Origin of the sequence: Lysinibacillus sp. NPDC093712 (assembly GCF_050280025.1) — a bacterium.
Classification (GTDB): Bacteria; Bacillota; Bacilli; order Bacillales_A; family Planococcaceae; genus Lysinibacillus.
Genome location: NZ_JBNNUU010000006.1, coordinates 57,672 through 115,342 on the forward strand (window position 1 = coordinate 57,672; position 57,671 = coordinate 115,342).

53 protein-coding genes and 1 riboswitch (2 of these 54 cut by a window edge) are annotated in these 57,671 nt (G+C 36.6%); of the genes, 9 read left to right on the top strand and 44 right to left on the bottom strand.

What is annotated here, in order from left to right; all coding sequences use genetic code 11:
* On the bottom strand, window positions 1-250 hold the 5' end (the start) of the coding sequence (locus ACQKNX_RS19315; RefSeq protein ID WP_427430250.1) for an MFS transporter. Its footprint begins 965 nt before the window's first position; 250 of the gene's 1,215 nt are visible here — the first part of the coding sequence; its start codon is at window positions 248-250; the stop codon falls past the left edge of the window.
* A gap of 204 nt (window positions 251-454) precedes the next feature.
* Here ACQKNX_RS19315 and thrC point away from each other — a divergent pair, with 204 nt between their 5' ends.
* The 3 genes from thrC to ACQKNX_RS19330 are packed head-to-tail and all read left to right on the top strand — an operon-like array spanning window position 455 to window position 3,115.
* Window positions 455-1,507, top strand: a complete 1,053-nt coding sequence (thrC, locus tag ACQKNX_RS19320) for a threonine synthase (protein ID WP_427430251.1) — start codon at window positions 455-457, stop codon at window positions 1,505-1,507.
* Window positions 1,504-2,397: a homoserine kinase gene (gene thrB, locus ACQKNX_RS19325; RefSeq protein WP_427430252.1), complete on the top strand. Its 894-nt coding sequence runs from the start codon at window positions 1,504-1,506 to the stop codon at window positions 2,395-2,397. Before thrC ends, thrB begins: the two co-directional genes overlap by 4 nt.
* Window positions 2,398-2,449: 52 nt before the next feature.
* Window positions 2,450-3,115, top strand: a complete 666-nt coding sequence (locus ACQKNX_RS19330) for a 2-hydroxy-3-keto-5-methylthiopentenyl-1-phosphate phosphatase (protein ID WP_427430253.1) — start codon at window positions 2,450-2,452, stop codon at window positions 3,113-3,115.
* Window positions 3,116-3,151: 36 nt separating this feature from the next.
* On the opposite strand, the gene zupT is transcribed toward ACQKNX_RS19330, so the two are convergent.
* The 8 genes from zupT to ACQKNX_RS19370 all read right to left on the bottom strand — a co-directional run bounded on the left by zupT (window position 3,152) and on the right by ACQKNX_RS19370 (window position 10,476).
* Window positions 3,152-3,979 (bottom strand): zinc transporter ZupT, encoded by an 828-nt coding sequence (zupT, locus tag ACQKNX_RS19335; RefSeq protein WP_427430254.1) that lies wholly within the window; start codon window positions 3,977-3,979, stop codon window positions 3,152-3,154.
* 328 nt (window positions 3,980-4,307) lie between these two features.
* Window positions 4,308-4,913 (bottom strand): phosphatase PAP2 family protein, encoded by a 606-nt coding sequence (locus tag ACQKNX_RS19340; protein ID WP_427430378.1) that lies wholly within the window; start codon window positions 4,911-4,913, stop codon window positions 4,308-4,310.
* An 88-nt stretch (window positions 4,914-5,001) separates the two neighbouring features.
* Complete coding sequence (locus tag ACQKNX_RS19345; RefSeq protein ID WP_340821996.1) at window positions 5,002-5,136, bottom strand: hypothetical protein; 135 nt, start codon at window positions 5,134-5,136, stop codon at window positions 5,002-5,004.
* A 37-nt stretch (window positions 5,137-5,173) separates the two neighbouring features.
* A complete protein-coding gene (locus tag ACQKNX_RS19350) occupies window positions 5,174-6,073 on the bottom strand; it encodes a hypothetical protein (protein ID WP_427430255.1) in 900 nt (299 codons plus the stop codon).
* Between the two features lie 441 nt (window positions 6,074-6,514).
* Complete coding sequence (locus ACQKNX_RS19355; protein ID WP_427430379.1) at window positions 6,515-7,129, bottom strand: response regulator; 615 nt, start codon at window positions 7,127-7,129, stop codon at window positions 6,515-6,517.
* Entirely contained in the window at window positions 7,113-9,356 is a 2,244-nt protein-coding gene (locus tag ACQKNX_RS19360; protein ID WP_427430380.1) for a sensor histidine kinase, read from the bottom strand. Before ACQKNX_RS19360 ends, ACQKNX_RS19355 begins: the two co-directional genes overlap by 17 nt.
* 47 nt (window positions 9,357-9,403) lie before the next feature.
* Window positions 9,404-9,562: a competence pheromone ComX gene (gene comX / locus ACQKNX_RS19365; protein WP_340821994.1), complete on the bottom strand. Its 159-nt coding sequence runs from the start codon at window positions 9,560-9,562 to the stop codon at window positions 9,404-9,406.
* 11 nt (window positions 9,563-9,573) lie between these two features.
* Window positions 9,574-10,476: a polyprenyl synthetase family protein gene (locus ACQKNX_RS19370; RefSeq protein WP_427430256.1), complete on the bottom strand. Its 903-nt coding sequence runs from the start codon at window positions 10,474-10,476 to the stop codon at window positions 9,574-9,576.
* Window positions 10,477-10,845: 369 nt separating this feature from the next.
* Between ACQKNX_RS19370 and ACQKNX_RS19375 the strand changes: the two genes are divergently transcribed.
* Complete coding sequence (locus ACQKNX_RS19375) at window positions 10,846-11,484, top strand: hypothetical protein (RefSeq protein ID WP_427430257.1); 639 nt, start codon at window positions 10,846-10,848, stop codon at window positions 11,482-11,484.
* A gap of 294 nt (window positions 11,485-11,778) precedes the next feature.
* On the opposite strand, the gene ACQKNX_RS19380 is transcribed toward ACQKNX_RS19375, so the two are convergent.
* From ACQKNX_RS19380 to putP, 12 genes are all read right to left on the bottom strand, one after another.
* Complete coding sequence (locus ACQKNX_RS19380) at window positions 11,779-12,093, bottom strand: antibiotic biosynthesis monooxygenase family protein (RefSeq protein ID WP_427430258.1); 315 nt, start codon at window positions 12,091-12,093, stop codon at window positions 11,779-11,781.
* Between the two features lies 1 nt (window position 12,094).
* Window positions 12,095-13,102, bottom strand: a complete 1,008-nt coding sequence (locus ACQKNX_RS19385; RefSeq protein ID WP_427430259.1) for a siderophore ABC transporter substrate-binding protein — start codon at window positions 13,100-13,102, stop codon at window positions 12,095-12,097.
* Between the two features lie 58 nt (window positions 13,103-13,160).
* Window positions 13,161-13,922: an ABC transporter ATP-binding protein gene (locus tag ACQKNX_RS19390; RefSeq protein ID WP_427430260.1), complete on the bottom strand. Its 762-nt coding sequence runs from the start codon at window positions 13,920-13,922 to the stop codon at window positions 13,161-13,163.
* The gene (locus tag ACQKNX_RS19395; RefSeq protein WP_427430261.1) at window positions 13,919-14,872 is read right to left on the bottom strand and encodes an iron chelate uptake ABC transporter family permease subunit; all 954 of its coding nucleotides are present in this window, start codon (window positions 14,870-14,872) and stop codon (window positions 13,919-13,921) included. The genes ACQKNX_RS19390 and ACQKNX_RS19395 overlap by 4 nt, the downstream gene beginning before the upstream one ends.
* Window positions 14,865-15,815 carry an ABC transporter permease gene (locus tag ACQKNX_RS19400; protein ID WP_427430263.1) on the bottom strand — a complete coding sequence of 317 codons (951 nt, stop codon included), beginning with the start codon at window positions 15,813-15,815 and terminating at the stop codon, window positions 14,865-14,867. Before ACQKNX_RS19400 ends, ACQKNX_RS19395 begins: the two co-directional genes overlap by 8 nt.
* A 284-nt stretch (window positions 15,816-16,099) precedes the next feature.
* Window positions 16,100-17,155 carry a YkvI family membrane protein gene (locus ACQKNX_RS19405; protein WP_427430265.1) on the bottom strand — a complete coding sequence of 352 codons (1,056 nt, stop codon included), beginning with the start codon at window positions 17,153-17,155 and terminating at the stop codon, window positions 16,100-16,102.
* A gap of 67 nt (window positions 17,156-17,222) precedes the next feature.
* Window positions 17,223-18,338, bottom strand: a complete 1,116-nt coding sequence (menC, locus tag ACQKNX_RS19410; protein ID WP_427430267.1) for an o-succinylbenzoate synthase — start codon at window positions 18,336-18,338, stop codon at window positions 17,223-17,225.
* 21 nt (window positions 18,339-18,359) lie between these two features.
* Complete coding sequence (locus tag ACQKNX_RS19415) at window positions 18,360-19,184, bottom strand: GNAT family N-acetyltransferase (RefSeq protein ID WP_427430268.1); 825 nt, start codon at window positions 19,182-19,184, stop codon at window positions 18,360-18,362.
* A gap of 15 nt (window positions 19,185-19,199) precedes the next feature.
* Complete coding sequence (locus tag ACQKNX_RS19420) at window positions 19,200-20,327, bottom strand: M20 peptidase aminoacylase family protein (RefSeq protein ID WP_427430269.1); 1,128 nt, start codon at window positions 20,325-20,327, stop codon at window positions 19,200-19,202.
* A 403-nt stretch (window positions 20,328-20,730) separates the two neighbouring features.
* Window positions 20,731-22,218 carry a peptide MFS transporter gene (locus ACQKNX_RS19425; protein WP_427430271.1) on the bottom strand — a complete coding sequence of 496 codons (1,488 nt, stop codon included), beginning with the start codon at window positions 22,216-22,218 and terminating at the stop codon, window positions 20,731-20,733.
* Between the two features lie 376 nt (window positions 22,219-22,594).
* A complete protein-coding gene (gene hflX, locus ACQKNX_RS19430) occupies window positions 22,595-23,881 on the bottom strand; it encodes a GTPase HflX (protein ID WP_427430273.1) in 1,287 nt (428 codons plus the stop codon).
* A gap of 292 nt (window positions 23,882-24,173) precedes the next feature.
* On the bottom strand, window positions 24,174-25,664 hold the full coding sequence (putP, locus tag ACQKNX_RS19435; protein WP_427430274.1) for a sodium/proline symporter PutP: 1,491 nt from the start codon (window positions 25,662-25,664) through the stop codon (window positions 24,174-24,176).
* Window positions 25,665-25,859: 195 nt separating this feature from the next.
* On the opposite strand from putP, the gene ACQKNX_RS19440 reads away from it, so the two are divergent.
* The gene (locus tag ACQKNX_RS19440; RefSeq protein ID WP_427430275.1) at window positions 25,860-27,020 is read left to right on the top strand and encodes a class I SAM-dependent methyltransferase; all 1,161 of its coding nucleotides are present in this window, start codon (window positions 25,860-25,862) and stop codon (window positions 27,018-27,020) included.
* 41 nt (window positions 27,021-27,061) lie between these two features.
* Here the strand turns inward: ACQKNX_RS19440 and ACQKNX_RS19445 are convergent, their stop codons facing one another.
* Both ACQKNX_RS19445 and ACQKNX_RS19450 read right to left on the bottom strand, forming a co-directional pair.
* The gene (locus tag ACQKNX_RS19445; RefSeq protein WP_427430276.1) at window positions 27,062-28,381 is read right to left on the bottom strand and encodes an ABC transporter permease; all 1,320 of its coding nucleotides are present in this window, start codon (window positions 28,379-28,381) and stop codon (window positions 27,062-27,064) included.
* 1 nt (window position 28,382) lies between these two features.
* A complete protein-coding gene (locus tag ACQKNX_RS19450; protein ID WP_340821971.1) occupies window positions 28,383-29,069 on the bottom strand; it encodes an ABC transporter ATP-binding protein in 687 nt (228 codons plus the stop codon).
* Between the two features lie 423 nt (window positions 29,070-29,492).
* Here ACQKNX_RS19450 and ACQKNX_RS19455 point away from each other — a divergent pair, with 423 nt between their 5' ends.
* From ACQKNX_RS19455 to ACQKNX_RS19465, 3 genes are all read left to right on the top strand, one after another.
* The gene (locus ACQKNX_RS19455; RefSeq protein WP_173479367.1) at window positions 29,493-30,113 is read left to right on the top strand and encodes a DUF47 domain-containing protein; all 621 of its coding nucleotides are present in this window, start codon (window positions 29,493-29,495) and stop codon (window positions 30,111-30,113) included.
* A gap of 20 nt (window positions 30,114-30,133) precedes the next feature.
* Window positions 30,134-31,150: an inorganic phosphate transporter gene (locus tag ACQKNX_RS19460; protein WP_427430277.1), complete on the top strand. Its 1,017-nt coding sequence runs from the start codon at window positions 30,134-30,136 to the stop codon at window positions 31,148-31,150.
* A 158-nt stretch (window positions 31,151-31,308) separates the two neighbouring features.
* Window positions 31,309-33,417 carry an MMPL family transporter gene (locus ACQKNX_RS19465; protein ID WP_427430278.1) on the top strand — a complete coding sequence of 703 codons (2,109 nt, stop codon included), beginning with the start codon at window positions 31,309-31,311 and terminating at the stop codon, window positions 33,415-33,417.
* Between the two features lie 54 nt (window positions 33,418-33,471).
* Here the strand turns inward: ACQKNX_RS19465 and ACQKNX_RS19470 are convergent, their stop codons facing one another.
* The 20 genes from ACQKNX_RS19470 to ACQKNX_RS19565 all read right to left on the bottom strand — a co-directional run bounded on the left by ACQKNX_RS19470 (window position 33,472) and on the right by ACQKNX_RS19565 (window position 54,101).
* Window positions 33,472-34,077 (bottom strand): alpha/beta hydrolase, encoded by a 606-nt coding sequence (locus ACQKNX_RS19470; RefSeq protein WP_427430279.1) that lies wholly within the window; start codon window positions 34,075-34,077, stop codon window positions 33,472-33,474.
* An 18-nt stretch (window positions 34,078-34,095) separates the two neighbouring features.
* Entirely contained in the window at window positions 34,096-34,287 is a 192-nt protein-coding gene (locus ACQKNX_RS19475; RefSeq protein WP_427430280.1) for a hypothetical protein, read from the bottom strand.
* Window positions 34,288-34,309: 22 nt separating this feature from the next.
* Window positions 34,310-34,774: a hypothetical protein gene (locus ACQKNX_RS19480; RefSeq protein WP_340821963.1), complete on the bottom strand. Its 465-nt coding sequence runs from the start codon at window positions 34,772-34,774 to the stop codon at window positions 34,310-34,312.
* Window positions 34,775-34,990: 216 nt separating this feature from the next.
* Window positions 34,991-35,608, bottom strand: coding sequence for an NUDIX hydrolase (locus ACQKNX_RS19485; protein ID WP_401013104.1), 618 nt, complete (start codon window positions 35,606-35,608; stop codon window positions 34,991-34,993).
* Between the two features lie 13 nt (window positions 35,609-35,621).
* Entirely contained in the window at window positions 35,622-36,710 is a 1,089-nt protein-coding gene (locus tag ACQKNX_RS19490) for an AI-2E family transporter (RefSeq protein ID WP_427430281.1), read from the bottom strand.
* Window positions 36,711-37,228: 518 nt separating this feature from the next.
* Window positions 37,229-38,926 (bottom strand): M3 family oligoendopeptidase, encoded by a 1,698-nt coding sequence (locus ACQKNX_RS19495; protein WP_427430282.1) that lies wholly within the window; start codon window positions 38,924-38,926, stop codon window positions 37,229-37,231.
* Between the two features lie 81 nt (window positions 38,927-39,007).
* Window positions 39,008-39,583, bottom strand: coding sequence for a YdcF family protein (locus tag ACQKNX_RS19500; RefSeq protein ID WP_427430283.1), 576 nt, complete (start codon window positions 39,581-39,583; stop codon window positions 39,008-39,010).
* Between the two features lie 87 nt (window positions 39,584-39,670).
* Window positions 39,671-41,413 carry a methyl-accepting chemotaxis protein gene (locus ACQKNX_RS19505; protein ID WP_427430284.1) on the bottom strand — a complete coding sequence of 581 codons (1,743 nt, stop codon included), beginning with the start codon at window positions 41,411-41,413 and terminating at the stop codon, window positions 39,671-39,673.
* A gap of 208 nt (window positions 41,414-41,621) precedes the next feature.
* Window positions 41,622-43,370, bottom strand: coding sequence for a methyl-accepting chemotaxis protein (locus tag ACQKNX_RS19510; protein ID WP_427430285.1), 1,749 nt, complete (start codon window positions 43,368-43,370; stop codon window positions 41,622-41,624).
* Window positions 43,371-43,459: 89 nt separating this feature from the next.
* Window positions 43,460-44,755: an arsenic transporter gene (locus ACQKNX_RS19515; RefSeq protein ID WP_427430286.1), complete on the bottom strand. Its 1,296-nt coding sequence runs from the start codon at window positions 44,753-44,755 to the stop codon at window positions 43,460-43,462.
* A gap of 366 nt (window positions 44,756-45,121) precedes the next feature.
* Complete coding sequence (locus tag ACQKNX_RS19520; RefSeq protein ID WP_427430287.1) at window positions 45,122-45,838, bottom strand: YebC/PmpR family DNA-binding transcriptional regulator; 717 nt, start codon at window positions 45,836-45,838, stop codon at window positions 45,122-45,124.
* A 218-nt stretch (window positions 45,839-46,056) separates the two neighbouring features.
* Window positions 46,057-46,521 (bottom strand): low molecular weight protein-tyrosine-phosphatase, encoded by a 465-nt coding sequence (locus ACQKNX_RS19525; protein WP_427430288.1) that lies wholly within the window; start codon window positions 46,519-46,521, stop codon window positions 46,057-46,059.
* Between the two features lie 59 nt (window positions 46,522-46,580).
* Window positions 46,581-47,189: a lysophospholipid acyltransferase family protein gene (locus ACQKNX_RS19530; RefSeq protein ID WP_427430289.1), complete on the bottom strand. Its 609-nt coding sequence runs from the start codon at window positions 47,187-47,189 to the stop codon at window positions 46,581-46,583.
* Between the two features lie 88 nt (window positions 47,190-47,277).
* Window positions 47,278-48,108: a putative RNA methyltransferase gene (locus tag ACQKNX_RS19535; RefSeq protein ID WP_427430290.1), complete on the bottom strand. Its 831-nt coding sequence runs from the start codon at window positions 48,106-48,108 to the stop codon at window positions 47,278-47,280.
* Complete coding sequence (locus ACQKNX_RS19540) at window positions 48,109-49,488, bottom strand: MATE family efflux transporter (RefSeq protein WP_427430291.1); 1,380 nt, start codon at window positions 49,486-49,488, stop codon at window positions 48,109-48,111.
* 143 nt (window positions 49,489-49,631) lie between these two features.
* Entirely contained in the window at window positions 49,632-50,399 is a 768-nt protein-coding gene (locus tag ACQKNX_RS19545; protein WP_427430292.1) for a tyrosine-protein phosphatase, read from the bottom strand.
* A 354-nt stretch (window positions 50,400-50,753) separates the two neighbouring features.
* Window positions 50,754-51,713, bottom strand: coding sequence for an ABC transporter substrate-binding protein (locus ACQKNX_RS19550; protein WP_427430293.1), 960 nt, complete (start codon window positions 51,711-51,713; stop codon window positions 50,754-50,756).
* 1 nt (window position 51,714) lies between these two features.
* Window positions 51,715-52,257, bottom strand: a complete 543-nt coding sequence (locus ACQKNX_RS19555) for a hypothetical protein (protein WP_403056830.1) — start codon at window positions 52,255-52,257, stop codon at window positions 51,715-51,717.
* 155 nt (window positions 52,258-52,412) lie between these two features.
* Window positions 52,413-52,620, bottom strand: a riboswitch (cobalamin riboswitch).
* A gap of 154 nt (window positions 52,621-52,774) precedes the next feature.
* Window positions 52,775-53,320, bottom strand: a complete 546-nt coding sequence (locus tag ACQKNX_RS19560) for a glutathione peroxidase (protein WP_427430294.1) — start codon at window positions 53,318-53,320, stop codon at window positions 52,775-52,777.
* Window positions 53,321-53,552: 232 nt separating this feature from the next.
* On the bottom strand, window positions 53,553-54,101 hold the full coding sequence (locus tag ACQKNX_RS19565) for a hypothetical protein (protein WP_427430295.1): 549 nt from the start codon (window positions 54,099-54,101) through the stop codon (window positions 53,553-53,555).
* Window positions 54,102-54,194: 93 nt separating this feature from the next.
* On the opposite strand from ACQKNX_RS19565, the gene ytvI reads away from it, so the two are divergent.
* On the top strand, window positions 54,195-55,253 hold the full coding sequence (gene ytvI / locus ACQKNX_RS19570; protein ID WP_427430296.1) for a sporulation integral membrane protein YtvI: 1,059 nt from the start codon (window positions 54,195-54,197) through the stop codon (window positions 55,251-55,253).
* Between the two features lie 112 nt (window positions 55,254-55,365).
* On the opposite strand, the gene ACQKNX_RS19575 is transcribed toward ytvI, so the two are convergent.
* Window positions 55,366-57,671, bottom strand: the 3' portion of a protein-coding gene (locus ACQKNX_RS19575; RefSeq protein ID WP_427430297.1) for an S-layer homology domain-containing protein. It continues 2,128 nt past the right edge of the window; the window shows 2,306 of its 4,434 coding nt (coding positions 2,129-4,434); the start codon falls outside the window, past its right edge — the gene reads right to left on this strand; its stop codon occupies window positions 55,366-55,368.

Here is a 57,671-nt window from a genome sequence, read left to right on the forward strand (position 1 = left end):
ACATAAAAACTTGCTTACGCCCGACTTTATCGGCAAAAATTCCAAATGCCAGTGCCCCTACTGCCATACCAATAGAATTGATACTACCAATCCAGCCCATTTGACTTTTTGTTAAATCCCAATCTACCGCTAGCGCAGTAATAACGAAAGATAAAATACCGACATCCATCGCATCAAAGAGCCAGCCAACACCTGCAACTCCTAAGAGCTTGTTACGTGAAATGGATTGTTCTGTCTTTATTGTTGTCATTATAACCACCTGTCTTTACACATGACTTTACATTACGAGTTTACTATACAGTTGTTTCGAGAAAGTGACAAGTAAAATTCAAATGACCGAATTGTTTAGACAATTTATTAATTGCTATTGAAAATATATAGTCATTTGCGTTAAAATGTCTCTTATACAAAAACAACTGTTCTTTCTATGAGAACAAAAGGAGATCGTTACGTTATGTGGAAAGGCCTTATTGAAGAATATAAACAATTTTTACCCGTAACAGAAAATACACCTGCGCTAACATTAAACGAAGGCAATACGCCTCTTATACATTTAGTTAATCTATCAAAACAGCTTGGTATCGAGCTTTATGGTAAAATAGAAGGCGCAAATCCAACCGGCTCTTTCAAAGACCGTGGTATGGTATTTGCGGTAGCAAAGGCTATTGAGGACGGTAGTAAATGTGTAATTTGTGCCTCAACAGGAAATACTTCAGCAGCAGCTGCAGCTTACGCAGCTCGCGCAGGTATTCAGTCGATTGTAGTTATTCCTAAAGGGAAAGTAGCCCTTGGTAAACTAGCACAAGCGACAATGTACGGTGCAAAAATTATTGAAATTGATGGCAATTTTGATGATGCTTTAAATATTGTGCGCCAAGTAAGTGAGACGACTCCAGTAGCACTTGTCAATTCAGTTAACCCATACCGTATTGAAGGGCAAAAAACAGCTTCATTTGAAATTGTGGACGCTTTAGGTTCTGCTCCAGACTATTTATGCATACCAGTTGGGAACGCAGGTAACATCACTGCTTACTGGAAAGGCTTTAAAGAATATAACGATGTGAAAGCTTCAGGTTTACCAAAAATGTACGGCTTTGAAGCAGAAGGAGCCGCAGCAATTGTAAAAGGTGAAGCAATCCCTAACCCAGAAACAGTTGCAACAGCTATCCGAATCGGAAACCCTGCTAGCTGGCAATTTGCTGAAGCAGCTCGTGATGAGTCTGGCGGTATTATTGATTCTGTAACAGACGAAGAAATTATAGCAGCTTACAAACTAATCGCAGGAACTGAAGGAATTTTTGTTGAGCCCGGTTCAGCTGCATCATTAGCAGGTGTTATTAAATCTGTTGAAAACGGTAAAATTGCTAAAGGCTCAAAAGTCGTGACAGTATTTACTGGTAACGGCTTAAAAGATCCAGATACTGCAATGAACGTTTCAACAGTAGACGTCGTATCTCTTAAAAATGATGAAGAACAAATTCGTAAATATATCGAGGATGTACTATGAGTAAAAAGTGGCAAATTACCGTTCCTGGGAGCACAGCCAATTTAGGCCCTGGCTTTGATTCTATCGGACTCGGCTTGTCTCTTTATTTGAAATTAGATGTTTCCCTACAGGATAATTGGGAGATCATACATCTCGATGACAACGGTCCTAGTGAATTTGAGCTAGAACAACATTTACTATACATTATTACCAAAAAAATTGCTGGTCAGTATAATAAACAATTACCTGCTTGCCGAGTTGAAATGGCAAGTGAACTACCATTAGCCCGTGGTTTAGGAAGTAGTGCTGCTGTCATTGTAGCGGGTATTGAGCTAGCTAACCAATTATGCGATTTAAAGTTAACTATACAGGATAAACTAAATTTATCTTCTCAAATTGAAGGGCATCCTGATAATGCGACTGCCTCGGTACTTGGTGGCTTGACGATTTCCTCAATGGATGAAATCGGAATAGTAGATACATTCCATGTAAATGATATTAATGCTTCTTTTGTTGTGTACGTACCAGATGTTGAGCTAAAAACGAGTGAGTCTCGCTCCGTTTTACCAAAACAATTAGATCGAGCATATGCCGTACATGCCTCTGCAAACGCTAATATGCTAGCTGCATCTTTAATGTCACGAGATTTTAAACGTGCAGGACACTACATGGAAGCGGATTTGTTCCATGAACCTTTCCGTTCAACATTGATACCTCAATATGCAGAAATCCGTGAAGCTGCAAAAGCACATGGTGCATACGGTACAGCATTAAGTGGAGCGGGTCCGACACTCATTTCCATTATTCCAACTACTATTGCTGATGACTTTGTTACAACAATGCAGGCAAAGTTCCCAGAACATCAAGTCATCTTAACGAAGGCCGATGAGCATGGTGTACAAGTAAAATAATTGTAGAACGTCTACTTCAAAGTAGGCGTTTTTTCTTGAAGGAGGAAGTACATTGAAACCAATTATTTTCTGCGATTTTGATGGCACTATTACAGAAACAGATAATATTGTCTCCCTGATGACGCATTTCGTTCCTGAGCAATCTGAGAAAATTGCAAAGGCAATGATGGCTCAAACAATTAGCTTTAAAGAAGGTATTACTGCTATGTTTGATCTTTTATCGACTAACCAAAAAGATGATATCATTCAATATTTGAAGGAGACCACCGTTATCCGTGAGGGCTTTAGCGAATTTGTCCGCTATGCGCAGGAGCACGACATTCCATTTTACATTGTTAGTGGCGGTGTAGATTTTTTCATTCAACCATTGCTTGAAAGATTCGGACCCTTTTCAGGAATTTATTGCAATAGTGCTGACTTTTCTGGAGAGCAAATCACCGTTGTCTATCCTCATAGCTGCGATGAGCATTGTGCAAAATTCCCAACACAAAGTTGTGGTTGTTGCAAGCCAACTGTCATGCGAGAAATGGCACAGCACGATCAATTTAAGATCGTTATCGGTGACTCTATTTCCGATTTTGAAGCTGCTAAACAAGCAGATTTAGTGTTAGCTAGGGAGCAATTAATTGATCGCTGTAAAGATTTACATATCCCTTATAAGCCTTTTAACACTTTTTATGACTGCTTAGAGACAGTTAAGGAATTGATAGAAGCATAATAAAAGGAATCTAGCCGATAAGACTAGATTCCTTTTTTAATAGCAAGTTAAGCACTTAGCTAATAATACTAAACTAATAGCCATTACTGCCATTCCGGCAACTAAACCATACATTGATAAATGTGTTTCATCGTACCTCTGTGCGGCTGGTAGTAGCTCATCTAATGATATAAATACCATTATTCCTGCAACACCTGCAAATACAATACCGAACATGACATCCGATAAAAACGGCATTAAGAGTAAATAAGCTACTAGCGCACCAACAGGCTCTGCTAACCCCGATAAAAAAGAAAGTTTAAATGCTTTTCTACGATTTCCTGTAGCAAAATAAATAGGAACGGAGACAGCAATTCCTTCAGGGATATTATGAATGGCTACAGCAATTGCAATCGCAATGCCAACATTCGGGTCATTCATAGCAGACATAAATGTTGCTATGCCTTCAGGAAAATTGTGAATACCTATTGCAAGTGCAGTGAATACGCCCATTTTCATTAAGTGGCTTTCATCTACCTGTGGTTTAATAGCATTAACATCTTCCACAAGCTTTACTTCATGAGGATTAGTCGATTTCGGAATAAACTTATCAATCAAAGCTATAAATAACATTCCGCCAAAGAAACCCGCTATCGTCATCCAATAACCATTAGTTGTACCTAAGGCATTGGTTAATGCATCCTTTGCTTTCACAAAAATTTCTACAAGTGACACATAAATCATAACCCCTGCCGAAAAACCAAGAGCTAGTGATAAAAATTTAGTATTAGTTCTTGAGGTAAAAAATGCGATTAAACTTCCTACTCCTGTTGCAAGTCCAGCAAAAAGGGTTAACCCTAAAGCAAATAAAATTTGTCCTTCCAATTCCTTCTTCCTTTTCTCTTTTTTTCATTGTACTCATCTTAGCTTAAAAGTTTCCTATAAGCAATTCTTTTTTGCAAGGAAAATACTTTATTGATATCACATAAAAAAATCATAAAAAAGCAGTACCTTGGATACGGTACTGCTGACAAATGCTTAATTTAGGTTATCGAAAGCTTAAAAATCCACTTCGCTTTTCGCAGGCCACTTTGTAAGACGCAACCGTCGCTGCCGCCTTTTGCATCTTACTTCTAGTACTATTCCTGCAGGAGTCTTCGTGGATTTTTACTTGGATGCTATAAAAATTCAGAATTGTTTGGGTGACTGGCACTTAATTTTTGGGTTTAAACAGTCGCTTACGTCGTTCATACCAAAGAACGCAAATGATGAACCATGTGTAACCTATACTCCACCCAGCTAGCACATCTGAGGCAAAATGACGCGCTCCTGCTACTCGTGATAGGCCAATAAGAATTGTTAGCACAATTGCACCTATCCAAAGCTGTATTTGACGTGCCTTAGTGTTATTTTCAGATAATAAATAGGCGACAGTAAATAAATACAATAGGCCTGACATAGCATGTCCGGATGGAAAACTGAATGATGTTAATTGATCTTCTATTTCAGGGCGCGGACGTTGCACCCATTTTTTCAACATTTGATTTAACACATTCCCTACGGCAAATGTTAACACTACAAATAACATGCCCCGGTAATTTTTCGCTCCCCATGCTAAATATACAATTAATATAATAGCGACCGCGACTACAAATTTAGGCTCACCAATATAATGAAAAATCTCTATATACCGATTGCCAAACAGTATTTCTGCCACTTTTTTATCGAAGCTTAAAATCATGTCACTGTTGTATGTTAAGCGCAAAGCAAAAAATACAATAAGTGTTACAATCGCTAATGGATATGACCATTTTTTTATCAAAATTTCACCTCAAAGCACATTCACGCAATGTTTTTTCACATCATACCATAATTAGGTGAACTTGAGAAAATATACGACATCTGATTTATAGCATAAAAATGTACTTAATTATATTAGCTAATATAATGGATTCTTCATTCGGCTTATTAAAGTAATTTGAAAGCGCTAATGCTACGATAAATAAAATAGCAACGATAGGTAGTATTTTTCTAAACAACATCAACACTCCCTCACCTTTTATTATTCTATAGTTCAAACTATTTCAATAATACTGGATCGAATAACCAATCTTTCGGTCCGAAGTTTCGATCCTTTTCCCCTCTAACTTCTCGAGAAATATGATTATTAATAATTAAATCTCTGAACTTTCTACTGAATATTGTTTTTCTGTAAAGATAGCTGCCATCATGACTCCACTCTGAAGAATAGAATACATCTCCATTTAAATTCATAATATCTTTAGCATCGTAATTATCAGGGCCTAGAATTACACCACTTAACCCACATTTACAAGGTGGCTGCTCAGTTGCAAAATACAGCTTTATTCTTTCAGCATTACTAACTGGTAGCATTTGGGTAGGTATTATTTGATATGCAAGTTGCTTCCCTACTTCTGATCCACTATGAATTACTTCTAGAAGTTCATAGCCTTCAATATTTGCTTGCTTCATTAATGCTGCTAATTCTTCAGAGGCCACCCAGTACCCACTCACATGGACTAAATGACGATCTTTCATTTGCGAAGTATCAATAACTAATGGTGAAAGTTGCTCTTTTTCCATAAGCCCACAATGCTTACAATATGTACTTATTGAAAATAAAGTGCCTCGATCATCTAAAAACATTTCTGGCGAGTTGCCCGTAGAGTTTAACGTAAATAATGGCGTTTGTTCGTATTCACTGTCTGAAAAGTCAAAATAAAAACGTTCCCCAATAGATACAATGCCCAACTCATGTTCCAACGATTTATATAATGCTGCCACCTGCTCATACGTCACATCTTCATTTAAAGTAAAAATAGGATTAAAAGATGCCTTCAAATTTCTTTTTCTGATTTCAGGCGCACCTACATAAATACCGTAGCGATTATAAACTTTAATGACTTGATCTTGGTTAGATTCATCTATAGAAATTAAATTTTCAAGTTCTACTTTCAAATTATACGCCTACCTTTATTAAAGTTTTTTCGTGAGTATGCTGTCCAGCTAGTAACATCCTTAAAAAATCTACTACATTTTCTACTATATAAATAAATAGTTAAACTGCTTATTTCAACGATATATTCTCTTAAACTATTACTCACTATGGAAAAAATTACTTAACCTTGATTAATCTAAGCGTACCAGTACTTATACCACCATTTCAATGTTGGGTTTACGCCAGTTTTTTGGCGGACTTAGCTATTTTTTTGGCGTGATTTGGCGGGCACGAAAAAAACACCGCCAAAAAATGGCGGTGTTCATTCGGATTTATAGGTATTTAGTTATATTAAAAAAGAATATTGTCTTGATTAATATTATAGTGTCTTTACATTACCTAAATACTACCCTTTTATAGAAAAATATAACAATTAACTTTTATAATAACATATAGCTAAGCTATAGTAAATTCATTCGTTCAGCAAGATTTACTGCTTCTGTTCGCGAATCTACATTTAGCAAGGAAAACAGTTGTGTTAAATATCTCTCAGTTGTTCGTTGAGGAATGTTTAACTCTATAGCTATCGCTTTATTTGTATGCCCTTCAGCAATCAATCTTAAAATTTTCTTTTCTTTTTCATTTAAATGTATATCGAGCTTAGCATCTTGTAATTTAAATCGATTATCTAGAAAGTCTAAGAAATTTTTGGGCAAAACAATTTCTCCATTTGCAATGGCACGAACCGTCCGTAAAATCTGCTCTTTAGAAGCTGTTTTGGCTAAAATCCCATCTATTTTCTTTTCTAAAATTAGTGGGTAATAATCTGTGATGTCATCCCCCGTATAAAGGATTATCGAAGCATCTATTTGTATCGCTTTAATATTTCTCGCTAAATGAATGCCATTTTCTAAAGGCATATTGATATCAATTAGATAAATATCATATGGCTTGTCTTTAATTTTTGGTATTACTGAAGTTGCATCACTCTCTGTATCAACTAAAATGTCTTCATTCTCTTTAAATAAATTTTTCGTTCCCTCTAACACAATAGGATGATCATCCACTATGAGCATCGTTATCAAGTGTGTCACTTCCTTCTTTTACTGTAATTCTAATAGACATCCCTTCATTAACTTGAGTATCAATGTAAAAGTGTCCATCAAATGCTTTTACACGCTCTTGCATACCACGGATTCCCATCGATTCAGCAACAATAATATCATTAACATTACAACCTACTCCATCATCCCTATAGATGATTTCAAATCCATTGTCCATTTCCTTGAGGTGAATTTCAACCGTTGTCGCATAGGAATGTTTCAAAGCATTATTGAGTATTTCTTGAAATAGACGATAAATCATTAAATTCATTCGTTCATCCTCTAAATAAAGACGGTCTATTGTATAAATTAACAAAAAGTTAGCCCTTTCCGTTACTTTTCGAATGAGCTTTTCTAATGCGGCATTTAGCCCTAACGTGTCTAACAATGGGGGCTTTAGATTCTCACAATATGCTCTTAAATCATGTAAAGATGCAACCATTTGTTTATGAATCTTGACAAGTTTTTGTTGGATTTCTATAGTATCTTTGGCATTGATTAAAACATCTACTTCACGAGCAATATGGAGTTGCTCTTGTAAATTAGTATCATGCAACTCTTGAGCTAATTGATATTTCTCCTCTTCAAACCTTAGCCATAACAGCTTATTTAGCCAAGGTAATTGACCTTCATCTGCTTGCTTCATATGCTTTAGTTCCTCTAACAGTTCTTCCACCATTTTTGTATTTTCAATAAAGTTATTTACATATAACAGGAGCAATTCGAGCCATAAAAGCTCTTCATCTTTTAAATGAATTGAATTGTTATGCCCCAATACTAAGGCTCTTTTGTAATGAGCATCTTGATGGAGGAAAGCTAGATAGACTTTGTCAATTTTCCGTATTTCTCCTAATTTCAAATCTTCCATTAGCATAGGATTTATCGGAACCTTTCCCTCAACCATTGAAGTAAACTGATTTGTGTCATAGTCATAGGTTAATACAAATACATGCTCAAGCTCTAGGTGCAGCGAAACTTCCTGAGCAAACTTTTCTAGAAGCTCGTCTAATTTAATCGTCTTACCAATTCTATCTACAGCAGTATATAACTGATGTATATAATCCCCTTTAGTAGAAAACAAAATTTTTCGCTTGCGATAATCTACCTTTTCTTTTATGTAGAAAAGAACAATTAACGATAAAAACGTAAATAATGAAACACCTGACATAATAGTCTTAGTTAAAAATTTTCCCGCGATCCAATACAAACCAAAAGTAAACCATGCAGTAAAAATTACAGAAAATATGACATAGTAACGAAGCCTTGTAATATGATACTCAATGTCAAATAATCGTTCCGTTAGTTGTGTGAAAATAAAACTAAAAGGAATCAATAATAAAAACAAAGCACTGATTTCGGCGGAAAGCACAGGATGATGAAATAGTATATTTGGAAGTGCATAGAGAAATAAGAATGGAAGAAATGGAATCATTACACTATTCATTAAAATTTTTAACTGAGGTGATTTATATTTAAAATAACTTAGCATTAACATAATGAGTATTAAAATAAGTAAAATCAAAAAAGTAGCTAAAACAATATAAGAAAGAAAGTTATGCAAATTATTATTAATAATGCCAACATAGCTAAGTAACATCGCAATTAGAGGCAATAAATAAAATAATTTTATATTGTTAAAAAGTAACCAATTAGCTTTTAAAAATGAATAATAGTTTCTTAAAAAATGTAACAGTAACACTAAACATAACAGCATACTACCTCGATTGACCATAATTCCTATGATGTCGAGACTACCAGATGCACCAATACTTACATAAGCCAAGGAAACAGTTAGCATAAATAAGATGAGCAATCTTAAAAGCGAAGTATTTTTTTGTTTAAAATGCAAATAACATACAACAAATAATGTAAGAAAATAGTAACATGCAGGGATTAATAAAATATAATAAAACCGCTCTGAAAAATCTAAACCTCTTGGTTTAATATCAATTATTTTTCCGTTTGGCTGTAATATTGTTAGTGAATTTGCAGCCCTAATTGTCAAATCATACTTAATATAAGAAATATCTTCTATTTCAATATTATCTATTTTTAATACAATATCCCCCGCAGATATTTTTTGACCATCCACTAGTTGATCATGTGAATGTTCTATTACCCAGTTTCCCTTTTCCTCTATCAAATTTATACCCAAATAAGGCTTGCTATAAGGAACATATAGCAGGTAGAAACCTAGCATTATGTAAACACTTATAGCAAGCATAAACCATTTTTGATTATATAAATTTAATTCCAAATAGGGTCTCTTAAGCATAGTACATCTTCGAATGAGTCAAGTATTGCCTGTTGTTCAATTGCTGAAATACCAATTAATGCAACTTTTTGTTCTTTTAACAGTGGTACTAGTGCTGGGTTTTCTTCTAGATACTGAATTACATTAATCATAAAATCTCTCCTCATTTCATTAGTTTTATTAGGTATTCTTTACCTAACTTGTTTATAGCAACTTTTTCAAGATTATTCAATGCTTTTATCTTATAGAGATTTTTTATTGCAACCGCATAACGTATTGCACCACTGTTTGTCAACTCAAGTTCTGTAACATTATTATCCAAAAATGTAACTATATCTTTATTATAATAGTTTATCACAGATTTTGATACACTATTTTTTTGTGCCATTAGATAAATAATTGGCAATGAATACTTTCTGTTTAAAAGATCATTTTTAGGTCCCCACGTTTTTAAATCTAGAATATCATTTTTAATTTGTTGGATAATACCTATGCATTTTCCGTACTCCTCTATTTCGTCAGTCACCTTCCCTTTTGCAAGTACCTCACCAATGACGCAACTCATTGCTGTAAGTGACCCTGATTTTTGGTCGATCATGTGTAAGTAGGATTGCTCATCTCGACAAGCATTAAGTACATCTAACTGCTGACCACTAATACTACGTAAAGCATATTGTTCAAGTAGACGAATGGCTTTATCTTTATGTTCAAAAGAAGTGTTATTTATAGCTCTAGATGACATTACGAGCAAGGCAAGTGCCGCATTTAAAGAAAGTTCAGGTGTTTTGCTCCAAATATAGTCTGTATCCTTATCCTGCAAATCATCAATAATATCATAGGACAAAATTAGAAGTTCAATAGCTGCAGCAACTTTATATATATCTTCATTCAAACAATCAACAAATGCTTCATAATGCCAAAAACAGAGTTTACCAAATGAATAGCCTATTACTTTCTTTTCTGCTTTAAAACTTTTAAGCATTGACTTTAATTCATCACCAAGCATCAAATCATTTTCAATCAGACTGTCTAAAGAATCATTAATACGTCCGTCTATATCACTCAATAGTCCTCTACTCCCCTAAATATATTGTTAAATATTATACATATTAATGGGAATTAATTCTAGTATTTATATGTTAAATGAATCACTCATATCTTCTATTTATCACTATTATAAATACATAAATACCGCCAAAAATTGGCGGTATTCATAGAAAGCACGCCATTTTTTGCTAAGAAATAGTAAAAAACTGGCGGTGTCACAAAGGTGACCGCCAGTTTTTGGCGTTAACTGACCATTGAAATGGCGTCCTGACTGATGTTACGCTTAAGATAAGTAAAATTCATTAGTATTGTATGTGACTCGATTTGCAATTTAAGCCGTATGATAAATTCTCTATAATATATTCTCCAACATTAAGGAGTGATTGAAATGACTAATGGAGTAAATGACAACGTGTTAATACTTACAGAAACTTTTTCCTGTACAATATCTGTCTCTGCAGAAGAAATTACTATTAAAAAACCTTCTAATGAACAACAATCTATTGAACAATTGATCATTCAAGCTGAACAACGTGCTTATCAAGAAGCTTTAGCTGAGTTTAAACATAAGTCTTCTATTTCTAATTTCATTTGTGATATTCCTGGATTTGAAGATACTTTTCAGCAAAAACTAAACACGTATATGGCGCAACATGACATTGTAAAAGTACCAGAAAAAGATTTACCATTATTGTCTTTAGTGAGCCCTTTTACATCTGGTTTGAATATCCATACACCGATGCTCTATAAAACTTCACAGTACTGTATTGTTTATGCTAGAGGAACGCAGAATGGTCAAAACAGCAGTAACGTCGTTGAAATAAGCAGCTTTACAGACTCGCTGACCGATTTCAAAAATATAGATTATAATACCTCTTCAAAAATGGTTAATACAGTTACAGAGAAAAATGACGCCTATCAGTACTACCCAACCAATATTACAGGATTATTCATTAATAATAGCGGCATCTCCTTCAACATCAACTCAGCCTTTAATATTTGGAGTAAAGCTTCCATTAAACATTAAGCCGATATTTTACGTTAAGCACAGCTTTAAGTGCAACTGAATTTAAATAAAATTTATTGTTTACCTCAAAAATCACCCTTCTATGTGTGGCGAGGTGTGGCGCAATTTAACTAACCCCCCTTGCCTTCCGTCCTTTTCACACCCTAAACCATCCAACAAAAATACTTAGACTTCTAATAAATTGATTATTTCTCAAGTTAATTCCTAACTGTTCACACACATAGTGCATTATATAAGAAGTGAGATAACAAAAAAGAGGCGCCACAATTAACTTGTGAGACACCTCTAATTTTATTAACCTTTTACATAGTAAACGTCTTGTCCGCTTTCGATGATATAGTCAGGTTTAGGCTTACCAGCATTTGCTTTATGACCAGCAATATGCTCAGGGCTCTTCTCCCAATTTTTCCATGCTTCTTCTGATTCCCAACGAACCATAATTAGCACTTCTTCATCACCACGGCGTACTTTTTTTACAAGTACTTGCTTATCGATATAACCTGGTTGCTGTTCAAGTAATGATGGACCGTCTTTTTTAGCTCCAAATCGTTCAACAACCTTTTCCCCGTTACCCTCTGTTACGACCATACGTTTAATTTGTACAAACATATTAATTAAACGCCTTTAAGATATCATCAGCTTTTGCAGTTTCTGATTGTAAACCGCCACCTGATAGGTACCAATATTCTGGATCAAGGTAATAAATTTTGCCGTTTTTAGCAGCGTTAGTAGCACCAACGATTTCGTTTTCAATAGCAGCTTTAGTACCAGACTCACCTTCTGGGTTAACAGCAGCGTCACGGTCAACTACGAATAAAATATCTGGGTTTGTGTCACGTACATATTCGAATGAAGCGTTAGCACCATGTGTAGAAGCTTCAATTTTGTCATCTGCAGCTTTTACGCCAAATACGTCATGAATAACACCGAAACGTGAACCAGGACCATATGCAGATAATGAACCTTCATTACCTAAAACGATTAAAGCTTTATCTTCAGATGTAGCAGTTTTTGCTTTAAGCTCTTCTACTTTTGCTTCGTATGCAGCGAATGCATCAGCAGCTTCTTTTTCTTTACCGAAAATTTTACCAGCTAATTCAGTGTTCATTTTAAACGATTCCATGAAATTATTGTTATCTACACCAACGAATACAGTTGGCGCAATTTTAGATAATTCTGCGTATGCAGATGCTTGACGACCTGAGATGAAAATGATGTCTGGGCTCATAGAAGAGATTGCTTCAAAATCAGGCTCTTTTAAAGACCCAACATTTACGTAAGTTGTGTCAGCATATTTGCTTAAATAACTAGGTACTGATTTTTGAGAAACACCTGCAACTTCAACGCCTAAAGCATCTAAAGTATCAAGGAAACCATAGTCAAATACGACAACATTTTTTGGTTGTTCTTTTAATGTCACTTCTTCAAAAGTATTTTCACCAGATGTACTTCCTGGGATTGTAATTGGGTAAGCAGAAGCAGCTTCATTTTGCTCTTCAGCAGGCTTATTATCCGTAGAACCTTTATCATCTTCTTTTGATTCTTCTTTAGAACCACAAGCAGCTAATACTAAAAGCATCATTGCCATTAATACAGTAAGTAATTTCCAATTTTTCATTGTGAAATCTCCTTTAATTGTTTTTATATTTTTAGATAGTAATGACTATCTATTGTTACTAAGAGTTAAAATACACACAAATGCGACAACCATTTTGCTCTTGTACAGGGATATCCATATCATAGATTTCCTTTAACGCATCTGAGTTAATAATGTCATTGGTTGGACCATCTTTTATAACGCGTCCATTTTTTAAAGCGACGATACGATCAGAATATACGGAAGCAAAGTTAATATCATGTAAAACAATGACAACCGTTTTTCCTAGCTCATCGACCAACTTGCGCAATATTTTCATGATTTGCACGGAATGCTTCATGTCTAAATTATTAAGTGGCTCATCAAGTAAAATGTAGTCTGTATCTTGCGCAATGACCATTGCAATAAATGCCCGTTGTCGCTGACCACCTGATAATTCATCTAGATAATTATGCTGAATATCAGCTAAATTCATATATTGTATTGCCTCATCTACCTTTTGCTCGTCCTCTGGTTTCAGATTCCCTTTTGAATAAGGAAAACGACCAAATGAAACGAGTTCACGTATTGTTAGTCGTACATTCATGTAGTTTGACTGCTTTAAAATCGATACGCGCTTTGCAAAGTCATCAGATTTCCAGCGACGCACATCTGACTTATCGAGTAGTACTTCCCCAGTGTCTGCATTAAGTAAACGGCTTACCATTGAAAGCAGGGTTGATTTACCTGCACCATTTGGTCCAATAAAGGACGTAATTTTACCTGGCGCAACGTCTACACTAACATCTTGAATGACCGGTTTTTTTCCAAAAAACTTAGAAATTTCTTTTACTTGGATCATCCTGCTGACCTACTTTCTTTCAATAATAGGTAGATGAAGTACACACCACCTACAAAGTTTATAATAACGCTTAGTGTTGTATCGAAGTTGAAAATACGCTCGACCACCCACTGACCACCGACTAAAGCAACAATACTCATTACACAAGAGCCTGCAATTAATACAGAATGCTTGTACGTCTTGAAAAACTGATACGATAAATTCGCTACGATTAAGCCAAAGAATGTAATTGGCCCAACAAGAGCTGTAGATACGGCGATTAAAATCGAAGATAATATGAGCATGCGTTGTACAAGCTTATCATAAGGTACCCCAAGGTTTATTGCTGTATCGCGACCCAGTGACATTACATCAAGTTGACTCATATGACGCCAGCCGTAAATAAATGTACCAACAATAACAAGTCCTGCTAACCATACTAAATCTGAATTCACATTATTAAAGCTTGCAAACATTTTACTTTGTAAGCTTAGGAATTCATTAGGATCAATTAATACTTGGAAGAACGTAGTGACGCTTCCTAAAAATGTTCCGACAATCATACCGACAAGCAGTAGAAAGTAAATCGGACGTTTACCTTCTTTGAACAATACTCGATAAAATATTAACGCGAAAACAACCATTGCTGAAACAGCTAGTAAAAAATTGTAATGTGCATTAATAACAAATATTGACATCGAGCCAAAGAAGTAATAGATAATTGTTTGCACCATCATGTACAAAGCATCAAGCCCCATGACACTTGGTGTTAAAATACGATTATGTGTAATTGTTTGGAAAACCACCGTTGAATAAGCAATGGCAATTCCCGTTAATGCCATCGCCACCACTTTAATGAGGCGACGTGGGAATGCATAACTATAGTTCCCATTTAATTCATAAAAGACGTACAGTAACATAGCGGCTACTGCTAGTCCGATTAATATCAACATTTTGGTACGGTTACGCATATGCTCTCCCCCTAAATAACATAATTAGAAAGATTGCACTTCCGATGACGCCGACCGTCATACTAATCGGAATTTCATAAGGGAAAATTAACACGCGCCCTAAAATATCACAGAATAATAGGAACGACATACCGAGTAAAGCTGTGTGTGGTAATGTCTTTGCAAGGTTATCCCCTCTGAATAGCGATATAATATTTGGAATAATTAAACCAAGAAACGGAATCACACCCACAGTTAGTACCACCGTAGTTGTCACTAGTGCTACTAACACTAAACCTAAATTCACAACGAATTTGTAGGAAAGACCAAGATTTTTTGCAAAATCCTCACCCATTCCAGCCACTGTGAAACGGTTTGCATAAATGTAAGCTAAAATTAGAACAGGTACACTTATGTATAAAAGCTCATAACGACCTTTCATTATCAATGAGAAATCTCCTTGTAACCATGCAGCAATGTTTTGGATAATATCAGCCTTATACGCAAAGAATGTCGTAATTGAAGACAGGATATTTCCGAACATTAAGCCAATAAGCGGTATAAAAATCGCATCTTTGAACTTTATTCGATTTAATATTTGCATAAACAATAAAGTGCCGGCTAAAGCAAATATGAAAGCGAAGGAAATTTTTTGAAAGTACGTGACGTTTGTGAAAAACATCATTGAAATTAATACACCTAATTTCGTAGCATCTAAAGTTCCTGCTGTAGTTGGTGACACGAACTTATTCCTACTTAAGCTTTGCATAATTAAACCAGCAATACTCATACCTGCACCTGCTAGCAATATTGCTACAAGTCTTGGTACACGACTAATTAAAAATAGTCTAGTTTCTTCTGATCCGAAGTCCAATAAGTCACTTGGCTTAATATTTACTACACCAATGAATAGTGACACAAAAGACAACACAACAGTTGCTGTTAAAAGATATCTTATTTTCATTGTAATCCCCGGTAGATTCATTATTGAGTGTAATTAATAATCAGCTGAAAATGATTATCATTACTCACGATTCTCATTATAAGCATCTTTCTATTATCAGTCAACCTACTATTGAGAATTGTTCTCGCTTTATTTGGAAATACTTAAAAACTATGATTTTTCAACAAAAATACCGACAAAATAAGATGTTTTTCATTCAACAATCGTGCATTATTTCCTCGGCATTTCTATAAAAATAAAAAGGTAATTGAGAATGGCATAGCTTGCCCTTCTCAATTACCTCATTAAGCTACTCTTCTTATTCCTCGTAGCCATGCAAAAATTATGGACACTACTAAAATAAAGCCTAAATAGCCCATTACTGAATATAACTTCGATACGAGTGTCGTAAAGCCCACTAGGCTAGCAAAAAAGCCTAGAACGCCCATAAAAATGACAGCAGTCTTAAAGCTTGGCTTTGTTGGTTTAAAAAACCGCACCGTAAACGAATAAAACATCCCTACCGCTGTATTGTAAATCATTCCCAATAACGAAAATGACATTAATAAACCTACTATTGGATGAATTTCATTTGCTAATGCGAGCATTGGTATATCCATTCCAACAATAACGTTCATTTTAGCAAGAAGTGAAAAATGAATAAGTAAAATGAGCGCACCTAGTAATAGTCCCCCGATAATTCCACCCATGCCTGCAATTCGTTCATTACGAATAGCACCACACATCACCGTGAGGAGAGAGAAGCAAACGCCAATATTAAATGACATATATAACAAAGCCGTTACCCACCAGCTTTTTGAGGATGCTTGTAATTGTTGTTCAGCTATAACTGTTTGCTCTGCAAATGATAGATCCATTGTAGCTATTGAATAGACCGCAATAATCGTTACAACAGCTAACAAATAAGGCGTCGCAATGGCAATAATATTAATAATACTTTTTACATTCATCATAACCGTCATCATGGTGAGGACAATCATACAAACGCTTCCTAGCCATACTGGTAGTCCAAACATTTGCTCAAACGTAGCTCCTGCTCCTGCAAACATAATGACTGACACACCAAACAAAAAAAGCGATAGAACAAAGTCCATTATAAAGCCGATAGTTTTACCTGAAATTTGATAAATTAAATCTTTATGAGACGTGGTCCGCAGCCTTGAACTAATTTGTGCTGTACACATTCCCACAAAGGCAAACCAGAGTGTCGCTAAAAGAGCGCCTAATATCCCCTTATTGCCATAACTCGTGAAATACTGAATGATTTCTTGCCCTGATGCAAATCCTGCACCGACGATAATTCCTACATAAGCACCGCCGATTTGCAAGCTCTTTTTCAATCATTTCTCTCCTCGACTATTTATCCCGTACTGACAAACAGAAGGAGGAAAAGGCTACCTCCATCTGTTAAAGGTACTTTGTATAGACTTTCTTGCTAATTGTTAATTTATTAATGACAACCATATTTGGCTTATAACCTATGCCAACGCTCTGAGGCACACGAATAACACCATCTTCTACTACGACCTCAGGCATAATAATATCCTCATACCAATAATGGCTTGACCCTGCTGTATCACCAGGTAATGTAAAATTGGAGAGTGCTGTTAATGCGATATTATGCGCTCGTCCGATTCCCGCTTCCAACATGCCACCACACCAAACAGGAATATCATGCTCTTGACAGTAGTCATGAATTTTCTTAGCCTCTGTTAAACCACCTACACGCCCAATTTTTATATTAATGACACCACAGCTACCGAGCTCAATCGCTTTACGGGCATCTTCAAGTGATGTAATACTTTCATCTAAACATATTGGTGTTTTCAACTGCTTTTGAAGCTTAGCATGATCTACAATATCGTCAGCAGCAAGTGGTTGCTCAATCATTAGAAGGTTAAATGCATCCAACTGTTGTAGCACTTTTATATCTTTTAATGTATACGCTGAGTTTGCATCTGCCATTAATGGCAAATCAGGAAATGTAGCACGGATAGCTCGAATTACTTCGACATCGTACCCTGGTTTTATTTTCACCTTTACTCGTTTATAACCCTTTTCTACATAGACCTTTATCACATCTAAAAGCTTTTCCGTGCTAGCTTGAATTCCTAAACTAATTCCTACATCAATATTATCTTTGCTTCCACCTAACGCATGGGCAAGGGACTGTTTCGTTTGCTGTGCATAAATGTCCCATACAGCCCCTTCAATAGATGCTTTGGCCATATAATTACGCCGAATGGGAGCAAACAAGGCACTAACCTCATCTGGATGTGCCAGCTCTTTATGTAGCAAGGCAGGCATTAAAAAGTCCTCTAACATATGCCATGTCGTCTTTAATGTCTCCTCCGTGTACCATGGTGCTACAAAAGCAACTGTCTCTCCCCATCCAATCGTTCCTGTCGCATCCTTCGCCTCTAAAAGCAATAGCTCTTTTTCACTAACAGTACCAAAACTTGTTGCGAATGGAGCCTTCATAGGCATTTTTAAATGTCTTATTGTAATTTCTTCTATTCTCACAAAATTCACTCCTTAGCTCTATTATAAAGCCAATAAAGAGCGTCTGACTAATAGGTAAAAATGAATATATTCTTTTTGCTTTTTCACCCGAACGATTGCATATTCTTGATCAAAAAAGGTCGTTAATATTGTACGAATTTTATAACGCCAGTCCTCTGCCAATTTCGGACTTTCCACTTTCATCTTTTGTAAATACTGTGGAATTGGGAGTAAATAAGCGTCCTTATAAAATCTTTGGTTACTTTGAAATTCACTATCTTTATCGAGCACAGGTAATCCATCAACCGTCAATGACCACGACACTACTTGTTCTGCCGCTTCTTCTAGCTCATCCAAACTATCTTCTGCATGCTTGCGCTCAACCCACCATTCTACTGCAATGCGGTCCGAGGGCAGTCCATCATTAAAATCATCTTGCAACGGACCGTAATAATCTATTTCATACTGATTACTAAATGCATCTAGCTTTAAAAACGATAAATTTGCCAAACGCGCTTCTAATGGATCAATGAGCCAACGGACAAGCTGAAACCCATTCTCTCGCGCATATTCTTGCTGGGCATGCTTCAATAACTCTCCTACACCTTGTTCACGATATGTTTTTTCGACGCCAATCATGTGTGAGTGTAGATACATATTTCCTTCGCGGTAACCTACAAAGCAGTAATTAAAACCAATTAGTCGACCTTCTAAATACGCACCAAGCAATAATCCGCCATTTTGAACAGCCGCTAGCATTTGATGTGAGGGAATTGCCTGACTCCCCCAGATTTCAACATTTAAGAATTGCACCTCAGCAATTTCCTCAGGTGTCATCATTTTTTTAATAGAAACGTTTTCTAACATTTTCTGATGCCTCCTTTATGTTTCGAGTTCTAATGCTCCTAATACAGCGTTTGTAAGAATTTCAACTCCGGTTACAAGTCTTGCCTGCTTAAATTTCATTTTCGGATGGTGTAGTCCTGGTGTTAATCCACAGCCTAGTCCAAGCATCGTCGTTTTTAAATGCGGACGTTGAACTGCATAATGGTGAAAATCTTCTCCTCCTGGTGTATGCACAGGCTTTCGTAGATTAGATAACCCCGCTGCCTTGACAATAGCTTGCTCCATAACATATTGAGCAGTTGTGTCTACCTCTGCTGCCACAATATTAGCGACTGTACGCAACTCAATTTGCACTTTATGCAAAATTTTTGAAGAATCGATTACACGTTTAACACCTTGAGCGAGTGTATCCATTACATCATTACGTTGTGCTCTTATATCAATCGTGAAGGCTGCTCTTCCTGGAATAATATTACCTGACTCACCTCCAGCTTGAAATTTTGTCATCTTAACGGATACAGGTACCATAGGATCTGTATGTATGGTGCGCAAATCTTCTATAATTGTTGCACCTACTTCTATTGCATTTACACCAAGATGTGGTCTTGCCGCATGTGCATCCTCACCGATAATTTCACCTTCGAGTAAACGAGATGCTCCATGATACAAAGCTGCACAATATGTGCCGTCCTCAAGCTCGTGTACTGGTCTTAAATGGACGCCAAATAAAAAATCCAAATCATCAATAATGCCCTCTTTTAGAACGGCTAATGCACCTGTTCCTTTTTCTTCAGCAGGTTGGAAAATAACACGAATTGTGCCTTTGTAAGATTGAGACTGCTCTTTCAAAAGTAAAAGAGCACCGATTGCCATTGTCATATGCCCGTCATGACCACAAGAATGATTTGCTTTAAACTCACCATCTACTTCTTGCCATAATGCATCTATATCCGTACGTAAACCTACTTTTGGGTTTCCATCACCAATATCAACATACAGCCCTGTGCTATTTTTAAAGCGTTGTGGTGAAAATCCTTCACGTGTCAACAGATCAAAAATATAATTTGTTGTTTCTACCTCTTGCCAGCTTATTTCTGGATTCGCATGTAAATACGTGAAAATCTCCATTAATCTTGGCCTCAAACGATCCAATGCTTCTTTCATGACAACCAACCCCTTAAAAATGTTACTAGTAAGATTATTATAACTAAAAACAGTCCTATTCGACAGAAAATTAAATTATCTTCTAGCTAATAGACTACACAAGAGACAAAAAAGATGCAGGGACAAAAAAAGTGTTAGATTGACTGCAGTCAATCTAACACTTTTTGCTATGCCGTTGATGTCCGCTACGGCGGTTGCTTTCCGCGGGCACACTGTAAGCCGCAACCCTCGCTAACGCGCGGTCTGTTGCGTCTTACTCTGCGTGCTGTTCCCGCAGGTGTCACCGCCTCGTCTACCATCAACTAATGCTCTTTTCTAAATTTTAACTACAGCAAAAGAAAGAATATTTAAGTTTTTCTTCATAGCAAAAATTGAAGAACTCCTTTGCACTGTTTCTATATTTTTAATTAATACCACGCATTGCTTTAGAAATAATAGGTGAAAGTACTAATAAGAGTATGCCAATAAGAATTGACAATGATCCTAAAAATCCGAAATACGTGAATTCGCTTACAACTTCATATACCTTTACTAGCTGAGCGTTAATCGCTTGAGCCGCAGCACTAGTTAAGAACCATAGTGACATTGTTTGTGCAGCAAAAGCTTGTGGAGCTAATTTCGTTGTTGCAGACAGACCTACTGGAGACAATAATAATTCCCCAACTACAACTAAGAAGAATGATAATACTAACCACAATGGACTTACTAAAGCTTGTCCACCTGAAAGATGTGCAGGAATCATCATTACTAAAAATGATAGTCCGGCAAAGAATAGTGAATAAGAAAACTTACGCGGTGTCGATGGTTGCTTATCGCCCCATTTTAACCATAACATCGCAAATAATGGAGACATAGTAATAACGAATAATGGGTTTAACGATTGGAACCAAGACGATTCAAGACGAAAACCACCAATATTTAATTGCGTACGCTCATCTGCATATGTTGCTAAGATTGTTGCACCTTGTTCTTGAATAGCCCAGAACATAACTGCTGCTAAAAACAACGGAATATATGCAAGAAGTCGAGATTTTTCATCTGTTGTTGTTTTCTTACTGCGATACATATAAATAAAGAACGCTGCTGGGATTAACACACCAAGAGCAGTAATAATTAAGCTAAAGACATCCATTGTTAGTACACCAGTTTTAATACCAATGCCACCTAAAACAATAATGATTAATGCTATAATACCAAATTGTGTAAAGACTTTTTTACGTTCCTCTGGTTTTAACGGGTTATTTACTTGTAAGCCCGCTAAGCCTAAATATTTTTTCTCCGTTACTTTAAAAACAATTAATCCGATTAGCATACCAACTGCTGCTAAACTGAATCCTAAATGGAAACTATACTTTTGTCCAATTGTTCCGACAATAAACGGCGCAATGAATGCACCCATATTAATACCCATATAGAAAATCGAAAATCCTGCATCGCGACGGCTATCTGTTTCAGCATAAATGTCCCCTACAATACTTGAAACATTCGGTTTTAATAAACCAGTACCGATAACAATAAACGCCATTGAAGCAAATAACATTGTTATACCGCCAGGGAATGCCAGCAGTAAGTGACCGATCATAATTAACACGCCACCATAAAAAATCGTTTTACGTGTCCCTAAAAGTCGATCGGCTATCCAGCCACCAATAATACCCGACATATAAACAAGCGAACCATAGATAGCCATAATTGAGTTCGCTGTACCGCGATCAAGACCTAATCCACCTTCATTTAATTCATAATACATGAAGAAGATTAGAATCGCTCGCATACCATAGTATGAAAAACGCTCCCAAAATTCTGTAAAAAATAATGTAAAGAGCCCTCTAGGGTGTCCGACAAATCCATTTTGAGGGACAGATTTTACAATTTCATCTTTAGTAGACATACAATTTCCTCTCCCACTTTCATTATTCCTTAAAAATATTGTTCCCCATTAATAAGGATAAAAAACCACGTTTTATCATACTAAAGCGTTTTTATTACTTGCGCAAGAGTTTTAAAAAATGTTGAAAATTTGTCATTTTTCTTTATATTCAGACTGATTGAATAATATTTTATTAAATATATTGAAATATCTACGTTTTCTCACTCTTCCCTATCCTCTATAAAATAGTATTTGAATTTAAAGTTAGAAAATAATAAATATTAAGATATTTAAACAAAAAAAATCAACAGCCATGATTGCTGTTGATTTTTTAAACAATGCTATTCAAATTGACAATCGAAACCTCAAATCAATCCTCGCATTGTTTATCTTATCGCTATTTAACAACGAATTGTTGATATTTTGCGTAATCTGCTTCTTTTGCTTCAAGCTTTAGTAATGTGCCATTTTCTTCATATGCTGTTTCATAAATGGTTGCATTTTCATTTAAATAAGAAACTACATTGCCTTGCTCATATGGTATAAGCATTTTACATGTGACATAATCAGAAAAAATGTGCTGTCGTATAATTTGTAATAGTTCATCTAAACCAATATCCTGCTTTGCAGAAATCCAAATATTATCCCCACTAATGACAGGATACGGAACATTTGCTAAGTCCGCTTTGTTATAAACATATATAGTAGGGATTCCCTCAACGCCAACTGCCTTTAACGTTTCGTTTGTAACATCCATCATAAAACCATGCTCTGCATTTGAGACATCCACAACATGGAGCAATAGATCAGCATCACGTGCTTCTTCTAGTGTCGAGCGAAACGCCTTCACTAGATGATGCGGCAATTTACTAACAAAGCCGACTGTATCTGTTAATAAAAATGACTTCTTATCATGTAATTCAATATAACGGACAGACGTTTCAAGTGTCGCAAACAGCATATCCTTTTCAAATACTTGTTTGTGATCTTCTTGACCAATTTTAGCGAGTAGTTGGTTCATAATTGTCGATTTGCCGGCATTCGTATAACCAACAATGGACACAACAGGCACGGCATTTTTCCGACGTTGTTTTCGTTGCGTCTCTCGCTGCTCTTTCACTTGCTCTAAATCTTTTTTGATTTTTGAAATCTGATCTTCAATTTTACGACGATCTAGCTCAAGTTTCGTTTCACCGGCTCCACGGTTTTTAAAACCGCCTCCAGTACCACCGCCTTGTCGGCTTAACGAAGCATGCAAGCCGACTAAACGAGGAAGCATATATTGAAGTTGCGCCAACTCTACCTGCATTTGCGCTTCACGCGTTTTTGCACGGCGCCCAAAAATATCTAAAATTAACATCGTTCGATCGATTACTTTCGTCTCTAAATCACGCTCTAAATTACGGATTTGAGATGGCGATAATTCATCATTAAAAATTACCAGATTGGCTTGCGCTTCTTCATAAAAGCTTTTTATCTCTTCGATTTTCCCTGTTCCAACATAGTGTGAAGGTGTGACACGCTCTAAATTTTGTGTGACAACGCCTAAGACTTCCACATTTAATGCTTCGGCTAAATTTGTTAACTCTTCCATAGAATACTCAAAATGCTTATCATTGCGTAAATTTACGCCAACAAGAATAGCCTTTTCTAGTAAAACATCTACTTCTTTCAATTTTTCCACTCACAATCCTCCCACCAACGCCTTGGTGACGCTACAGCAAATTTTCTCCATCTTACCATATAATGCCCGATTCTGTGTCTTTTAGTCGAGTCCGTTTATTTCCACTAAAGCGCTATTTATTTTTTAATAAAATCACTCTAGCGTTGAATTTTAATTATTAAAAACAAATGCGCCCTAAAATTGGGCGCATTCAAACTAGATAAACTCTTAGCCTATTATAATGAATAAATCTATGTGAAACTTTTTCACAAAATTTACAGGCTTCAATATTTACTCTTTAAAGTATCGTTTATCATTTCCCTCGTTCTTCTTTTAACAATGATATGCTACGATTGAATTCATCTTCAATCTCTTCATTTCTTTTATATGTCATCATACTAACAATAACGGCTACTACTAAACAAACTAGGAAGCCTGGTACGATTTCGTAAAGAGTCGTTGAAAGCGATTCTATTTTTCCCCAAACAAAGGCTGTTAATGCACCCAACACCATCCCACTCAACGCTCCGTAATTCGTCAATCTCTTCCAATATAATGATAATAAAATAATTGGTCCAAAGGCCGCTCCAAAGCCAGCCCAAGCAAAACCTACTAAATTTAAAATAGAATTTTCAGGGTTCCAAGCTAAAATTGCCGCAATAATTGCTACTACTAATACTGCCATTCGACCAATAAAAACATAATGTTTATCGGTAGCTGTTTTATTGAACAATGCCTTGTATATATCCTCGACTAGTGCTGAAGAAGTGACAATTAATTGCGATGAGATTGTACTCATAATTGCCGCTAAAATAGCTGCTAACATAATACCTGCAATAAATGGATGGAACAAAATTTGGCCAAGTACAATAAACACTGTTTCAGCGTCCTTTAATTCGCCAGCATTTTGCTGGTAGTATGCAACGCCTACTAATGCGGTTGCAAGTGCACCAGCAAGACTTAAAATCATCCATCCAATACCAATACGACGAGCCTGTTTTGTCTCCTTCACAGAACTAATCGCCATAAAACGTACGATAATATGTGGTTGCCCAAAGTATCCTAGTCCCCAAGCAAGGGAAGAAATAATGGCGGCAGCAGTTGCTGTCGCAGGCAATAAACTTAAATGCTCTGGGTTAACCGCCTTAATGGATTCTACTGTTTCACTAAGTCCACCAGTTAAAAATAACCCGAATAACGGTACTGTTATAAGTGCTAAAAACATAATTAGTCCTTGCAAAAAGTCTGTATAACTCACCGCTAAAAAACCGCCAAACAATGTATAGGCAACAACTACACCTGATACTATTAATAAACCTGTATGGTATTCATAGCCAAATGAACTATCAAAAAACTTGCCTCCAGCTACCATTCCAGAAGATACATAGAAAGTAAAAAATATAAGTATGATTAGCCCGGAAGCAATTCGTATTAATTTCGTATTATCACGTAATCGATTATCCAAATAACTTGGAATTGTAATAGAGTCATTTGAAACTTGAGTATAAACTCGTAATCTCGGTGCGACAAACATCCAATTTAAATAAGCACCGATTGTTAACCCAATTGCAATCCATGCCTCAACAAGTCCTGATACATAAATCGCACCTGGCAACCCCATTAATAGCCAACCTGACATATCCGCAGCGCCAGCACTAAGGGCTGTAACAGCAGGTCCTAACGAGCGTCCCCCTAGCATGTAATCCGTTAAATTTGAAGTTTTTACAAATGCATACCATCCGATTCCTAGCATTGTAATCATATAAATAATAATAGCGATTAGCTGATAAGTGTTGTCCGACATAAGTCTTCCTCCTATCCACAATTATTCTTTGCCTTCAAAAAACTTTTCACTATAAATATACCGTAAAATTATTAAAAATAAAATCGTTTATCTGAATATTCGATATACTGATTGTATAAAATTGAAAACAACAATGAATTAATAAAATTGTGTTACACTAATGCCATCTATTACACAACGAAGAAGGCGAAATAAATGACATTTGAAGAAATGAAAGCACAGCTACAAGAGCAATTTTCACAACAACAACTCGTTGCAGCTACAATCAGTCAACCTCGTATGAAGTCTAATGAAATAAAGCGTATTAAACTAAAGCCCATCATGCTTAAAGATGCTTATCATATACAAATTGAATACCAATATGAACGTATTTTAAAACATGAGAACGTCATACTAGCTGATTTCCCTCCTAAGCTAGAGCTGTTTTTTGCTGACTTCCGTCAAGCACATATCGATTTTATTGACGAAAAAATACAGGTGCAACTATCGAAAAAGAACAAAGTATTATGGAAGTCTGATAAAGTAGCTACACCAAAGGAAGTAAACTTATCACATAACCGCAAGAAAAACTATTTACTAGATGAGTCCACCCCCTACCCTTTTTTAATTCGCTTAGGTGTACAAAGTGAAGAAGGAAAAGTAAAAAAACAAAAATACGATAAATTCAAGCAAATTAATCGCTTCATTGAATTTATCGACGATGCCTTAGCCTATTTGCCAAAAAATCGCCAAGTGCGAATTTTAGATTTTGGTTCAGGGAAATCCTATTTAACGTTTGCCTTATATCATTACTTAAAAATTGAAAAAGGTTTGGATATTCGTGTCACTGGCTTAGATTTAAAAAAAGAGGTTATCGAGGAATGCTCACGTATTGCACAGGATTTAGGCTACGAGCAACTTGAATTTTTAGTTGGGGATATTAATGACTATAATGATGAATCAAATGTAGACATGGTAGTGACGCTCCACGCCTGTGATGTAGCAACAGATATGGCATTATCACGCGCAGTGAAATGGGGAGCAAGTGTTATTTTAAGCGTCCCATGTTGCCAACATGAGCTAAACCGGCAACTTGATACACCCGCACTCGACATCATGCTACAGCACGGTCTTGTCCGCGAACGCTTTGCTGCATTGGCTACCGATTCGATTCGCGCAGAGATTTTATCGCTTGTTGGCTATGAAGCACAATTACTGGAATTTATCGACATGGAGAATACACCGAAAAACATTTTAATTCGAGCATATTATACTGGTAAAAAGCCAAGTGCACAGCAACGTGCTAAATACGACGCTTTTGTCACACTGTTGAATGCTAAGCCATTTTTGGCAAATGAATTAACATCTTATTTATAAACTATGAGAACCCGAGGCGCATTATGTGCCTCGGGTTCTTTTTATAGCTCTTGTCGCAATGCTTGGATAACATCGATTTTTGTTGCTTTACGAGCTGGTCGGTAGCCAGAAATCATAGCAACACCAATACTGATAGCAGACGCAATAATAACGAGCTGCCATGGAATAAGTGAAAATGTAATATCAGACGAACCAAACGCATCTTCACCTGTTGCCGCTTTTAAAATTAACGGTAAAATCGCATTTGCTGTAAAACTAATAGCATATGAAATCACTACTGCAATGATTGTTCCAAAAATGCCGATAAATGTGCTTTCCATTAAAAATAATCGTTGAATAAGCTTTGGACTTGCTCCGATTGCCTTTAATACTCCAATTTCACGTGTACGCTCTGTAACCGCCATTGTCATCGTATTAAAAATTCCAATAGAAGCGATTAATACGGCAATTGTGCCAACAAAAATTAAACCAATCTTCAATACAAGGAAAAATACATCCATTTGATCTAATTGCTCAGTCACTGAATACACATTGTAGCCTTTGTCTTTAAGCTTTTCCAAAATAGGCTTTACGTGCTCTAAACTGTCTGCATATATATTAAATTCCGAATTAAATACCTCATCTTCTGGTACATCATCTAATGCCGCAAAACTGCTCCCTATTGCCTCTTTCTGTTTTGAATCCATATAAACTGTATTGTCAATCATCCAATCATAAGAAGGCTTCTTCGTCACACCGACAATCGTATATTTCACCTTTTCAGTTTCAGATGTTCCATTTGAATTAGATATTAAAGATAACTCAATCTCTTTACCAATGACAGACTGTTTATATCCTTCTTCATTACCATCATAATACGTTCCCTCTGCCTCAGCCTTTTTACTTTTTTCTTTTATCGTATCGCGATCAGCGTCGTTTAATAAAGTTTGACCAAAATGATATCCAACAATAATCTCATTCGGCTTTGTCGGATACTGTCCTTGCGCAAGTTTCCCAGTTACATCCTTAAAATCTTTCATATTCGTTAAAATTAAGTTTGAGTTTGTATCACGATCTTTAAAATATGAGTGTGCACTTGCATTAACCGTAATCGTTTCAAGCACTGTATTCACATTTTCTATCGACTTTATTTCATCTTTCTGTTGCTCTGTAAATTGTGAGCCATCATATACTTGTATTTTTGTTACATTTTCATCTGAAAGTATTTCGTTACGAATCGAATCCTGCAATCCAAACCCTACGGATGCCAGGACAATTAAAAACGCACAACCCATTGTTGCAGCCAGCACCGTCATAAATACCCGTAATTTATTTTTCTTTATATGTTGTATAACAAAGTCTAGTTGATCTTTCCATATCATGTTATTCTACCTCCTTCACAAGCTCGCCATCATACATTCTAAAACGTCGATGAGCAATCGTCGCCACTTCTTCATCGTGCGTAATAATGACAAAAGTTAAGCCAAGCTCACGATTTAAGCTTTGAATTAGGAGTAAAATATCTTGTTCTGTTTCAGAATCTAAACTCCCCGTTGGCTCATCCGCGAGCAATATTGGAGGATTGGTAATCAATGCTCTTGCAATGCTTACACGCTGTTGTTGACCGCCTGATAATTCATTTGGATAATGGTCAGCTACTGCAGTTAATCCAACCTTGTCCATTATCTTCTTCACTTTTTCTTTACGTATAGCTTTACTAGCACCTTGCAATTTCAAAGGCAACTCAATATTTTCAAATGCGGTTAAACCCGGCATGAGTTGAAAGTTTTGAAAAATAAATCCGAACTGTCGCAATCGAAAAGCTGCACTCTCTGTTTCATTAAGCTTCGCTGTCTCTTGCCCATTCACCTTAATAGAGCCTTGTTCAGCCTTCATAAACCCTGCTAAAGTTTGAAGCAATGTTGATTTTCCCGAGCCACTTTTGCCGACAATTGCGACAATTTCTCCTTTTTTCACCTCAAAATTGACACCCTTTAATACAGGTACATGCTTTTCCTTGCCCTTTTTCCCAATTAAAAATGTATGTTGTAAGTTCTCGACTTGAATCATTTTTGTCTTAATGCCCCTTTCTCGTACTTTCTCAATTATAAAAAATAATTCTTAAAAATATTGAAGGATAAAAATGAAGATATTCTTAAGAAAATAGGGAACACTATGTTTAAGGGGCGTTTCTTTACAATACGTTTACAATTCGATTTAACTAGCAAGTAAAATCGAGTGTATATAAATGCTACATTCTGTACTAAACAGACTATTTTTTTAATAAAAACACTTATTATATAGGCGTTTTTCTGTACTAATAGGAATAAATACACATACAACACAGCATATTTGTGAACAAATTGTATATTACAGGATTGTAAAGTTTTATGTAGAGAAGATAAATTTTATGTAGATAAACGAAAGATTTTGTTATGATAGTAAAGTTTAAAGGTTGATTATTTTATATACATCCAGGAGGATTTCATTTACATGCTTAACTCAAAAAAACAAGACCCTTTCTTTATAGCATTGCATAAAATTGCAGAGAATATGAGAGAGGCCGTACATTACGCAAATGATTTTCGTATTACAAGTGTAGCTGACTTAAAAGAGATTAGCATTACAATGAAGAATTACGAAACAGCTGGCGATAAACTTATTCATGAACTTATCGTGATGCTAAACAAATCATTTATGACACCGATTGAGCGCGAGGATATTTTAGAATTCGCAATCCGTATGGACGACGTGTTAGATGGTACGGAGCATTGTATCGCTCACTTTGAAATGTTCTCCTTAACAGAAGTTGATGAAGCGATGCGTATTTTTTTAGGCTATATTTCAAAAAGTGCCGACGAAATTGTTAAAGCTACTGAAGAGTTAAAGAAAAAGAATCTTATCGGCATGCGCCCACATGCAATTTTAATAAAAGATTATGAGCGCGAATGTGACGAAGTACAAAGAACTTCGATTAAGCAATTGTTTTTAAATGAAAAAGATCCAATCCGCATTATTAAGTTTAAAGATATTTATGAACAACTAGAGGATATCGCTGATTATTGTCAAAACGTTGCAAACACAATGGAAACAATTATCATGCGTAACGCGTAATTAGGAGTGGGTCACTTACAATGAATACAATAATTATACTAACCGTATTGGTCGTCATCTTTGCCCTAACATTTGACTTTATCAACGGTTTCCACGATACAGCAAATGCTATCGCAACTTCGGTTTCAACTAGAGCATTGCCTCCACGTGTTGCCATTATTATGGCTGCGACGATGAACTTCATCGGTGCTATTACTTTCGTGGGTGTAGCAAAGGCTCTAACTAAAGATATTGTAGATCCATTCTCTTTAAATGCATTTCAAGGAGATACAACAGGTTCTATCGTTATTTTAGCCGCATTAATTTCAGCTATTATTTGGAACCTGCTTACTTGGTACTTTGGTATCCCTTCAAGTTCTTCACATACATTAATCGGTTCAATTGCCGGTGCAGCAGTTGCTTCTGCAGGCTTTGGCGTACTTAACTACGGTGGTTTTACAAAGATTATTATGGCTTTAGTATTTTCACCAATCATCGCGATTTGTGCCGGCTTTCTTATGATGTCTCTGTTTAAATTATGGTTTAAAAACTTAAATCTATATCGTACGAATAAAGGCTTCCGTACAATGCAAATTTTTACAGCGGCTATTCAATCGTTTACACACGGTACAAATGACGCGCAAAAAGCAATGGGTATTATGACAATGGCGTTAATCGCTGGAGGCTTACACACTGGGGATGATATTCCTTTTTGGGTTCGAGCTGCTGCGGCAATTGCCATGGGTCTTGGTACTTCTATTGGTGGCTATAAAATCATTAAAACAGTCGGCGGTAAAATTATGAAAATCCGTCCTGTAAATGGCGTTGCAGCGGATTTAGCTTCTGCTACTGTTATTTTCGGTGCGACATTAGTTCACTTACCCGTATCAACAACACACGTTATTTCTTCATCCATCATGGGCGTTGGTTCGGCACAGCGTGTTCGTGGTGTAAACTGGGGAATGGCACGTAAAATTGTGACAACTTGGATTATTACAATGCCAATTTCAGCTGTTATGGCATCCGTTATTTACTTAATATTATCTTTATTCTTCTAGATTTTACGGCACTTTCTGCTCACAGAAAGTGCTTTTTTAAGTGTCAGGCACTCACACAATTCTCACACACTCTACCGTGAGCAGGAGTTTTTACTTTGTCACACGACAAAAAGCGACACATCCTTTACACTGATTTAAAAGGGGGATGCTTTATAATTATGAAAACTTTTTCAGCTTTTATCACTGCACATGCGAAAGCTATCGTTGCAATTTGGATTGTTATTTTTATCGCAATGGCTGTGTTTGCTATACAGCTTCCGAGCAAACTGCATGGAGATGGCTTTTTTGTTGAAGCTGATCATACCTATGTCACAAATGAACTAGCAAAAACATTCGACTTACCTGCCGAAACTATAATGGTTGTCTTTGACCAAGTAGACAATAAAAAAATCGAAGACACCTTACAAAAACTCGATGACATTCAAGAAATCCATTCAATCCAGTCACCATTGGATGATTCTTCGCTACAAAAGAACGGCATCGCCTATGCCATGGTACATTTTAAAAATAACGTTGAAAATTTGCCCGATACAGTAAAAGAAGTTCGCACATTAGTTGAAGATGATAGCATTAGTATTACAGGTGGGCCTGTGATTTCTGAGGATATAAATGAAGCTAGCCAAAAAGACTTGGCTTCTGCTGAAGCAATTGGTTTACCAATCGCTATCATCGTACTATTACTAGCCTTTGGTACCGTTGTAGCTGCAATTTTGCCAATTATAATTGGTGTCGTTACGGTTGTTACAGCATTCGGACTGTTGACACTACTTAGTGGTAGCGTTAATTTATCCATTTTTGTCTTAAACATTGTGCCAATGCTAGGACTTGCCCTCAGTATTGACTTCGCACTACTATTTATTAATCGCTATCGCGAAGAACGTGGCCATTCTACAATTGCCGATGCGATACAAATTGCTATCCAGACAGCTGGCCGTTCAATAATTTTTTCTGCTGTTTGTGTCATGATTGGTCTTGGGGCCATGATTGTTATTGACGTTGAAATTTTTCGCAATATTGCACTAGGCGGCACAATTGTCGTGTTGTTCGCAGTGTTGTCAGGTCTCACTTTATTACCTGCAACAATGATGGTTTTGGGAGACCGTCTAAATAAGTGGCGCATAATACGCGTAAAGCCAGGTGGGACAAATCGTTGGCGCAGTTTTGCTGGCTTTGTTATGAAACGACCTGTATCAATTGTCATTGTCGCATTATTGTTACTTGGTATCGGTATGATTCCATTAAAGGATATTAAACTAGCTATACCTCAAGTGGATTCTTTACCAACTAAATATGATGCACGTGCAGCATACGATAAATTAGATGACACGTTTGGGCTCGGTGACACTTCGATTTTATATTTACTCGCTGAACGTAAAGAAGGTTGGGAGGATGAGAAGGCAAGAGAGCTACTGTTTGATATACAAGAACAGCTTCTTGACGATCCACTCGTTGATCAAGTATCAACTATTTATACGGCTTCTAATATAAAATCGCCGGAGGAATTAACAGCATCTTTGGAAATGCCACAAGTTGCAGATCAACTAAAACCACTTATTCATACCTTTTCGAAGGATACACAATTGTTTATTCCTATTACATTAAATGTAGCTGGTTCGTCCTCTGCCGCACAAAAATTTGCAAGAACATGGATGGACAAAGATTTAAACGTCGATTTTAAACTAGGTGGACAAGGTAAATTCAATCAAGAGATTTTCGATGAAATTGCGGATAAAATCGTATTCGCTGTTTTGATCATTATCGTGTCAACGTTCTTTATTTTAATGCTTGCTTTCCGTTCAGTTTTAATTCCTCTCAAGGCAATCATTATGAATATTATTGGGTTATCCTCAGCGTTTGGGATACTCGTATACATATTCCAATATGGACATTTCGGAATAGAGGCTGGCACAATTGTCCTCATCATTCCGGTTATTGTATTTTGCCTTGTATTTGGTTTGAGTATGGACTATGAAGTATTTTTAATATCTCGAATACAAGAGGAATATCAAAAAGGTGCGGATAATACTCATGCGACAGTGGAAGGACTTACATCTACTAGCCGTATCATTACATCTGCTGCGCTTATTATGATTGTTATTACTGGAGCATTTGCTTTTACCGACGTTATGCCTGTAAAGCAAATCGGTGTTGGTATTGCCATTGCAATCGCAATTGACGCTACAATTATTCGTCTTATGCTTGTCCCAAGTCTTATGAAGCTATTTGGCGACTGGAATTGGTGGCTACCCTTCGCTAAGAAGAAGTAATTTCTTAAACAAAAATCCGAGAACGCTAATTTACAGCGTTCTCGGATTTTTCGTTTAAAAATATTTACGATACCACTCTCTTGCTGAATCTACTTCAGGCATTGTAAGCTGGTGACCATAGTTAAACCATGCTGTTGTTACATTAGCGCCTGCACCAGATAAAAGTGACTCTAAATCCTCTGATTCCTGTGCTGAACACAACGGATCATTTGTTCCAGCCGCAATAAATACAGGCGTATTAGCTAACACAGGTAGTCCAATTCCTCGTCTTGGCACCATCGGATGATGTAGAATCGCGCCTGCCAACGCATCTTCAAAATGGAATAATAAACTTGCTGCAATGTTTGCGCCATTTGAGTAACCAATAGCTACGATACGTGTACGATCAAAACCGTATTGCTCTGCTGCTGTTGCCAAAAAGCTTTGTAATTCTTGCGTACGGAAAATTAAATCTTCTATATCAAAAACACCTTCAGCTAAACGACGGAAAAACCGAGGCATACCATTTTCTAATACATTACCACGTACACTTAAAACATTAGCTGTTGCATCAATTTCTTTTGCTAGGCTAATTAAAGAATGCTCGTCTCCACCTGTACCGTGTAATAACAATAAGGTAGGCTTTGTTTCATCTGTTCCTTTATGAAATATATGTTGCATGAACACATCACCTTTCAATTATCTTGAATTCGAGATAATTGTAGCTTGTGGTAAAATTAAATTCAAACTTTTTGACTTATTAACGTCACGATTTTCGCTATTTGGCTGTTCTTCATTGTTTTTATAGAAATTTCGAATCGTAAAAACTGAAAATAAGCATGCAATTACTAAAACAATAAGTACAACTCCCACCAATTTTTTACCACTCATTACGCGTTTTCCCCCATATTACTTAGTTCTTTTTACGAAAGCCTTCTTCCAATAAATATTCTTTTGCCGCATCATACGTGCCAAAGGCTTCTTCTAGATTATCTCGATGATATACATTCCATGAACGTTGTTCAAAAGCAAGCTCTAATTGATCACCTTCACGATTACGCCAAGTCTCAATAATCGGTTCTTCTTCCTCTTGTTCCTCGCCTAAATACGTAATCGCATCTTCAATAATGGTACGCAGCTGTTGCTCATCGTAATCACGAATATTTACTAATCCTTTATCATTTGCCTCATTTTCGTAGCGCAACAAATCCCCTACAAAGACAAAACCATTTCCGTTTGGATGCAATTTTTCAACGACAATCGTTTTTTCAAACAGACTGTCCATAAAATGATAATTCACTCGTTTCATCGAAATTTCTTTTCTCGTTAATTCTGAAAACGATTCAATTATCGCTTGTTTTTGTTCAAATGTTAGCATGTATATGCTCCTTTTCTTTCATTGTAATTACAAGTATAGCTTATTTTCTACACAAATTAACATATAGACATAAAATGCTCATAAAAAAAACTTCAATTCATTTCGAAGTTATCTTTATGAGCCACTATGATTATATACATGCGAATTGGCACTGATTCTTACCATACTTCATTGTTTTTTCATATGCGTAATCAACTAGCCGGTGATTACGCTATTCTATCGACTGTACATTGAATTTTTCACAAAATCTATTACATCTGCAACGTACAACTCACGATATGGAACAAATTGCGCAGTGCTTACAGGTCTCACTACCCGTGCTCGTTGTCCATCTGGAAAATATTCATATCCTTCAATATTCAGCGTGACGGTTTTACCTAAAAAGAAATCTTCGGCTTCATCAAGCTTTGCTCGAACAACACCCGAAACTTCCTCATATTGCAACTCAAAAGAATCCCAATTGTCTTCAAAAGGGTACAAATAAACATGACAAAATTCATTATCAATCATTTTTTCAGATACGATACTACATGAAGTCATACCCATTTTTACGACTTCATTAATATCGATTGTTAATCCTAATTCTTCTCTTACTTCTCGTATGCCCGCTTCCACTGTCTCAATGGCTAGTAAGTGACCTGCTGCTGTAATATCAAGCAGTCCTGGATAGTCCTTTTTTTGTGCACTACGAATTTGGAAATAAATATAGTTCTCGTTGACAAGCCAGCAGTGAAAAGTCTCATGCCACAAGCCTTTTTCATGTACTTCTGCTCGTGTAGCCGTGCCAATTTGTTCATGCTGCTCATTAAAAACCTTCACAATCTCTTGTTCCATTTTTATTCGACCCCTATACAGACTTCGTAGCCTTTTTCTTTATCGCAATTCGTTTATCATAAATATTCGAAACAATAACCTTTAGTACAGCATAAAACGGAACGGCAATTATAATTCCTATGAAGCCTGCTATATTTCCTGCTGCTAAAATAATTGTAATAACCGTTAACGGATGGATATCGAGAGATTTCCCCATGACATTTGGAGTAATGAAGTTACTATCAATCTGCTGCGCAATAAGCGTAACAACGCATACCCAAACAACAAGCATCGGATCCTGAATAACTGCCACAATCACTGCTGGTGCAAGGGCTATCCATGGACCGATAAACGGAATCATATTCATAAAGAAAGCAAAAATAACGAGCAATAATGAATACTCTAAGCCAATAATTAAATACCCAACATACATAATAAGTGCTAATAAAAAACTAATTTGCAGTTGACCTTGAATATAGCTACGTAATACATCATCAATTTCACTTAACGTCTTTTTTATCCATTCCCGACGTTCACCACTAAAATATTTATAAATGGATGGCGCAAATTTCTCATGATCCTTCAACATAAAGATGAAGAAAAACGGAATTAAAATAGCTAATAAGGAAACTGAAACAATGGACTGTATAAATGATACGAGCCATTTACTTGTCACGACAGCAATACTTTGTACAGAATTAGCAAGACTATCGATAAATTCGGTTATTTGTGGAGGTAAATTATCCTTATTGCTGAACAAGCTGACCACATAATCAGTTGCATCTTGAATGCTTGATCCAATCATCGGTGCATTTTTCGCAAGATTATTAAGCTGTGTAGCTATCGGATTACCGATAATAAAACCTAAAACAACAACCATGACAATCATGCCAACAACAATTGTCAATATACTAGCCCATCTTGGCCATTTTCGCTTTTCTAAAAAACGCTGAATCGGCTCTGTCACATAATACAACACGCCACCAAGTAATAACGGCACAAATATCGCTTTTAAAATAATCGCAAGCGGTGAAAAAATCCAATGAATTTCTATAAAATATTTAAGTATTAGTAGAACTAGTAAAGTACCTACTCCTACTTGAAACCATACTTTCCTCGTCACGTTCTTCACTTCCTTTTATCACAGTTACTGAAAATACTACTTATATATTAACCATTTCGCAAGTATCCTAGTATTTATTACAAACATAAAAAAAGATAACAGACTAAAAAACAACTTATCTTGGACAAAAGAGAAAAGTGTTAGATTGACTGCCATCAATCTAACACTTTTTGCAATGCCGTTGATGGCCGCTACGGCGGTTGCTTTCCGCGGGCACACACGTAAGCCGCAACCCTCGCTAGCGCGCGGTCTGTTGCGTCTTACGCTGTGTGCGTTCCCGCAGGAGTCACCGCCTGCACTACCATCATCAACTAGTACTCTTTCTTTGCTGAATTTTATTTATGGCAAAAGTAAAATAGCTAAGTTCTTCTTCATAATAAATAGCAAAAAATGATTTACGAGTACCTGTGTTCTAGTTTCTAAAATTCCAAGTTATATCTCAGTCTCTCTAACTAACTCGGTTTCCTAGAGAAGTTACACAAATTTTTTCATTAGCTCTCGAAAGATTCTATCGCACTTTATAATTTTGTATCATCCACTGAATTTAAGTAGTTTTCAATCACACCAATTACTGATTCTACACAGCCATCCTCGAATGGTGAAATTAAGCCAGCTTCTTTCACAAGCTTCGTAAATGACATAGAGCCACCTAAGCCACATAAATGGATATAGTCTTTCCAGGCAGCCTCAAACTCTTCACGTGAACGTTTCCAGAATTGGAATGCACAAATTTGCGCTAACGTGTAATCAATATAATAGAATGGGCTTGCATAAATATGGGCCTGACGTTGCCATATACCACCTGATTCTAAGTAGCTATTGCCGTCATAGTCACGATGCGGTAAATATGTTTCCTCGATTTTTTTCCATGCAGCTTTACGCTCAGCAGGTGTCATCGTAGGGTTTTCATAAATAACATGTTGGAATTCATCAACAGCAACACCGTAAGGAAGAAATAGTAGGCCACTGCTTAAATGTGTAAATTTATATTTCTCTGTATCTTCTTTGAAGAATAATTCCATCCAAGGCCATGTGAAGAACTCCATACTCATAGAATGGATTTCACATGATTCATATGTTGGCCATAAATATTCTGGAATGCCAATATCGCGGCTTGAGTATACTTGGAAAGCATGTCCAGCCTCATGTGTTAACACATCAATATCACCTGATGTACCGTTAAAGTTCGAGAAAATAAATGGCGAATGATAATTTTCAATAAACGTACAATAGCCGCCACTTTCTTTTCCTTTTTTCGCTACTAAGTCCATTAAGTCATGGTCAATCATAAAGTTGAAAAATTCACCAGTCTCAGGTGATAGTTCTTCATACATTTTTTTACCGTTTGCGACAATCCAATCTGCATCACCTTTTGGCGTAGCATTTCCTGTTAAGAAGTTTAGCGCTTCATCATAAAACTTTAAGTCCGAAATGCCGATACGCTTCGCTTGTCGCTCAAATAATTTTGTTGCAACTGGAACGATTAAATCACGCACTTGGTCACGGAATTTTTTCACCATTTCCGCATTGTAATCAATACGGTTCATACGAATATAGCCAAGCTCTACATAATTTTTATAGCCTAACTTTACAGCAATTTCATGGCGTACTTTGACAAGCTCATCATACAACCGATCAAATTCTTCTTCATGCTCAGCAAAAAAGCCAAATCGAGCTTCTGTAGCCGCTTTACGCATTTCACGATTTGTCGATTCTGCATAAGGTCCTAGCTGAGCTAACGTTAATGTTTCCCCATTAAAGTCAATTTGAGCTGAGGCAACTAATTTATTATATTCAGAAACTAGCTTGTTCTCCTTTTGCATTAAATCAATAACTTGCGGAGAGAACCCTTTAATTTGATAGGACGCTAAGTCGAATAACTGTTGGCCCCATTTTTCTTCAAGCTGCTCACGGAATGGCGAAACTATTAATGCTTTATAGTATTCTGTTGTAATCTCTTCAAGTTCTGGGCCTACTTCATCAAAATAGTCACGTTCTTCTTGATAAAACGAATCGTTCGTATCAATCGATGCTCGAATATATACGAGGTTAGCCATTGTCGCATACTCATTACTTAATTCATTTAACTTTTCAATTAGCTCGCTTTGCGCCTCAACAGTTTGCGCTTCTTTAAATTGCTCGATTATAGCTAATTGCTGCTCTTTCATTGCTGCCACGTTGGGACGGCTGTATTTATAATCTTTAAACGTTGTCATAGAAGTACCCTCTTTCTGTCGTTTACTCATTATATTTCTATTATATGACAAATATATTAAAGAAAGAAAGTAAATATACCATTAATGACCTATGATATACGTTTTTAACAATGCAGCTCTTTCACGAATCCTTAACTTCGCTTCTACAGATTTTGGTGTTTTTGCAACAACGACATCCGCCTCTAGCTGAAGCTTATTAGCTAAATACTTTGCTCTTTGCAAATGGAAATCATTCGAGACAATCGTAATATGCTTTGTGCCCTCTGGGAGTAATTCTTTTGAAAATAGTAGGTTTTCATATGTCGATGTGGATTGTTCTTCCACTAAAATTCGTGCAGGGTCAATCCCTTTCTCCTGCAAGTACGAAAACATTGCAGATGCCTCTGTCCTATCCTCATCTGCCCCCTGACCACCCGATACAATTACCTTCACGTGCGGATACTCATTTAGATAAGCTACAGTCTCTTCCAATCTATTTTTTAAAGATAGAGATAATATCCCACCAGGCTTTACTTTTGCCCCAAGCACTATTGCATATTGTGCAGATCCATCAGCAACTGGCTGTGTCCCTCGCTTCATTTCTTGTCCTAACCATATATAGAGGGCACTACTTATACAAACGACAATTGTGATTCCTCCCACCAACCACTTTTTCAAATGCAACACCCCTTTTTACTTACAACGTCCAGAATATAAAAAGGATGCTTGTACAAATATTAGCTACTGTACAAGCATCTTTATTAACTATCTTATAGTAAAGCGTTGAATGGATTCCTGTAATGCTGAGATTTCGTCTGTTAAATCGTTGGAGGATTCGCTAACAAGTTGTATAGCCCTTTGTTGCTCGTCAACAGATGCTGTTACTTCCTCAGAAGCTGCTGCATTTTTTTCACTGATCATAGCGATACTTTCAATAGACTGCATCATATCATCTTTAGAGCTATTTAAATATGCAACACCTGAAGTCATGTCTCCAATAATTGCTATAATTTTTTCAACAGCCAGTTCAATTTCATTAAATGAAGATTCCATTATTCCAACAGAATTATTTTGCTCTCGAACAATAGCACTTGTTTTTTGCATTTCTTCGTTCACTAAATTCGTTTCACTTTCAATACCACGTAGCGTTGTGCGTACTAAATCTGTTGCAACGGAAGTTTGGTCTGCTAGCTTTCTTACTTCTTCCGCTACGATTGCAAATCCTTTGCCATGCTCCCCAGCACGCGCCGCTTCAATCGATGCATTTAATGCAAGAAGGTTTGTTTGATCGGAAATTTCATTAATCGTTCCCACAATACCTTCAATTTCTCTTACTTTAACAATTAAGCTATTAAACACTGTTTGTACACTATTAATAAGCGTAGACGATTCCTGTGATGTGTCCTTCAAACTATTTAAATTTACAAGCCCTTCTTCATTGGAATGCTTCATAATTTGAGAAGCATCTAACATTAATTCATTTTTATCATGCAGTCCTACAATTTGCTGAGCAAATGCTATAGCTGTACGATTCGTATCTTCAGCATCGGAGGCTTGTTTAACTGCACCTCCTGAAACCTCATTAATCGCTTTCACAATTTCATCGCCGTATGCATTAGTTTCCTCAGCAACGGCTGTTAAGTTAGACGAAGTGGATTGAATTTCAGCGATTGATTCTTCCACATTTGTAATTAATGTCTTTAATTGATCTACCATATCATTAAAGCCCGTGTTTAATTGGCCAATCTCATCTGTACGTTGTAGGTTTTCAATTTCCACCGTTAAATTACCTTGCGCTACTTCACGTACACGAGTCGACAATTTTTTAACAGGCAAAGCCAAATGTCTAGAAACAAGTATGACGATAACTGTACCGATAATAATGGCTCCTAATAGTGTCAGTCCAATAACTAATAACAATGAATTAGCTTCTTTATTAAAATCTTGCATATATGTACCCGATGCTATAATCCATCCCCAATGTGGATCTTTTGTAGAGTAAATGATTTTATCGGCTAAAACATCCTGACCGGGAAGTGCAAATTCATATTTTGTAAAACCCCCACCCTCTAATGCTCGTTCAGTTACATCTCGAATAAAATACGTACCACTACTATCCTGTTCATCCCACAAGTTATCCCCTTCACGAGTAGGATGTGTTGTTAGCGTCCCTTTATCGTCTAACACGTATATATAACCATATTCACCTAAATTACCAGGATAATTAATTGGTCGCTTTCCCTCACTATCCTTTGGACCAAGTAGCGCTTCACGTACTTTTTCCTGCGCAACCTCCAATGGGATGTCGCCTTTTTCTACACTTTCATTTGCCAGTTCGATTAATTGCAAAGTAGACTCAACGCTATTTTGGAGGACTTGTTCACCTAATCCTTCCATCCCATCCTTTGCTTTCCCATAGCTAACTATACCAATGATTAAGCTCGGCACTATTAATAATGCCATTGAAACGATAATTAATTTCCCCTGTATTGAACGTAAAAATTTCATACTTTACACCCCTTTTTACTTCTATCGTTTAATGCATTACTCATATTATGGAATGGTTTTACAGTTTACACAATGGGTAATTCACAATAAATGTGTAGAATATTCAGATTTTCGAGTAAATATGCTAATATACACATTTTTCCGCACAGAAGAAAAACTATCTTTCTACAGGGTTACAATGTGTAGAAAAATAGTTTTTTGATTTTCTTTATAATTTAAATGTATTAATCGCTTCAATTACTTCCTTTGATGTACGTTCCAAAATCTCCACAACTTCATTTAATTCTGAAACCATTGCCACCTGATGATCAGAAGCTGCTGCTACCTCTTTAGTTCCTAAAGCACTTTGCTGTGCAATACTTTGCATTTGCTCTATTGTCGCTAATATTTCTTCTGAGCCTGCTGACATTTGCTCTATTACTGCAGAGTCATCTTGAATTTTATTATTAACAAGCACAACTGATTGTAAAATTTGAGCAAGGCTAGTACCGATCCGTTGCACTGCTACATTACCTGCTTGCACATCCTCCGTACTTCGTGCCATTTCAGAAAGGGCGCGTTCCGTAATATCTTTGAAACTTATTAAATGTTTTTGAATATCATCGGCAGAAGTCTTAGACATTTCAGCCAACTTACGCACCTCGTCAGCTACAACAGCAAAGCCCTTCCCAGCTTCTCCAGCCCGCGCCGCTTCAATAGCTGCATTTAATGCAAGTAAGTTTGTTTGATCAGCGATATTTGTAATAACCTGGACCATATCTTCAATTGACCGGAATTTATTACCCATTTCTTCCACATGTCCTGCTGTTCGTAAGACTGAAGATTCTACACTTTGTATTTGTGAAACAACCTCATGGGAATGGTTAACATTCGATTCGACTAATCCTGTCATCGCAGTAGAAGACTCAGCTATTTCCGAAGTTGTATCTGCTAAACGTTGAATGCCAATCGACATTTCGTTCATCGTTAACACAACCTCATTATTATTTTGCTGGTGCTGCTCACTGCCTGCTGCAATTTCGATAATACGGTCTGCAATCTTCAAATTGGATGTTTCAACCTGCTGTGATGTAGCATCTATTTTACCTACAACATCTTGCAATGCAACAGTACGATGTTGAATAGTTTGGAATGTGTCTTTTAACTTTATTAGTGATTCCTTGAAGGCCAGTGCAAAAACTGTAATTTCATTTTTATTTTTAAAATGAATTTGTTCCACTGCTTTTGTAGCTTCCTCAATATCACCTTGCGCAAAGCTTTCTGCAGCTTCCCCCAAATAACTTAACGGTTTTAATGAACGATTTACATAACGATACACTACGTACATAACAATCGCCGTTAAAATTAACATAATTGCAATAAGAGCTGGTAAAACAGAAGATAATACGGTATTCGTTACACCACTTACTTGTGTTGCCTCAATGTCTACGCCAACAAAGGCAACGATAGTACCTGATGCATCTTTTAACGGTACTGTACCTGATAAATAATCGCCAAAATCACTATGTAATATTGCTGAATAATAACTACCTGTAGACATTACTTTTTCTAGATCTTTATAGTATGTAGAAGATGATTCCGTATTAATAATACCTGCATTTTCTTGGTCATCTTTAGGCATTCCATCTACTAAAAATTTTACTTTTTGATCTTCTTTTGGTACAGCAAATGTGTAAGCATAGAGAACGCCATTTTGTTCACGTAATCCATTTAACTCTTCTCTTAGCTCCCAGTATAATTTAGACTCCGATGGGCTTTTTGAAAGCGCAATATATTCATCAACATTTAACTGTTTAGCAATGTTTTCTGCCATTGCAACTGCCTGTGTGCCCATCGTTTTATTTACAGATGATTTCGCTGTGTAAATAGTAGTTACTATAAAACCAATTAATAAAGCGATTATTGTCATTAATAACATTAAAATAATTTTATTACTTAACTTATTTGTTTTTGTCATATTATTGGCACTTCCCTTCTTCATTTTACTAGTATACCAATCTTATTATTACTGAATATTTTATTTTTTCAACTATTTCGACTTCTATACTACGATATTATTGCTAACCAAGCAATTAATGCTAGTAATGTAATGAAAAGTGTCGGTATAGTTAGTAAAATACCGATTTTAAAATACTGTCCCCAGCTTATTTTAATGCCTTTCTGTGCCAATATATGAAGCCATAACAATGTTGCCAATGAACCGATCGGTGTCATTTTCGGTCCTAGATTCGTACCTATAACATTGGCGTAAATCAGTCCTTCTTTGATTGTTCCGCTTGCACTTGTTTCAGCAATAGCCAATGCATCAATCATAACGGTCGGCAAATTATTCATAACTGCAGACAAAATTGCTGCAACAAAGCCCATTGTTAATGTCGCTACAAACAAGCCTTGTTGAACAGTCAGCTCTAACAAATCTGCTAATAAACCTGTAAGACCTACATTTTTCAAACCATAAACAACGACGTACATACCTATTGAAAAAAACACGATGCTCCACGGTGCACCTTTAATAACCCTCTTCGTATCAATGCTTTTGCTTCTCCGTGCCAACCATAAAAAGATAATTGCAACACTACATAAAATAAATGACACTGGAATAATAAAATACTCACTCGATAAGAAACCAAGTAATAATACCGCGATAACGTACCATGAAATATTAAATAACTTCTGATCTCGAATAGCGACAGTCGGGTGAACTAATGCTTCCATTGAATACTGCTTCGGAATGACTTTTCTAAAAAAAACATATAGCACAAAAATGCTAGCGATTAAAGAAACGATATTAGGCACGACCATATGCACTGCGTATTCCATAAAACCTATATTAAAATAATCCGCAGACACGATATTCGTTAAATTACTAATTACTAGTGGTAATGACGTTGTATCTGCAATAAAACCACTCGCAATGATAAACGGAAATACCCTTTGCTCTGTTAAGTTTAACTTTCTTACCATCGCTAAGACGATTGGCGTTAATATTAGTGCTGCACCATCGTTTGCAAATAGTGCAGAAACAATCGCACCTAAGCAGGCTATATAGATAAATAGCCGAATTCCACTACCTCTCGCAAGTCGTGCCATATGCAATGCTGCCCATTCAAAAAATCCGATTTCATCTAAGATGAGGGAAATGATAATAATCCCTATAAATGACAATGTTGCATTCCAAACAATATCAGTAACTGCCACGACATCGCTGATTGTAACAACACCTAGCATTAAGGCAAATGCTGCGCCAATACAGGCAGACCAGCCAATCGATAATTTTCGTGGCTGGACAATTACTAAAAATAACGTCACTAAAAATATAACGATAGCTAAAAAAGTTTGCACAATTCTCCTCCTTAAGTCTGTGACATACGCTGGGGCTTTTTAACTTGATTTAGAAGTGATTTAAACCTCCACGAAATGTAAGTCCCTAGCATTATCCTTCATATTTAAAAGTAGCGGAATTTTTCTGTATCAAGTTAAATCAATTTGCGACTCGGCGTAATTGCGTCCAGATTTTTACGAGCTTGCTCGAAAAGCTCCTCTAAAAAATCTGTGACATCCGACAGGGCTTTTTAACTTAATTCAGACCCCATTGCGTCCGTGCATACTTCGGCATTCATCATCCCGACTTATTGTAGTAAGGAATATTCTGTATCAAGTTAAAAACCAGTAGCAAAGGATTGCTACTGGTTTGACTTATATTAAAATTTATTCAAAATCTGCGTTATGGTAAACGTTTTGTACATCGTCTAAATCTTCTAATGCATCAATTAATTTTTCAAATTTCGCTACATCATCACCTGTTAATGTAACTTCTGTTTGAGGTAGCATAGAAAGCTCAGCAACTGTAAATTCTTGAACGCCCGCCGCCTTCAGTGCTTCTTGCGCAGCAAAGAAATGGTCTGGTTCTGCATAAACAATGACTGTCTCTTCTTCTTCAAGAATATCACGTGCATCGACATCTGCTTCCATTAAAATTTCAAGTACTTCATCCGCAGTCTTGCCCTCTAAACCAATAACTGCTGTTGAATCAAACATATAAGCAACAGAACCACTTACGCCCATGTTACCGTTGTTTTTACCAAATGCTGCACGTACATCAGAAGCTGTACGGTTAACATTGTTTGTTAAAGCATCAACGATTAGCATTGTTCCAGCTGGTCCGAAACCTTCGTAGCGTAATTCATCGAAGCTTTCGTCGCCGCCACCCTTCGCTTTTTCGATTGCTTTTTCAATAATATGTTTAGGAACACTGTAAGTTTTAGCACGTTCAAGAACAACTTTAAGAGCACGATTTGATTCAGGATCTGGTTCGCCTGATTTTGCTGCTACATAAATTTCACGACCGAATTTTGCATTCACTCGACTTGTGCTTTGGTCTTTTGACGCCTTCTTTTCTTTAATATTGTTCCACTTACGACCCATTGTTTCCACTCTCTTTCGAAAATAAAGTTTATAAAAATCATAGATGTACAACTGCACATCTGCAATTGGTATTTAAATACTTTTCGTATCTTTACTCTGCAAATAATAACATATTGATGCTTACAAAGCTAGATATACCAATGTTTAAGGTAATGTTTTCAGAACAGAATGTTGCATAAAATATTTTAATTTCAAGGCTCTTAATCGTTCTCACATGTTCATAGTTTTTGCTCATGCTTAATTTTATCTAATAAAGCCCGACAGCCTTCTAGCACTAAATCATAAGTTTTCTGAAAATCCCCCGTATAGTATGGATCAGGTACATCCATCCGATGGTCCGTTAAATCTAAAAAGCGGAAAATTTTTGGTGAGTCAGGATTTCCAAGCATCGTGTAAATGGTACGAATATTATTTTCATCCATTCCAATAATGTAATCGAATTGGTCAAAATCATGCTTATGTAGTTGTCTACTTTGCATTCCTGTCGTCGAGATACCATATTCTCGCAACTTGTCTTGTGTACCTCGATGTGGAGGCTCACCAATATGCCATGAGCTTGTTGCAGCTGAATCTATTTTAATTTTGTCATTCAACTTCTCTTTTTCTATTAAATCTCGCATGACTGCCTCAGCCATTGGAGAGCGGCAAATATTCCCTAGGCAAACAAAAAGTACATTAATCATGAAAAATGCCCCCTACGACAAAGCACCCAAAATCAACTTGATTCTGAGTGCTGTCCGTATCATTTTTTATCCGCTGCAATTCGTTTATTTAATTCGTCTGTTAAGGCTATTAGCTCGTGTTCAAGATGGTGTGTAAATTCCTCACGCCCTTCTTTTCCTTTGCCTGTTACATAAAACGGCTCACCATAGATGAGATAACCTTTCCCACGCTTAAACACATCGCCAGCATTTCTCGCTCCAACATAAGCAGCTGGAACAATCTGTGTTTTAGACAACTGTGCAATCGTTATAGCACCTTGCTTTAAATCAGATCCTTCTGAATTTCGAGTACCTGATGGGAAAATCCCAACAATCTTCCCTTCCTTCAGCAACTGCGATGGAACTTTAATAACACTTGGTCCTGGATTGTCACGGTCAACTGGAAAGGCGTTTAAATGGTCAATAAGCCAGCCAAGTCCCTTAATATCAAACAATTGCTTTTTCGCCATAAAGTGAATTTCACGAGGCAAGACTGCAACACCTAAGTTTAATATATCCACATATCCTGTATGTGTACATGCAATAATAAACCCACCATCTTTCGGTAAGTTTTGCTCATCATATACACGTGCCTTTGAACCCGATAATTTTAATATCAATTTGACAAGATTTGCCGTAAATTTATACACTGTTTTATTCCTACCTTATTCAATAGTTATTACCATTGTAATCGAAAAGAGTTGTATACTGCAATTGTTCAAGTCAAATCTATTTGATTTATACCCGACCAACAAGGACATCGACATCAATCGTGATTTCATTTACAGTCACTTCTGCATGTTGCGCCTTATGCCAGCCCATCGGCGTCATTTCAAGCAGTGCAGGAACGAGCACCGAAGCAAGTGGCACCGTATAAGTTATACGCTCAATTGTGACATTTGAAAAACTTTCACGAAAACGTTCTACAGTTTGCTCATTGGAGTACGTTTCTTTTGACGAATCAGCATAAAGTTGTGCACGTAATTGTTGCAAATAGCCACTTTGTGGTACCACTTTTACGACACATCCATTTGATGTAAGTAGTCGTTTAAATTCCTCGTAATTTGCAGGAGATAAAATATTTAAAATAACATCAAAGCTTGTCATGGCAAAAGGACTTTTGGCTAAGTCCCCAACACACCAAATTTGCTTTGGGTAATGCCGAGCAGCTGCAAGAATGCCCTCTTTTGCAATATCAATACCAATACCAATACCTTGTTTTTGCGACAGTATACGAGCTAAATGTGACCCCTCTCCACAGCCTGTATCAAGCACTGTTTTAACTTCTCCTATTAGCTCTGCTATTTTCTCCTCAAGTGGATCATACAGACCACTATCAATAATCGTTTTACGGGATTCAAAAAGATCTTTACTATATTTAGAAGCTGCACTATGCGTCAGCATATTTACATAACCTTGCTTAGCAATATCAAAGGAATGGTTTGCTGAACATGTAAGCCTCCCTTGATCATAGACTTGCATGGACTCCTGACAAATCGGACAAGCAAATAACCCGATATTTGCATCTATTAACGCCGCTCCTGCAGCACGTTTAGAAAGTGCTCCCATTTAATTCGCCTCCTTTTGTTCTGTAGGTGAGACAATTGCAAAACGTTCCCACTTTCGACTTTTCCATCTAAAGTATACGATAATGGCACGCATCCATTCATCTGCTGAAATAGCTAGCCAAATCCCTACTAGTCCCCAATCTAAAACAAAGACAAACAAATAGCCGAGTGGCAAACTCATGCAGACCATTGATAAAAAGCCGATCTTCACTGGAAATCTTGCATCGCCTGAAGCACGTAATGAATTAATAACAACGATATTCATCGTACGACCTGTTTCTAATAAAATACTTAATGCTAATACAGACCCACCAATGGCTATAATCTCTGCATTATCTGTAAATATGCTCATTAATTGTTTTCTAAAAATCGTCACAACACTTACCATTAGTATTGTGAAAATAAAAGCTGAGCGCACGCTTATCCATAATTGATGATAAGCCTCATCTTTTTTACCCGCGCCTACATAGCGGCCTATAATAATAGCTGTCCCCGTACCGATTGCAACTGCAAACAAATACGTAAACATCGAAATATTCATTGCATATTGTCTTGCTGCAAGCGTTTCAGACCCTATATAAGTTGCATAATAAAGGAAGACAATTTGGCAAAATTGATAAAGCACTTGCTCAAATGCAGAAGGTAAACCGATATTTAAAATTTTTCGGACATACTCTTTTGAAAAAGTGAAATAGTACTCGATTTTCACACGTATTTCCATTACCTGATACAGCAACCATGAAAATACAATAACCGCAAGTCCACGACTAATAATGGAAGAAATCGCAGCACCTTTCACACCCAATTCCGGCAATCCCAAATTACCAAAAATCAACCCGTAGTTTAACACGACGTGAACGACATTCATACCGAGTGATACATACATCGTCTGCTTCGTCCAACCATGTACACGAATAATAGCCGCTAATGCATTAATAATAGCTTGTAAGAAAATAAAACTACCAATAATGACTAAATAGCTTTGGGCATATTGTAAGACATCACCCTTCAAATTCATCATCGTCATTAAATGGCTGGAGCCTAAGAAAAACAGAGCACTCATAATAAAACCTAAAATTAAGTTCAACGTAATTGCTAACGCTGAAATCTTTGTAGCTTCTAAAAATCTCTTTGAACCTAAATATTGCGAGACAACTATTGCAGCACCATTGCCTACCACTTCAAGAATTAATATCGCAATATGAATGTATTGATTTGCTGCGCCAACACCCGATACAGCGTTATCCGATAAGGCACTTAACATAAATGTATCGGCTAATCCCATTAACATAAATAAAAAAACTTCTAAAAAAATCGGCCATGTTAAATGAAATAGACTAAACTGGTCTGCCGAATGTTTCTCTCTAATCGCATGTCCCAACAACTTCACTTCTCTCTCTATTACATAAAAATCTATTGTATCTTATCACAGATTTACCACTGTAAAGGATAGCTAATACAAAAATATTTTGAATAGCTTACAAAAAAATCCCTCTCACTGACTTACTGTGAAAGGGCGTCCTATTAGCATAAGCAATTTTCTTGTAATTGCCGGCGTTTTTCTGTTGTTAAACCAAACTCTTGCTCTAAAAATACTGGTTTCGAACCATAACGACTATCTATAGCATCGAAGGCAGCTTGCAAATAATCCTCACGTGCAGACATTAATGCATGGAACTGTTGTAACTCTTGGTCATTAAAAGTATTTTGAATTGCCTGTGCCATTCGTTCTACCATAGGGCGTAAATAAATATTCGTATCTAAATAGTCTTGCATAATCGTTTCCTCGGGTACATCTAATGCGAGCAAAATGAGCGCACCGCCAATTCCCGTTCGATCTTTTCCTACTGCACAGTGATGGACGAGGCCTAAATTATCTGGATTTTGAATTGTAGACATTAATTTTTTAAATGAAGCATTGTTAAAGGGCATTTGTGCATAAAAATCGCGGAACATCTCTGGGCTTACAACCTTATAAAAATTGTGGCCACCGGTATTTGTCGGCATCTCAAATGCGTGGTTGCCCTTTGCAGGAATTTGAATATACTTTGCGCCCTTGAATGTAGGGTTAGGATTATTTAATGCCTCTTGTTGATCTCGATAATCGAAAATTGTTTTAACTCCTAGCGCTTCAAAGCGCTCCTTATCCGCTGGTGTCATCTTACCTAGCGCAGCTGAGCGATAGAGCAATCCATTCTTAACCACTCTGCCATCTCGTGTCTTATAGCCACCCATATCGCGGAAATTCAAGACTGCCTCAAACGGAATAACCTTCATGTCAAACTGTGTCATCCACTACGCCTCCCTTATTTAAGCAATCATATATATTTCTATTTTATAGAACAACCGAAGATAATACCAATTATTCACAATGCCTTTTAGAAGAGATTCAGATTCTATGACTCGCCAGTAGACTTGAAGTTATCGACGGTTGAAGCCCGTAAATCGCCGGTTGACTTGGAGTTATCGCCGGTTGAAGCCCCTGAATCGCCGGTTGACTTGGAGTTATCGCCGGTTGAAGCTCACGAAGCCTGTACTTAGCGGACAACAACGTTCACAAGCAAAAAAGTGTTAGATTGATTGCAGTCAATCTAACACTTTATCTCTTTTGCCCAAGCTCTAAAGGTTGGCTTTCACGATTTAACCTTATTTAAATAGTTCGGGATATACTGCTTTCGCTACCATCTCAACAGCTTCACCAATACGTGGTCCTGGGCGATTTGAAATATCAGTATCAATATAATTTACCGCTTTATCTTGAATGGCAGTGATTGTATTCCATCCATCACGCCCAAGAATTTCACCTACTGCATCTTCTACATAGTTTACTGTTGTTAAAATAACTTGAGGATTTTTCGCGATAACATCTTCCTCAGAAACTTTTACCCATCCTGTTTGATCGCCAAATACATTGTTCACATTCGCTGCATCAAGAATCTCTTGTTGGAAAGTACCAGCTGCTGTTGTATAAATATCTGGCTTAGGGCTAATTTCTAAGTAAACATTTTTCGGTGTTTCTACACCTTTTACTTTTGCTTGCACATCCGCGATTTTCGCTTTAATATTTTTGTTTAATTGCTCACCTTTATCTTTAACGCCCATCACTTCAGCAATTTGTTGAATATCTCCATATACATCTTCAAATGAAGCTGCTGATTTAATAGCAAATACTTTTACGCCTGCATCTTCAAGACCTTTTAGCGCATCTAATGTTTCGGCATTGCCTGTTGAATAAGCAATTACGACATCTGGCTTTAATGCTACAATTCGCTCAGTGTTGAATGTCACAGAATCTGACACACGTTCAATATTTTTTGCTTCTTCTGGGTACGTATCATAATCAGTTGCACCAATAACTTTATCGCCAACGCCTAGTGCAAATAAGATTTCTGTGTTACTCGGTTGTAATGACACAACCGTTTTTGGTACTGCATCAAATGCTACTTCTACATCGCGATCATCTGTCACTTTGTAGCCTGTTTGCTCTGCTTGTTGTCCTGTTTTAGATGTATCGTCCTTTTTAGCTTCATTTGCTGTGCCGCACCCTGCCAATACAAGTGCTAACATTAACACTGTAAGCCATTGGAATTTAAATAGTTTCTTCACTTTACACATTCTCCTTCTTTTTCTTCATCGGATATGATTTGCTTATAAATGGTATTTCAGCAATACCAGCTTGTTGATTCATGTATACAGCCATTACAAAAAATACATTAGCTAATAATCCTAAGTAATCGAAAAGGATGGCTGGTACTTCTCTTTCCTCAGAAACTTTATGTAGAACACGGTATGATTTTTTTGCCTCACTACGACATAAATGAAGCGCAGTTGCAGCCCCTGTACCTTGTGGTAAAACAAAGTTCTGAATTTCTTCCTTTACATGCCCCACATAAAAATCATAGCGATCACTAAGCCATAACAAATCTTCTTCCGTTACCGCTAATTTGCCACGTACTGAGCCGTTTACATGGTAGGCCATTGGCAAAATAGTCAATAAATCTGTAGCCACTACTTCAACTTCTTCAGCTTTTACAGCCGTCAATGCTACACCGACATGAGTTGTTAAACTATCTGTACGAATCTCAAAATCTACTGTAGATATTTTTTCACGCATGAACGGGTAGCAAGAGTAACGGGCATCTTTTTTCATACTTAGTCCCTTCTTTCTTTCATGAACAGATTTTGCTTTACAGGTGCATAAAAAAACGCCGCTCCCTAGGGAACGACGAAAATAGCATATATAGTGCCGCCTCACGCGACATTGCCTATGTATTTGCCGTATATCCTCCTAGCTTCCGAAGAGTTTTTATACATTAAATAAAGGTCGGTCTCCTGGCTCGTACAGCTCACTACTCAATGCAGTAGCGATCATAAAACCTTCCCATCTTGGGTCTTCCCCTTTTCGACAGTGGCATTTTTTATGATTCTTGTACTTACAGTTGCGGAAACAGCTTCGGTTTTACACCGAATTCCCGATTATGCTAAAGTTAGCACCATTATTCTGCAAGAATTATTCACTTGATTAGCAGTTTATCATATATTGATTTGAAAGAGTAGTTGTGAGATTGTGGAATATTCGAATATATTTATACAAAACTTAGCACTATTTCTACATAGCGATAAGCTATTTGTTATTCCAACCTAAAAATTCTGATTAAAATAGCTAGCTATAAAATTTTTTCAATAGCTTGCTCTATATCTAATTGTGAATCTGTCGGTTCAAAGCGCTCAACTGTATTACCTTGATTATCTACTAAAAATTTCGTAAAGTTCCAACGAATGTTACGTCCATCTAAAAAGCTCGGTGCAATTTGGATAATAGCTTCAGCTAACATCTTTTCCTGCATATTCGCTTTTCCGAATTCACGAAAATCTACTTCGTGCTTTAAATAATTGAATAACGGATGTGTCTCTTCTCCATTAACCTGAACTATTTCAAAAATCGGGAAAGTTACCCCGTAGTTAAGCTGACAAAGTTGAGTTGTCTCAACTCCATCTTCTGGGTTCTGCTGTCCAAACTGATTACACGGGAAACCTAAAACAACGAAATTTCCCTTGTCATATTTATTATACATTTTTTGCAAATCTTCAAATTGATATGTAAAGTCACATTGATTGGCGGTGTTAACGATTAACATTGTCTTTCCTCGATACGTCTCCATTGATAAAATTTCACCGTTTGGCTTTTTCACTAAATAATTATAAATCCCCATTTTCTCGACCCTTTCTAATTTACAAAAATTATACTGTTACTATGCTATATACAGTTGCATATTTACGTGTTTCCTCTTTATAGATAGTTTCTTGCTCTCACTTATACGATAGCTTACATCAGTATATAAGACCTATCAAAAACTGAATCCATCCTCCTACTTTCATTATAATCAATAACTTTTCTTTCTTCAAAACAACACACTTGGGCATAAAAATAGCCATCTCGCTATTTTAACGGATGGCTGTTTTATATTTCTTTTTGTATTTTATATCCTGCTCTTCTTCTATTAATCTCTTTGCAATATCTAATAAGTTTTGATCATTCGTAGCATCAAACAATTTCTTAAAGGAGACAATAATATCATATCGAATACGTGATGGTTGCTTTTCATCGATACATGTTTGGAACCTTTTCGCTAAATACGAAACAATTAAATCCCTTTGAACTTGTCCAGCAAGCCCAATTTGCCAAATTGCTTGAAGAGCATGCCTTGCAGTTACTGTTTTTTCATCATATGTTACTGCCCAAATTTTTAAAAAATCATCCAGAACACGTTCTTCCGGGTCACTTTTTGCTGCTAATGCACATAAAAACTGTGCTGCCCGTGCACGAGCATGTCCATCTGTATATGTAAGGGCTTTAATAAGCTGTTCCCAAACTGCATATGTCCAATCTACTGGTTCTTGCATAATTTTTATCAATTTTCTATACGACTCGTATTCAATCTCACGGTCACGCTCTGTTAAATTACTAAAAAGTTGCAAAATCTCTTTTTCCATGATTTATCCCTACCTTCATTCTTTCAGAACGTTTTCAAATTTTAATTTTTTTATGTTACACTTTACTTAAAAATAACGATAAAAGGAGAGCTTATGAATAGAACTATAACTCGAAAGTTGACTATACGAACGCTAGCGATTATATGCCTACTTATAGCCGTATATTTTATCATTCCTGTCTCCGTGCCAATTATTTTAGCAGGTGTTACAGCTTTTTTATTAGAACCCATTGTTATGTTTTTTAAACGAAAATGGAAAATGTCGCGAAAAATAGCTGTTGCTTTTATATACATAGTAAGCGTTATTTTTATTTCTATTATTTGTTACTTTACTATTACGCAACTAATGTCGCAAATTATTTCCATTTCAAAGCAAGCACCTTACTATATTTCTAAATTATCCGAGTTGTGGGGTCATATGCAAGAGAATATTTCAAAATATACAGAAGACTTTCCAACTGAAGTGAGTGCTTCACTTCAAAAAACGACAACCGACTTCATTGAGAAAGTTGAAGAATCTTTCTTAAACTTCTTTAATTATACCAAAGTTACGACCTTCTTTTCACAAATTCCAAGCCTCTTTATAAGTCTTCTTGTTTATATGATCGCCCTATTTCTATTTATGCTAGATTTGCCAAAATTAAAACAGTCAACTTACAAATTTTTAAAGCCTACAACTGAAGAGAAATTGAAAATTATTACTAATCGTTTAAAAGATGCATTTTTCGGTTTTATGAAGGCACAGATTCTTGTTAGCTTTATTATAGCCGGGGTTACACTTGTAGGTTTACTACTTATTCACCCGAAATATGTGATAGTAATGACCATTATTATTTGGATTATAGATGTTATCCCGTTCCTTGGCTCAATTATTATTTTAGCACCTTGGGGAATTTATTACCTCCTGATGGGGAATACAGCGATTGCCATTAAGCTCTTTGTTCTTGCAGCTATTTTATTAATTATTCGCCGAACTGTCGAGCCTAAAGTAATGGGTGCACATATTGGTTTACCCCCTCTGCCAACATTAATCGCAATGTTTATCGGCTTACAATTGTTTGGCGTCATCGGCTTACTCGTAGGACCATTTGTTATCATCTTCCTCTTCGCATTAAAGGAAACAGGGGTTATTAAATTCAATTTCAAAATTTAATGATGAACTCCAATCAACTGCCCTCAAAAGTGATAAAATCGTAAATAACAAAGGCACTTTCTATTAGTTATAAAACAGAAAGTGCCTTACATTATTATCTATCTCTACTACATTATAAATTAATTAGCTCTGCTTTCTTTAAGAAGCGATCAATTACTACCGCTACTTCTGCACGTGTAATGTAAGCTGTTGGTGCAATCGTTTGATTTGCCTTACCTGTTACTAAACCTGTTTTTAAAGCTACTGCAATGTGAGGCTTAGCATATTCGGCAATTTGGGCTTTATCTTTAAAAGTTGCTAATATGCTAGCAGCTTCTTGCTCTGTAATGGCTGTGTCCACACCTGTTAACGACAAAGCACGCGCTAAAATTGTCATCGCTTGCTGACGTGTAATTTTATCATTTGGACCGAATTTACCATTACTATAACCTTGAATTAGCTTGTATTCACTTGCAGCATTAATATAGCCTGCATACCAAGCATCTGCCCTCACATCTGTGTAATTATTAGTAACAACATCTGTTTTTAAACCGAGTGCACGAACCATAATAGCAGCAAATTGTGCGCGCGTTATATCTTGATTTGGTGCAAATACACCATCACGAACACCATTAATAATCATACGAGAGCCAAGGTTATTAACTGCTTCTTTTGACCAATGACTTGCTACATCCTTAAATTCAATAGGATGCCATACGAGCGCATACGTACTGTTCGTTAAGCTATTAATGACTGCGAAGTACGTTCCCTCTTTTTGCATAATTTTTGTTGGTACATGATACGTTGTGCCATCTGGTTTAACAACAATAGCTGTTGTAATTTTGTTTGCATCAATGCCACTTGGTATGGCTATAGTTCGTTGAACGTAAGCGTTAAAGCTTGTTACATCGACAGTTTTTACAGCACTTACTGCTTTTACAGTAAATTCAATAGGCGCAACCATTAATTCAAAGTTACCTTGTTGTGCCGCACTTTCTACAAATTTCACCATATCATTCGTTGGCTTTGCTATTTCAATTTGCACTTTAATCTCTTCAAGTGTAATATCTTTACCCATTTGAGCAGAAATTGCTTCTACATTGATTTGTGAAGCTGGCAGTGTATAAGATGCTGTCGGTGTTTGAACGATTACAATCGCTTGCTGGTTTTGCATATTTTTCACCATTTGAGCATTTAATTCCCCAATAAAAATGTCAGCATCCGTGTTTACAGGAATAGTCAAAACAGCTTTTTTACCTTGTGCTTCTAGTTTTTCTTGTAACTTTTTAGAATCCACCGTTACCGTCATCACTTTTTGATTGCCTAGCTGCGTGTTTGTAGCTTTACCAATGGCCTCTTCTTTACCATTTACAAGTACTTTTACATCTTCTGTAGGAGTAGGAGTTGGCTTTGGAGTGGGCTCTGACGTTGGAGGAGTAGACGATCCATCATCCCCATTCGAAACTACATACCATTTAGCATAAAGCGTTGTATTATCTGAGATTCCTTTTGTAAAATCAAATATTTTTGTTAGTTCACGGTCTATATACCAACCGCCAAATACATAACCAACTTTCGTTGGGTCAGTTGGCTTTGTTGCTTTCTTGCCATATTCAATCGTTTGGCTAGACACTATAGAGCCTCCGTTGCTTTCAAAGGCTACACCATAGTTGTTAATTTTCCACTTAGCAAAAATTGTTGTAGCTGCTGTAATAGGTGTATTAAAATCAAATACATGTTCAAAGGAAACATCCGTATACCAGTCTACAAACACGTGGCCTGCCTTCGTTGGGTTTTCGCTTGGTTTCGTAGCGACATCTCCCTCTTTTAGCTTTTGCGTTTGAATTGTACTACCACCATTAACTTCAAAAGTAACAGTAAATTGTTGTACAACCGTTACGTCAAAATTAGTCGTTACTTTTCCACCAAAGCCATCATCTGCAGTAACAGTAATTGTCGCTTGACCCGCTGCTAGTGGTGTGATCTTCATGCTATTATTATCAATTGAAACAGTGGCAATTTCCGCATTGCTCGACATTGCAGAGAGTGTCAATGAATCATTATCTAAGTCGTCAAATGTATTTGCCATATCAATTGTAATGTCATCGCCATTAGCATTGCCATCTTGATTAGCAATCGTTTCCTTCACAGTAGGTGCCTGATTCGCTTGCACAGAAAAGACTACCTTCGCTGTCGCAGATTTTGGATCTGCTAAACCAGAAGTTGTACCATTATCTAAGATTGTATAAGTAAAACTAGCTTGTCCTTTAAAATTTTTCTCTAAAGCAAACTTAATTTCCCCCTCTTCTATAGCAACTGTTCCGCCTTGTGCATTAGCAACAGATACTAAGGAAAGTGTTTGATTGCTTTCATTTTCTGGACCTGGTTTATCATTAGCAAGCAGCTCTGAAAACGCGATTACCTTATCTTTGGCATTTT

Coding starts and splice junctions, on each gene's coding strand:
- thrC (WP_427430251.1), top strand. CDS start 455: ATGTGGAAAGGCCTTATTGAAGAATATAAACAATTTTTACCCGTAACA.
- thrB (WP_427430252.1), top strand. CDS start 1,504: ATGAGTAAAAAGTGGCAAATTACCGTTCCTGGGAGCACAGCCAATTTA.
- ACQKNX_RS19345 (WP_340821996.1), bottom strand. CDS start 5,136: ATGTTGTTTAGAAAAATACTACCTATCGTTGCTATTTTATTTATCGTA.
- ACQKNX_RS19355 (WP_427430379.1), bottom strand. CDS start 7,129: ATGCTCATAGTGGATGATCATCCTATTGTGTTAGAGGGAACGAAAAAT.
- ACQKNX_RS19360 (WP_427430380.1), bottom strand. CDS start 9,356: ATGCTAGGTTTCTACCTGCTATATGTTCCTTATAGCAAGCCTTATTTG.
- comX (WP_340821994.1), bottom strand. CDS start 9,562: ATGATTAATGTAATTCAGTATCTAGAAGAAAACCCAGCACTAGTACCA.
- ACQKNX_RS19375 (WP_427430257.1), top strand. CDS start 10,846: ATGACTAATGGAGTAAATGACAACGTGTTAATACTTACAGAAACTTTT.
- ACQKNX_RS19380 (WP_427430258.1), bottom strand. CDS start 12,093: ATGTTTGTACAAATTAAACGTATGGTCGTAACAGAGGGTAACGGGGAA.
- ACQKNX_RS19385 (WP_427430259.1), bottom strand. CDS start 13,102: ATGAAAAATTGGAAATTACTTACTGTATTAATGGCAATGATGCTTTTA.
- ACQKNX_RS19390 (WP_427430260.1), bottom strand. CDS start 13,922: ATGATCCAAGTAAAAGAAATTTCTAAGTTTTTTGGAAAAAAACCGGTC.
- ACQKNX_RS19395 (WP_427430261.1), bottom strand. CDS start 14,872: ATGCGTAACCGTACCAAAATGTTGATATTAATCGGACTAGCAGTAGCC.
- ACQKNX_RS19400 (WP_427430263.1), bottom strand. CDS start 15,815: ATGAAAATAAGATATCTTTTAACAGCAACTGTTGTGTTGTCTTTTGTG.
- ACQKNX_RS19415 (WP_427430268.1), bottom strand. CDS start 19,184: ATGTTAGAAAACGTTTCTATTAAAAAAATGATGACACCTGAGGAAATT.
- ACQKNX_RS19420 (WP_427430269.1), bottom strand. CDS start 20,327: ATGAAAGAAGCATTGGATCGTTTGAGGCCAAGATTAATGGAGATTTTC.
- ACQKNX_RS19425 (WP_427430271.1), bottom strand. CDS start 22,218: ATGTCTACTAAAGATGAAATTGTAAAATCTGTCCCTCAAAATGGATTT.
- putP (WP_427430274.1), bottom strand. CDS start 25,664: ATGTCGGACAACACTTATCAGCTAATCGCTATTATTATTTATATGATT.
- ACQKNX_RS19440 (WP_427430275.1), top strand. CDS start 25,860: ATGACATTTGAAGAAATGAAAGCACAGCTACAAGAGCAATTTTCACAA.
- ACQKNX_RS19445 (WP_427430276.1), bottom strand. CDS start 28,381: ATGATATGGAAAGATCAACTAGACTTTGTTATACAACATATAAAGAAA.
- ACQKNX_RS19450 (WP_340821971.1), bottom strand. CDS start 29,069: ATGATTCAAGTCGAGAACTTACAACATACATTTTTAATTGGGAAAAAG.
- ACQKNX_RS19455 (WP_173479367.1), top strand. CDS start 29,493: ATGCTTAACTCAAAAAAACAAGACCCTTTCTTTATAGCATTGCATAAA.
- ACQKNX_RS19460 (WP_427430277.1), top strand. CDS start 30,134: ATGAATACAATAATTATACTAACCGTATTGGTCGTCATCTTTGCCCTA.
- ACQKNX_RS19465 (WP_427430278.1), top strand. CDS start 31,309: ATGAAAACTTTTTCAGCTTTTATCACTGCACATGCGAAAGCTATCGTT.
- ACQKNX_RS19470 (WP_427430279.1), bottom strand. CDS start 34,077: ATGCAACATATATTTCATAAAGGAACAGATGAAACAAAGCCTACCTTA.
- ACQKNX_RS19475 (WP_427430280.1), bottom strand. CDS start 34,287: ATGAGTGGTAAAAAATTGGTGGGAGTTGTACTTATTGTTTTAGTAATT.
- ACQKNX_RS19480 (WP_340821963.1), bottom strand. CDS start 34,774: ATGCTAACATTTGAACAAAAACAAGCGATAATTGAATCGTTTTCAGAA.
- ACQKNX_RS19485 (WP_401013104.1), bottom strand. CDS start 35,608: ATGGAACAAGAGATTGTGAAGGTTTTTAATGAGCAGCATGAACAAATT.
- ACQKNX_RS19495 (WP_427430282.1), bottom strand. CDS start 38,926: ATGACAACGTTTAAAGATTATAAATACAGCCGTCCCAACGTGGCAGCA.
- ACQKNX_RS19505 (WP_427430284.1), bottom strand. CDS start 41,413: ATGAAATTTTTACGTTCAATACAGGGGAAATTAATTATCGTTTCAATG.
- ACQKNX_RS19510 (WP_427430285.1), bottom strand. CDS start 43,370: ATGACAAAAACAAATAAGTTAAGTAATAAAATTATTTTAATGTTATTA.
- ACQKNX_RS19520 (WP_427430287.1), bottom strand. CDS start 45,838: ATGGGTCGTAAGTGGAACAATATTAAAGAAAAGAAGGCGTCAAAAGAC.
- ACQKNX_RS19525 (WP_427430288.1), bottom strand. CDS start 46,521: ATGATTAATGTACTTTTTGTTTGCCTAGGGAATATTTGCCGCTCTCCA.
- ACQKNX_RS19535 (WP_427430290.1), bottom strand. CDS start 48,108: ATGGGAGCACTTTCTAAACGTGCTGCAGGAGCGGCGTTAATAGATGCA.
- ACQKNX_RS19545 (WP_427430292.1), bottom strand. CDS start 50,399: ATGACACAGTTTGACATGAAGGTTATTCCGTTTGAGGCAGTCTTGAAT.
- ACQKNX_RS19555 (WP_403056830.1), bottom strand. CDS start 52,257: ATGAAAAAAGATGCCCGTTACTCTTGCTACCCGTTCATGCGTGAAAAA.
- ACQKNX_RS19560 (WP_427430294.1), bottom strand. CDS start 53,320: ATGGGGATTTATAATTATTTAGTGAAAAAGCCAAACGGTGAAATTTTA.
- ACQKNX_RS19565 (WP_427430295.1), bottom strand. CDS start 54,101: ATGGAAAAAGAGATTTTGCAACTTTTTAGTAATTTAACAGAGCGTGAC.
- ytvI (WP_427430296.1), top strand. CDS start 54,195: ATGAATAGAACTATAACTCGAAAGTTGACTATACGAACGCTAGCGATT.